The organism is Nonomuraea monospora, assembly GCF_039531895.1.
Taxonomy (GTDB): domain Bacteria; phylum Actinomycetota; class Actinomycetes; order Streptosporangiales; family Streptosporangiaceae; genus Nonomuraea; species Nonomuraea monospora.
Genome location: NZ_BAAAQX010000022.1, coordinates 112,162 through 167,222, shown reverse-complemented (window position 1 = coordinate 167,222; position 55,061 = coordinate 112,162). Strand labels below are relative to the sequence as shown.

At 71.2% G+C, this 55,061-nt stretch carries 55 protein-coding genes and 1 pseudogene (2 of these 56 only partly in view); 27 read left to right on the top strand and 29 right to left on the bottom strand.

The window, feature by feature from the left end:
• Together ABD331_RS35905 and ABD331_RS35900 are read left to right on the top strand one after the other, a co-directional pair.
• Positions 1-1,576 carry the 3' portion of a helix-turn-helix transcriptional regulator gene (locus tag ABD331_RS35905; RefSeq protein WP_344485041.1) on the top strand. It extends 1,247 nt beyond the left edge of the window, so the window shows 1,576 of its 2,823 coding nt (coding positions 1,248-2,823); its start codon lies off the left edge, out of view; its stop codon occupies positions 1,574-1,576.
• A gap of 111 nt (positions 1,577-1,687) precedes the next feature.
• On the top strand, positions 1,688-3,373 hold the full coding sequence (locus ABD331_RS35900) for an SGNH/GDSL hydrolase family protein (protein WP_344485038.1): 1,686 nt from the start codon (positions 1,688-1,690) through the stop codon (positions 3,371-3,373).
• Positions 3,374-3,411: 38 nt separating this feature from the next.
• Here the strand turns inward: ABD331_RS35900 and ABD331_RS35895 are convergent, their stop codons facing one another.
• The 11 genes from ABD331_RS35895 to ABD331_RS35845 form a co-directional block, all read right to left on the bottom strand.
• Positions 3,412-4,596, bottom strand: coding sequence for a cytochrome P450 (locus ABD331_RS35895; RefSeq protein WP_344485035.1), 1,185 nt, complete (start codon positions 4,594-4,596; stop codon positions 3,412-3,414).
• A 91-nt stretch (positions 4,597-4,687) separates the two neighbouring features.
• Positions 4,688-5,497 (bottom strand): NPP1 family protein, encoded by an 810-nt coding sequence (locus tag ABD331_RS35890; RefSeq protein WP_344485032.1) that lies wholly within the window; start codon positions 5,495-5,497, stop codon positions 4,688-4,690.
• Between the two features lie 73 nt (positions 5,498-5,570).
• Entirely contained in the window at positions 5,571-6,761 is a 1,191-nt protein-coding gene (locus ABD331_RS35885) for an NADH:flavin oxidoreductase (protein ID WP_344485029.1), read from the bottom strand.
• A gap of 25 nt (positions 6,762-6,786) precedes the next feature.
• Positions 6,787-7,893, bottom strand: coding sequence for a serine/threonine protein phosphatase (locus ABD331_RS35880; RefSeq protein WP_344485026.1), 1,107 nt, complete (start codon positions 7,891-7,893; stop codon positions 6,787-6,789).
• A 24-nt stretch (positions 7,894-7,917) separates the two neighbouring features.
• Positions 7,918-8,235 (bottom strand): hypothetical protein, encoded by a 318-nt coding sequence (locus tag ABD331_RS35875; protein ID WP_344485024.1) that lies wholly within the window; start codon positions 8,233-8,235, stop codon positions 7,918-7,920.
• A 32-nt stretch (positions 8,236-8,267) separates the two neighbouring features.
• The gene (locus tag ABD331_RS35870) at positions 8,268-8,510 is read right to left on the bottom strand and encodes a hypothetical protein (protein WP_344485021.1); all 243 of its coding nucleotides are present in this window, start codon (positions 8,508-8,510) and stop codon (positions 8,268-8,270) included.
• A gap of 67 nt (positions 8,511-8,577) precedes the next feature.
• Entirely contained in the window at positions 8,578-9,006 is a 429-nt protein-coding gene (locus ABD331_RS35865) for an STAS domain-containing protein (RefSeq protein ID WP_344485018.1), read from the bottom strand.
• 108 nt (positions 9,007-9,114) lie between these two features.
• Positions 9,115-9,594 carry a DUF6653 family protein gene (locus tag ABD331_RS35860; protein WP_344485015.1) on the bottom strand — a complete coding sequence of 160 codons (480 nt, stop codon included), beginning with the start codon at positions 9,592-9,594 and terminating at the stop codon, positions 9,115-9,117.
• Positions 9,591-10,187: a TetR/AcrR family transcriptional regulator gene (locus ABD331_RS35855; RefSeq protein WP_344485012.1), complete on the bottom strand. Its 597-nt coding sequence runs from the start codon at positions 10,185-10,187 to the stop codon at positions 9,591-9,593. Before ABD331_RS35855 ends, ABD331_RS35860 begins: the two co-directional genes overlap by 4 nt.
• Before the next feature lie 49 nt (positions 10,188-10,236).
• Positions 10,237-11,211 carry an aldo/keto reductase gene (locus ABD331_RS35850; RefSeq protein ID WP_344485009.1) on the bottom strand — a complete coding sequence of 325 codons (975 nt, stop codon included), beginning with the start codon at positions 11,209-11,211 and terminating at the stop codon, positions 10,237-10,239.
• Positions 11,212-11,226: 15 nt separating this feature from the next.
• Complete coding sequence (locus ABD331_RS35845; RefSeq protein ID WP_425566120.1) at positions 11,227-12,282, bottom strand: helix-turn-helix transcriptional regulator; 1,056 nt, start codon at positions 12,280-12,282, stop codon at positions 11,227-11,229.
• A gap of 122 nt (positions 12,283-12,404) precedes the next feature.
• Here ABD331_RS35845 and ABD331_RS35840 point away from each other — a divergent pair, with 122 nt between their 5' ends.
• Positions 12,405-13,094 (top strand): GNAT family N-acetyltransferase, encoded by a 690-nt coding sequence (locus tag ABD331_RS35840; protein ID WP_344485006.1) that lies wholly within the window; start codon positions 12,405-12,407, stop codon positions 13,092-13,094.
• 281 nt (positions 13,095-13,375) lie between these two features.
• On the opposite strand, the gene ABD331_RS35835 is transcribed toward ABD331_RS35840, so the two are convergent.
• The 4 genes from ABD331_RS35835 to ABD331_RS35820 all read right to left on the bottom strand — a co-directional run bounded on the left by ABD331_RS35835 (position 13,376) and on the right by ABD331_RS35820 (position 19,371).
• A complete protein-coding gene (locus ABD331_RS35835) occupies positions 13,376-14,668 on the bottom strand; it encodes a hypothetical protein (protein ID WP_344485003.1) in 1,293 nt (430 codons plus the stop codon).
• Between the two features lie 4 nt (positions 14,669-14,672).
• Positions 14,673-15,767, bottom strand: a complete 1,095-nt coding sequence (locus ABD331_RS35830; RefSeq protein WP_344484999.1) for a TOMM precursor leader peptide-binding protein — start codon at positions 15,765-15,767, stop codon at positions 14,673-14,675.
• A 76-nt stretch (positions 15,768-15,843) separates the two neighbouring features.
• Positions 15,844-15,987, bottom strand: coding sequence for a hypothetical protein (locus tag ABD331_RS35825; RefSeq protein WP_344484997.1), 144 nt, complete (start codon positions 15,985-15,987; stop codon positions 15,844-15,846).
• Positions 15,988-16,515: 528 nt separating this feature from the next.
• Positions 16,516-19,371, bottom strand: a complete 2,856-nt coding sequence (locus tag ABD331_RS35820) for an AfsR/SARP family transcriptional regulator (RefSeq protein ID WP_344484994.1) — start codon at positions 19,369-19,371, stop codon at positions 16,516-16,518.
• Positions 19,372-19,491: 120 nt separating this feature from the next.
• On the opposite strand from ABD331_RS35820, the gene ABD331_RS35815 reads away from it, so the two are divergent.
• The 3 genes from ABD331_RS35815 to ABD331_RS35805 all read left to right on the top strand — a co-directional run bounded on the left by ABD331_RS35815 (position 19,492) and on the right by ABD331_RS35805 (position 23,295).
• Positions 19,492-20,880: a hypothetical protein gene (locus ABD331_RS35815; RefSeq protein WP_344484991.1), complete on the top strand. Its 1,389-nt coding sequence runs from the start codon at positions 19,492-19,494 to the stop codon at positions 20,878-20,880.
• A 70-nt stretch (positions 20,881-20,950) separates the two neighbouring features.
• Positions 20,951-22,093 (top strand): capreomycidine synthase, encoded by a 1,143-nt coding sequence (gene vioD / locus ABD331_RS35810; RefSeq protein ID WP_344484988.1) that lies wholly within the window; start codon positions 20,951-20,953, stop codon positions 22,091-22,093.
• Entirely contained in the window at positions 22,087-23,295 is a 1,209-nt protein-coding gene (locus ABD331_RS35805; RefSeq protein ID WP_344484985.1) for an MFS transporter, read from the top strand. Before vioD ends, ABD331_RS35805 begins: the two co-directional genes overlap by 7 nt.
• Positions 23,296-23,627: 332 nt before the next feature.
• Here the strand turns inward: ABD331_RS35805 and ABD331_RS35800 are convergent, their stop codons facing one another.
• Complete coding sequence (locus tag ABD331_RS35800; protein ID WP_344484983.1) at positions 23,628-23,780, bottom strand: hypothetical protein; 153 nt, start codon at positions 23,778-23,780, stop codon at positions 23,628-23,630.
• A gap of 257 nt (positions 23,781-24,037) precedes the next feature.
• Here ABD331_RS35800 and ABD331_RS61070 point away from each other — a divergent pair.
• The 3 genes and pseudogenes from ABD331_RS61070 to ABD331_RS35790 all read left to right on the top strand — a co-directional run.
• A pseudogene (locus ABD331_RS61070) lies at positions 24,038-24,241 on the top strand (hypothetical protein); the annotation flags it as partial.
• 118 nt (positions 24,242-24,359) lie between these two features.
• On the top strand, positions 24,360-24,536 hold the full coding sequence (locus ABD331_RS35795) for a hypothetical protein (RefSeq protein ID WP_344484981.1): 177 nt from the start codon (positions 24,360-24,362) through the stop codon (positions 24,534-24,536).
• Positions 24,537-24,619: 83 nt separating this feature from the next.
• Complete coding sequence (locus ABD331_RS35790) at positions 24,620-25,723, top strand: FAD-dependent monooxygenase (protein WP_344484978.1); 1,104 nt, start codon at positions 24,620-24,622, stop codon at positions 25,721-25,723.
• Between the two features lie 481 nt (positions 25,724-26,204).
• On the opposite strand, the gene ABD331_RS35785 is transcribed toward ABD331_RS35790, so the two are convergent.
• The 3 genes from ABD331_RS35785 to ABD331_RS35775 all read right to left on the bottom strand — a co-directional run bounded on the left by ABD331_RS35785 (position 26,205) and on the right by ABD331_RS35775 (position 27,442).
• Positions 26,205-26,687: a hypothetical protein gene (locus tag ABD331_RS35785; RefSeq protein ID WP_344484975.1), complete on the bottom strand. Its 483-nt coding sequence runs from the start codon at positions 26,685-26,687 to the stop codon at positions 26,205-26,207.
• A gap of 274 nt (positions 26,688-26,961) precedes the next feature.
• Positions 26,962-27,117, bottom strand: coding sequence for a hypothetical protein (locus ABD331_RS35780; RefSeq protein ID WP_344484972.1), 156 nt, complete (start codon positions 27,115-27,117; stop codon positions 26,962-26,964).
• A 49-nt stretch (positions 27,118-27,166) separates the two neighbouring features.
• Positions 27,167-27,442: a hypothetical protein gene (locus ABD331_RS35775; protein WP_344484969.1), complete on the bottom strand. Its 276-nt coding sequence runs from the start codon at positions 27,440-27,442 to the stop codon at positions 27,167-27,169.
• A 78-nt stretch (positions 27,443-27,520) separates the two neighbouring features.
• Here ABD331_RS35775 and ABD331_RS35770 point away from each other — a divergent pair, with 78 nt between their 5' ends.
• Positions 27,521-28,321 carry a hypothetical protein gene (locus tag ABD331_RS35770; protein WP_344484966.1) on the top strand — a complete coding sequence of 267 codons (801 nt, stop codon included), beginning with the start codon at positions 27,521-27,523 and terminating at the stop codon, positions 28,319-28,321.
• 216 nt (positions 28,322-28,537) lie between these two features.
• Positions 28,538-30,418: a hypothetical protein gene (locus ABD331_RS35765; RefSeq protein WP_344484963.1), complete on the top strand. Its 1,881-nt coding sequence runs from the start codon at positions 28,538-28,540 to the stop codon at positions 30,416-30,418.
• A gap of 174 nt (positions 30,419-30,592) precedes the next feature.
• Here the strand turns inward: ABD331_RS35765 and ABD331_RS35760 are convergent, their stop codons facing one another.
• Positions 30,593-31,273 (bottom strand): hypothetical protein, encoded by a 681-nt coding sequence (locus ABD331_RS35760; RefSeq protein ID WP_344484961.1) that lies wholly within the window; start codon positions 31,271-31,273, stop codon positions 30,593-30,595.
• Positions 31,274-31,492: 219 nt separating this feature from the next.
• Positions 31,493-32,002 (bottom strand): RICIN domain-containing protein, encoded by a 510-nt coding sequence (locus ABD331_RS35755; RefSeq protein ID WP_344484957.1) that lies wholly within the window; start codon positions 32,000-32,002, stop codon positions 31,493-31,495.
• A 284-nt stretch (positions 32,003-32,286) separates the two neighbouring features.
• Between ABD331_RS35755 and ABD331_RS35750 the strand changes: the two genes are divergently transcribed.
• Positions 32,287-33,192: a S41 family peptidase gene (locus tag ABD331_RS35750; RefSeq protein ID WP_344484954.1), complete on the top strand. Its 906-nt coding sequence runs from the start codon at positions 32,287-32,289 to the stop codon at positions 33,190-33,192.
• 28 nt (positions 33,193-33,220) lie between these two features.
• On the opposite strand, the gene ABD331_RS35745 is transcribed toward ABD331_RS35750, so the two are convergent.
• On the bottom strand, positions 33,221-34,423 hold the full coding sequence (locus tag ABD331_RS35745) for an SMI1/KNR4 family protein (protein WP_344484951.1): 1,203 nt from the start codon (positions 34,421-34,423) through the stop codon (positions 33,221-33,223).
• A gap of 225 nt (positions 34,424-34,648) precedes the next feature.
• On the opposite strand from ABD331_RS35745, the gene ABD331_RS35740 reads away from it, so the two are divergent.
• Entirely contained in the window at positions 34,649-35,074 is a 426-nt protein-coding gene (locus ABD331_RS35740) for a BP74-related protein (protein WP_344484948.1), read from the top strand.
• Positions 35,075-35,150: 76 nt separating this feature from the next.
• Here ABD331_RS35740 and ABD331_RS35735 read toward each other — a convergent pair whose 3' ends face one another.
• Positions 35,151-35,693, bottom strand: a complete 543-nt coding sequence (locus tag ABD331_RS35735; protein ID WP_344484945.1) for a hypothetical protein — start codon at positions 35,691-35,693, stop codon at positions 35,151-35,153.
• Between the two features lie 180 nt (positions 35,694-35,873).
• On the opposite strand from ABD331_RS35735, the gene ABD331_RS35730 reads away from it, so the two are divergent.
• Together ABD331_RS35730 and ABD331_RS35725 are read left to right on the top strand one after the other, a co-directional pair.
• Positions 35,874-36,482: an RNA polymerase sigma factor gene (locus ABD331_RS35730; protein WP_344484942.1), complete on the top strand. Its 609-nt coding sequence runs from the start codon at positions 35,874-35,876 to the stop codon at positions 36,480-36,482.
• Positions 36,475-37,056 carry a hypothetical protein gene (locus ABD331_RS35725; RefSeq protein ID WP_344484939.1) on the top strand — a complete coding sequence of 194 codons (582 nt, stop codon included), beginning with the start codon at positions 36,475-36,477 and terminating at the stop codon, positions 37,054-37,056. Before ABD331_RS35730 ends, ABD331_RS35725 begins: the two co-directional genes overlap by 8 nt.
• A 196-nt stretch (positions 37,057-37,252) precedes the next feature.
• Here the strand turns inward: ABD331_RS35725 and ABD331_RS35720 are convergent, their stop codons facing one another.
• The gene (locus ABD331_RS35720) at positions 37,253-38,269 is read right to left on the bottom strand and encodes a LacI family DNA-binding transcriptional regulator (protein ID WP_344484937.1); all 1,017 of its coding nucleotides are present in this window, start codon (positions 38,267-38,269) and stop codon (positions 37,253-37,255) included.
• 168 nt (positions 38,270-38,437) lie between these two features.
• On the opposite strand from ABD331_RS35720, the gene ABD331_RS35715 reads away from it, so the two are divergent.
• Positions 38,438-39,751 carry an MFS transporter gene (locus tag ABD331_RS35715; protein WP_344484935.1) on the top strand — a complete coding sequence of 438 codons (1,314 nt, stop codon included), beginning with the start codon at positions 38,438-38,440 and terminating at the stop codon, positions 39,749-39,751.
• Positions 39,748-42,513 (top strand): family 78 glycoside hydrolase catalytic domain, encoded by a 2,766-nt coding sequence (locus ABD331_RS35710; protein ID WP_344484933.1) that lies wholly within the window; start codon positions 39,748-39,750, stop codon positions 42,511-42,513. Before ABD331_RS35715 ends, ABD331_RS35710 begins: the two co-directional genes overlap by 4 nt.
• Positions 42,514-42,518: 5 nt before the next feature.
• On the opposite strand, the gene ABD331_RS35705 is transcribed toward ABD331_RS35710, so the two are convergent.
• Positions 42,519-43,415 carry an alpha/beta hydrolase family protein gene (locus ABD331_RS35705; protein ID WP_344484930.1) on the bottom strand — a complete coding sequence of 299 codons (897 nt, stop codon included), beginning with the start codon at positions 43,413-43,415 and terminating at the stop codon, positions 42,519-42,521.
• Between the two features lie 109 nt (positions 43,416-43,524).
• Here ABD331_RS35705 and ABD331_RS35700 point away from each other — a divergent pair, with 109 nt between their 5' ends.
• The 3 genes from ABD331_RS35700 to ABD331_RS35690 all read left to right on the top strand — a co-directional run bounded on the left by ABD331_RS35700 (position 43,525) and on the right by ABD331_RS35690 (position 44,887).
• Positions 43,525-43,926 (top strand): MerR family transcriptional regulator, encoded by a 402-nt coding sequence (locus ABD331_RS35700; RefSeq protein ID WP_344484927.1) that lies wholly within the window; start codon positions 43,525-43,527, stop codon positions 43,924-43,926.
• Between the two features lie 29 nt (positions 43,927-43,955).
• Positions 43,956-44,525, top strand: a complete 570-nt coding sequence (locus ABD331_RS35695) for a hypothetical protein (protein ID WP_344484924.1) — start codon at positions 43,956-43,958, stop codon at positions 44,523-44,525.
• A 125-nt stretch (positions 44,526-44,650) separates the two neighbouring features.
• Positions 44,651-44,887, top strand: coding sequence for a hypothetical protein (locus tag ABD331_RS35690; RefSeq protein WP_344484921.1), 237 nt, complete (start codon positions 44,651-44,653; stop codon positions 44,885-44,887).
• Positions 44,888-44,944: 57 nt separating this feature from the next.
• On the opposite strand, the gene ABD331_RS35685 is transcribed toward ABD331_RS35690, so the two are convergent.
• A complete protein-coding gene (locus ABD331_RS35685) occupies positions 44,945-45,370 on the bottom strand; it encodes a nuclear transport factor 2 family protein (protein ID WP_344484918.1) in 426 nt (141 codons plus the stop codon).
• A gap of 128 nt (positions 45,371-45,498) precedes the next feature.
• Between ABD331_RS35685 and ABD331_RS35680 the strand changes: the two genes are divergently transcribed.
• On the top strand, positions 45,499-46,983 hold the full coding sequence (locus ABD331_RS35680) for a beta-propeller fold lactonase family protein (protein WP_344484916.1): 1,485 nt from the start codon (positions 45,499-45,501) through the stop codon (positions 46,981-46,983).
• A 122-nt stretch (positions 46,984-47,105) separates the two neighbouring features.
• Here the strand turns inward: ABD331_RS35680 and ABD331_RS35675 are convergent, their stop codons facing one another.
• Positions 47,106-47,798: a TetR/AcrR family transcriptional regulator gene (locus ABD331_RS35675; protein WP_344484914.1), complete on the bottom strand. Its 693-nt coding sequence runs from the start codon at positions 47,796-47,798 to the stop codon at positions 47,106-47,108.
• 117 nt (positions 47,799-47,915) lie between these two features.
• Here ABD331_RS35675 and ABD331_RS35670 point away from each other — a divergent pair, with 117 nt between their 5' ends.
• The 3 genes from ABD331_RS35670 (at position 47,916) to ABD331_RS35660 (ending at position 50,476) form a co-directional block, all read left to right on the top strand.
• Complete coding sequence (locus ABD331_RS35670) at positions 47,916-48,956, top strand: amidohydrolase family protein (protein WP_344484911.1); 1,041 nt, start codon at positions 47,916-47,918, stop codon at positions 48,954-48,956.
• A 126-nt stretch (positions 48,957-49,082) separates the two neighbouring features.
• Complete coding sequence (locus ABD331_RS35665) at positions 49,083-49,379, top strand: hypothetical protein (RefSeq protein ID WP_344484908.1); 297 nt, start codon at positions 49,083-49,085, stop codon at positions 49,377-49,379.
• A gap of 62 nt (positions 49,380-49,441) precedes the next feature.
• The gene (locus ABD331_RS35660) at positions 49,442-50,476 is read left to right on the top strand and encodes a hypothetical protein (protein ID WP_344484905.1); all 1,035 of its coding nucleotides are present in this window, start codon (positions 49,442-49,444) and stop codon (positions 50,474-50,476) included.
• Between the two features lie 85 nt (positions 50,477-50,561).
• On the opposite strand, the gene ABD331_RS35655 is transcribed toward ABD331_RS35660, so the two are convergent.
• Positions 50,562-51,965 (bottom strand): MFS transporter, encoded by a 1,404-nt coding sequence (locus ABD331_RS35655; protein WP_344484902.1) that lies wholly within the window; start codon positions 51,963-51,965, stop codon positions 50,562-50,564.
• Positions 51,966-52,117: 152 nt separating this feature from the next.
• Here ABD331_RS35655 and ABD331_RS35650 point away from each other — a divergent pair, with 152 nt between their 5' ends.
• From ABD331_RS35650 to ABD331_RS35640, 3 genes are read left to right on the top strand one after another with little or no spacing between them, the layout of a single operon-like run.
• Positions 52,118-53,035 (top strand): DUF6772 family protein, encoded by a 918-nt coding sequence (locus ABD331_RS35650; RefSeq protein WP_344484899.1) that lies wholly within the window; start codon positions 52,118-52,120, stop codon positions 53,033-53,035.
• An 8-nt stretch (positions 53,036-53,043) separates the two neighbouring features.
• A complete protein-coding gene (locus ABD331_RS35645; RefSeq protein WP_344484896.1) occupies positions 53,044-53,373 on the top strand; it encodes a hypothetical protein in 330 nt (109 codons plus the stop codon).
• A 16-nt stretch (positions 53,374-53,389) separates the two neighbouring features.
• Entirely contained in the window at positions 53,390-54,427 is a 1,038-nt protein-coding gene (locus ABD331_RS35640; protein WP_344484893.1) for a LacI family DNA-binding transcriptional regulator, read from the top strand.
• A gap of 48 nt (positions 54,428-54,475) precedes the next feature.
• On the opposite strand, the gene ABD331_RS35635 is transcribed toward ABD331_RS35640, so the two are convergent.
• On the bottom strand, positions 54,476-55,061 hold the 3' portion of the coding sequence (locus ABD331_RS35635; protein WP_344484890.1) for a beta-mannosidase. It continues 1,883 nt past the right edge of the window; only the last 586 of its 2,469 coding nucleotides appear in the window; its start codon lies beyond the right edge, outside the window; its stop codon occupies positions 54,476-54,478.

The window sequence follows — 55,061 nt, the reverse complement described above, 5'->3', positions numbered from 1 at the left end:
GCACGCCTCGTGGCGGCTGCGGCTGCAGTGGGCGCTGGGCCGCGCGCTGGGGGTGACCGGCGAGCTGGCGGCCAGCCGGCGCATCCTCCAGGAGGTGATGCGCGGGCCGGACCGGCTGCGGATCGCGGCGGTGAGCTTCTCCTCGATGGTCTACCGGCTGCTCGGCGACTTCGACGAGGCCAAGGCGCTCGTCACCACCGAGCTGACCCGGCCGCACGCCCGCGACCGCTCGACCAGCCTGGCCCAGGTCGGGCTGGCCGCGGTCGAGCTGATGGGACGGGAGCCGGGCAGGGCCGGGCGCACGGCGGCCGGCGCGATCCCGTCCCTGGTGGACGCGGGCGACAGGGCGCTCGAAACGGCCGCCCGCACCATCCACGCCCTGGCCGGGTTACGCGAGGGCCACGTGGCCCGCGGCAGGGACGAGACCGACAGGGCGGTGTGGCTGACCGACGCCATGACCGACGACGTGCTCGCGCCGCAACTGGAGATGGTGGCGCCGCTGGCCTGGGTCGAGCTGCACCTGGGCCGCTACGACGACGCGTCGCGGCATCTGCGCCGCGCCCTGGACATCGCCTACCGGGCAGGGCGCAGCCACAGCGTGCCGTACCTGCTCATCGTGTTGTCCGCGCTGAACGAGCGGCAGGGCCGGCTGGCCGAGGCGGTGACCGCCGCCGAGGAGGCCCGCGAGGCGTCCCGGCTGATCCACAGCCGGGAGACGCTGGCCATGTCCAGCATTCTGCTGCTGCGCCCGCTGTTGTGGCGGGACGGGCCGCGCGCCGCCCTGGAGCTGGCCGAACGGATCTCCGGGACCAGGCCGCGGTCGGGCTGGTGGTCCGGGCTGGCGCTGCTCGACCTCGCGCTGGTCCACGCCGAGGCCGGGCAGCCCGAGCACGCGCTGGCGGCGCTGGCCATGGAGGACCCGGCCGACGAGCTGACCAGCACGTACTGCCTGGCGCTGCAGGCGGTGGCGGCGGCCGAGACCGGCGCCCGGTCGGAAGCGGGCCCGCTGGCGGAACACGCCGTGTCGCGGGCGACCCGGTCGGGCCTGCCGCACCAGCTCGGGTTCGCGTGCCGGGCGCACGCGAAGGTGCTCATGCTGTGCGGGCGTCCGAAGGAGGCGGCCGTCCAGGCGGTGCGCGGCGCCGCGCACTTCGCCGCCGCCGGCGCGCCGGTCGAGGAGGGGCTGACGCGGCAGCTCACCGCCGGGCTGTACGCGGGGCTGGGCGCGGTCCCGCAGGTCCGCGACGAGATCGCGCGGGCCAAGTCCCTGTACGCCGCAGCCGGGGCGGCCTGGCTGTCGGCCGCGCTGGCGCGTGACGAACGCCGCCTGGCGGCCCTGGCGCCGCGCGGGCAGCGGCAACCGGCGGGCCCGCTGTCCGCGCTGACCGCCCGCGAACGGCAGATCGCCGACCTCGCCGTGGGCGGCCTGACGAACCAGCAGATCGCGGAGCGGCTGTACCTGAGCCCCAAGACGGTGGAGGCGCACCTGTCGCGCACCTTCGCCAAGCTCGGCGTCCAGTCGCGGGTCACGCTCACCCAGCACCTGGCCGCCGACGCGCGGGCCAGGGACGACTGAGCAGCCGCCGGCCCGATGTAGGGGGTGGGATAGGGAACCGCCCGATGCTAGCGACGGCCGCGCTGAAGCATGCTGCTGCGGCGAGCCACGCGACCATCAAGGGAGGTTGCCATGTCACCTTCGCATGTCAGAAGGCGGGCCAGGACACGCATCCTGCTGACGGCGTTATGCGCCGCCGTGGGGTTGCTCCTGCCGGCCACCACGGCCGTCGCCGACCAGGTACCGCTGCCGCCCCGGCCCACGATGTCACCGCCGGTGCCGGTCACGCCCCCGCCCGGCGGCCCGGCCCCGACCCTGTCGCCGCCGGTCGTGCTGACGTGCCCGCCGACCTGCGTCGGCGTGCCGGAGCCTGAGCCGTACGACGCGGTCGTCTACGGCGACAGCTACACCAGCGGCGAGGGCGCCAGCCACAACCACAGGTACGTGCCCAAGGCCGACGGCACGGAGGACTTCCGCCACAGGTCCGGCCTGGCGCCCTTCTACGTCGCCTGGGCGGCCCTGGAGATGGGCCGCCACCCGCTTCGCAGGATGGTGCTCACCTCCGAGAAGATGGAGCGGGCGATCGGCCGCGACAACCTCTACTTCCAGGCCTCGTCCGGGGCGTGGCTGAAGCACCTCGACGAGGACCAGATGGAGAAGAAGGGCGGGACGGTCGTCCGCAACCCGCCGCAGACGCACGACGTCCCGACCATGGCCAAGGTCGTGCACTTCGGGCTCGGCGGCAACGACGCCGGCTTCGCCGACCTGGTCGGCACCGCGGCCACGGCGTACCTGGTCCGGCCCAACGGCGCCCTCATGGGCGCGCTGACCTGGGAGGCGGACCAGGAGAAGTCGGTCGCCATGGAGCTGAGCCGGCTGGACCCGCGGATCGCCACGCTGAAGGACAAGGTCGCCCACGGGCTGTGGAGCGTCAGGGAGACCCACCCGGTGGCCGACATCGTGGTCTCGCTGTACCCGCTCGGGGTCAAGGCGTCGGGCAACACCCGCATCCCGGAGATGACCACCACCACGATGGAGATGATCTATCCCTTCGCGGTCCGCGTGAACCAGGCCATCCGCGACGGGGTGGCGCAGTTCCAGGCCAGCTTCCCGCAGACCCGGGTGCACATCTTCGACCCGAACACCGCCGGGCCGAACGGCACCAGCGTGGTCGCCGGACATGAGCTGGGCCAGCCCGACTCCTACTTCCAGGGCCTCGTGCACCGCCCGGACGTGCTCATCGGCAAGCCGTTCCAGTCGTACCAGGAGAGCTTCCACCCCAACGAGCCCGGCTCGGTCGCCATCGGCAAGGCGCTGGCCACCTTCCTGGCGGCGAAGCTGCCGGCGCTCTTCCCGAACGGGCCCGACTTCAGCGCCCTCAGCATGAACCCGCGGCCGCTGGCCGCCTCGCCGGACGACGCCCAGGCGGTGCTGGAATGGGCGGCCACCAACGGGGCGCAGCTCTGCGAGGACACCGACCTCGACAGCCTGTGCCGCTCCATCACCCCGACCGGCATCGTCCTGTCGAAGGACCTGTGGTTCGACCCCGACCGGGTCAGGCCGTTCCCAGGCCCGCCGGTTCCCGGCGGCCCCGACCAGGGCACGCCGGGCGGTGGCGGCGGGGGAGGATCCCCCGGGATCCCGGCCGAGTACATCCCCAAGGATCCGTGCGACATCTTCCGGCCGGTCCGGTACGAGTACTACGCGGGGGTGAAGGTGCAGGGCGGCCCCTTCCAGACGCCGGTGACCATCGAGGAGATCGTCATGGCTCCGCGCAAGCCGAAGTGCGTCCCGGGCGTGGGGCTGATCTTCGAATGAACCCGTGGGCAGGGGCCGCCGCCCTCGGCGGCCCCTGGTCACAACACGATCGGCAGCCGGTCGTACCCGCGTACGGTGCTGCTGTGCAGCCGCGCCGCCCGCTCGTGATCGACGTCCCAGACAGGGAAGCGGCGCAGCGTCTCCGCCAGGCCGACCCGCCCTTCGAGGCGGGCCAGGGCCGCGCCGAGACAGAAGTGGATGCCGAGGCCGAACGCGAGGTGCCCGTCGAAGTGGCGGCGCACGTCGAACCGATCGGCGCCGGCGAAGACGCGTTCGTCCCGGTTGGCCGCCCCGGTGAGCAGCAGGACCTTGGCGCCGGCCGGGATCGTCGTGCCGTGCAGCCGCACCTCGCGGGTGAGCGTGCGCCCCTGCACGGGGGACGGGGCCTCGTACCGCAGGATCTCCTCGACGGCGTTGCGCAGCAGCGAGGGGTCGGCGGCCAGCGCGGCACGCTGACCGGGATGCGCGGCGAGCAGCGCGCACGCCCAGCCGAGCAGCCGGGCCACCGTCTCGGTGCCGCCGCTGACCAGCAGCCCGGCGAAGTCGGCCGCCTCGCCGGTGGTGAGCCGCCGCACGCCCTCCCCGGTGGACACCTCGGCCTCGACCAGCGCGGTCATCAGGTCGTCGCGCGGGCTTCTGCGGCGGGCCTCGACCTGGTCGCAGAAGTACGCGTGCAGCCGCATCATGGCGGCGAAGGACACCTCGTTGACGACCCCTCTGCCCTCCTCGATGTGGAAGGCCCTGTCGATCTCCTCGCGCACCTCCTCGCGGTCCGCCGGGTCGACGCCGATCAGCTCCGAGATCACCCTCGACGGGAGCTGCACGGCGAAGTCCTGGACGTAGTCGAACCCGCCGCCGCCGACGTGCGGTTCGAGCAGCTCGGCGCAGAGCGCGCGGACGTAGTCCTCCAGCAGCGCGATCCGGCGGGGCGTGAACGCGCGGGAGACGAGCGTGCGCAGCGTCGTGTGCGCGGGCGGGTCCGTGAAGAGCATCATGCCGCCGCCCATCGGCTCGCTCGTCATGAGCTCCAGCACGGTGCCGTACGCGGAGCTGAAGGTGCGCGGATCCCGGCAGGCGGCCTCCACGTCCGCGTACCGGGACAGGGCGTGGAAACCGAGCTTGTCATTGTGGTAGACGGGCTGCTCGTCGCGCATCCTGCGCCACAGCGGATACGGGTCGAGGTCGATCGTCGGGTCGAACGGGTCCCAGTACAGTTCGGTCACGGCGGACCACCCCTCAGCTACTGAGCCTCACCATGCCAACGAGTCTGCGGGGGTGACGCCCTCCGGCGCCACCCCCCGTCATGGCCGCCCGTCAGGCGTTCATGTCGATCTTGTGCGAGCAGAGCTCCCTGCCCAGCCTGGCCGGGTTGCTGTCGGCCTTGCCGAAGTGCGCGGCGGCGGCGTCGAACCGCGCGGCCAGCGCGCTGCCGTCCGCCACCTCGACCAGCCCGCCGCTCTCGGTGGCCCAGGAGGAGTAGGTGTCGGAACGGTACTCCTGGCCGTAGAGCTGCGAGACGATGTCCTTCAGCCCGCCCTTGCCGTTGAACATGGCGTGCGAGCCCCACCCGACGTAGGCGCGCGGATACGCCAGCCCCCGGCCGACCGTGGTGCGGTCGTCCCCGCTGATGCTCTCCGCCCGGTCCCACGACAGGCCACGGTGCTTGCCGTGGGTGCTCATCAGGAACCAGGACCTGTCCCAGGTCCCGTTCGCGTCCTTGTTCCAGACGACCTCCACGTACTCGAAGTCGTGCGGGTGGCCGCCGCCCGCGAAGTAGCTCCTGGCCAGGTAGAGCGAGTAGACGACGCGGATCTCGTTCGCGTTGCAGTGCTTGGCGGTGTAGTAGGTCGGGAACGGCGTGCCGACCCGCGCGCAGCCGCTGTCGCTGTCGGGCCACGCGGTGACCTTCGCGCCGGCGGCGGGAGCGCCGTCGGCGCCGAAGGCCGGCTGGGGCCAGCAGGGGTCGTTGTTGTGGGCCCGGGCGAACAGCCAGAGGGGCGCCGACCAGTTGGCGAAGTCCCGCATCGACCAGCCGGCGGACTCAGTTCCCGCCTCGGCGGGCACCGAGGCGGCTGCCACGAACGCCAGGGAGGCAAGGACAAAGGTTGCGATGCGCCGCAACATGTGATGCTCCTTTCCGTGCAGCCGATCGGCGGCTGCACACGGGAGCTTGTACGGGGTGCGGCGCACGCCGAGTTCAGCGCTGAACTGCGTCCTTTTCCTCATTCGCGTTTCCGGCCAGGACACAGTGGGTGCCGGTGAAGATCGTCGGCATGCACTTGTTGCAGTGGACGCACAACGAGCGGGTGCCCGGCCGCTCGCGCAGCCGGTTGATCAGGTCGGGCTCGCGCAGCAGCGCGCGGGCCATGGCGACGAACTCGAAGCCCTCGGCCATCGCCAGGTCCATGGTGGCGCGCTCGCTGATGCCGCCGAGCAGCACGAGAGGCAGCTTCAGCGCGGCCCTGAACTGGCGGGCGGACTCCAGCAGGTACGCCTCCCGGTAGGGGTAGGCGCGGATGAACCGGCCGCCGGCCAGCCGGAGGCCCAGCCGTACGGGCTGCTTGAACGTGGCGGCGAACTCGGCGACCGGCGCGTCGCCCCGGAACAGGTACATCGGGTTCAGCAGGGAGCTGCCGGCGGTCAGCTCCAGGGCGTCGAGGCTGCCGTCGCGTTCGAGCCACCGGGCGACCTGGAGGCTCTCGTCCAGCCAGAGGCCGCCGGGCACGCCGTCGTCCATGTTGAGCTTGGCCAGGATCGCGATGCGGTCGCCGACGGCGTCGCGGACGGCGCGGGCCGCGCCGAGCGCGACCTTGGCCCGGTTGGCGAGCGAGCCGCCGTACTCGTCCTTGCGCCTGTTGAGCCTGGGGGAGAGGAACGCGCTGGCGAAGTAGTTGTGGCCGAGATGGATCTCCACGGCGTCGAAGCCCGCCTCGACGGCCAGCCTCGCGGCGGTGGCGTGCGCGGCCGTGACGCGCTCGATGTCGGCGACGGTCGCGCGCCGCGTCAGCCGCATCGCCTGCGGGTTGAACGACGCCGTCGGGGCCAGCGCGGGCAGCCGGGTGGATCTCGCGTTGGCCACCGGCCCCGCGTGGCCGAGCTGGGCGGAGACGGCAGCGCCCTCGGCGTGCACGGCGTCGGTGAGACGGCGCAGCCCGGGCAGGGCGTCCTGGCGCATCCAGAGCTGGTGCCGCTGGGTGCGGCCCTCGGGCGCGACGGCGCAGTAGGCGACGGTGGTCATGGCCGCGCCGCCGGCGGCGTGGGCACGGTGGAAGGCGATCAGGTCGTCGCTGACGAGGGCGCCTCTGGCCATGCCCTCGAAGGTGGCGGCCTTGATGACGCGGTTGCGCAGCGTGAGGGGGCCGAGTGCGGCCCGGTCGAACACGTCCATGGCAACCTCCCGGGTTGCGGTGTCCCTACCGGTCGATGGCGGTACGCCCATCAAAGCGCATGGCGCCCAGGGCGCGTTCGATGAGTTCGCCGGGGAACGGGGTGGCCCGGCTGGTGCCGTACAGGTGCCAGTAGAAGCCGTTCATGGCCGCGGCCACGGGCGCGTACCGGCGGATCGCCGCAGCCACGGCCGGCGGGGCGCCCTCCGGCTCCGCGCCCTCCGCGCACGCGCGCACGTACTCGTTGCGCCGGATCGGCAGGCCGCCCACCGGCACCGCCACCCCGCACACGGCGGTGACGAGCCAGTTGACCAGCCGCATCATCGCGTAACCGAGGTCGTGCGTGCGGTTGCGGTGCAGGAACTCGGCCTCCTGCTCCGACAGGTCGAAGCGGGAGGAGGTCGCCAGCCCGAAGTCGGTGAGGTAGAGGCGTTCGCCGTCGGTGAGAATGTTGCCGAAGTGGCCGTCGAAGTGCGTCAGCTCCTGGCCGTTCATGAAGGCCACGTCGGCCAGCATGCACGACTCCAGCAGGGCGCCCGCCGCCGCCGCGGCGTCCGGGCCTGCGGCGCGCCGGGCGGCGAGCCAGCCGCCGAGGTCGCGGGGGATGTACTCCTGGAACAGCACGACGGAGGCCGACGCGCCGGCGAGGGCGTGCAGCCGGTCGCGCACGCCCGGCGCTCCGTCCCAGTACCGGACGACGGCTTCCACGTCGGCGTGCTCGTCGGTGGGCGGCGGCGCGCCCGGCAGCACCCGCCAGTGATACAGCAGCGGGAAGGACGCCGTGCGCCCGGCCAGCACCCAGTCGGTCGTCATGACGCAGGCCGCCAGCTCACGCCACGCGCCGAAGCCCGGCGAGCCGAAGGCGGCGATCCCGTACTGGCAGACCGGCGGGATCCCGAACAGGTTCGCGGTCGACATCTCGTTGCCCGGCCGGCGCTCCAGGTCGGTCAGGGGGACACGCTTGGCGAAGACCGGCACGTCCTCGACGGTCAGCAGAGCCGAGGCGCCGCCGATGCCCGAGCCCAGCGGGCGCGCCCGCTCCAGCGACTCGGCGAGCCGCCGGTCGCTGAGGGACGCCAGCGCGCTCGCGACGTCGGCGTGGCGGCGGGCACGGGCCTCGTGCGACATGTCCATGTACGGGTCCCCTTCGTGGTCGCTCTACGCTGCGGCCTTCACCAGGTCACGGCCACGCGGCGGGGCCACCGCGCCCGTGGTCCGCGTCTCGTCCGCGTGGTCGTCGAGCCGCATCGCGTCCTTGAGGAAGCCGGTGCGCTCCTTCTCGAAGGCGGCCGACCCCGACGGCTCGTCGGACGGCTCGGCCGGGGTGCTCTCCGTGCCGCCGTCCATGCTGGGGATGATCTTACGCGCCCGGGGCACCAGCTTGGCGCAGATGCCGACCGGACGGCGCAGCCTCTGGTCGTATCCGCGCCAGACGGTGCCCGTCCCGCCCGAGCCGATCGGGTCGTCCTCCAGCACGTACCGACCGTCGGCGAGGCTGCGTGGCTCGGTCAGCCGGTGGGCTCGGTGCCCGGGTCTTCGTCGCCCTCGACCGGTTCCTCGCCGTCGTCCGCCACCTCGCGCCGCTCCTCCTCCGCCTTCGCCTCCGGGTCGGGCGGCGGCTCCACCGGCTCGGCGGGGATCGGCCGCGGCGTTTCCCGCACCTCGACCCCGGCCCGCGCGGCCAGCGTGTCCGACTCTCCGCAGACCTGGCCGATCGCGGGAGGCATCTCCTCGGGGCGTTTGTCATCCATGACCCCGCAACTGCCCCCGGCTTGACCGATCAAGCGTGACGGCCGGGCAGTGCGCCGCGGCGGAGCTTCAGGAGGCGGCGGGCTCGTGCGGCAGGGACGCGGCCGGGTGGTGATCGAGAACGTCGAGGATGGCCTCGGCCGTGCCAGGGTGGATGTTCAGCCGCGTCCACGCGCCGGTGATCCGCAGCAGCCGGGCCACGACCCCCTGGACGCCCGCCAGGTGCAGCGCCCCGCCCCGCTCACGCTGAACGGTGTGCAGCCTCTCCAGGACGCGTACGCCGTGGCTGTCCATGAACGTGAGCAGCCCGAGGTCGAGCACCACCGGCAGGCCGGGCAGCAGCCGCAGCCGGACATAGGTTTCCAGCCGGTCGGCGTTGGTGGCGTCGACCTCTCCGATCACGCTGATGAGCACGCCGCCGTCGAGCCGGTGGCAGCCCAGGGTGAGGGACGACGTGGCGGGCTCCAGGCTGCCGCCATGCCGGTGAGCGAGGTGCATGTGCGTGGAGTCCTTCCCGGGCGTGGAGGGGTTTGGGGTGTTACTGGTCCTCTCCTGAAGAGTAATACAGGAAATATGTTACCGGAAGCCGACTTCGTATGAACCGCTTCAGCGTACCGACGTGACCTGGTCGTAGAAGACGCCCAGCCGGTCGATGCGCCAGAGCTGGCCGTACACGATGAGGGTCGCGCCGAACACGGTCGGCCAGACCATCAGCGCGATCAGCCCCCACACCAGCAGGGCGAGCCCGGCGAGCGCGCCGGCCGTACAGAAGCGCTGGACGACCGCGAACCCGGCGGGCATCCGCGAGCGGTCCGCCAGCCACAGCCGCTCGCCGTAGATGCCCCGCGACGACCAGGCGACCGGCCGGTCGATCGGCGGGAAGGCGTGCGGGTTGGCCCACAGCCACAGCACGACCAGCGCCAGCGGCAGCAGCGCCCACCAGCCGATCCACGCGCGGCTCCAGATCGCCAGGATGGCGAGCGGGATGGCGGCGAAGCGCGTCCAGACGCTCCACGGGTTGGCGTGACGCTTCCACGCCTCCTCGCTCATCCCGGCCATCCGCGCGTACCTGTCCAGAACGCTCATGCGAGCATCCCCCTTGCCAGAGTTCTGATGGTGGCGTCGAGCACCTGCTCGTAGGCGGGGCCGAAGCGGTCGCGGTTGACGACGACGAGGCCCGCGGCGCGGATCACCCCGGCGAGGGTCTCGGCCGGGATGTCCGCGACCAGGACGCCGGCGCGCTGCCCGGCGGACAGGTAGTCGAGCAGCGGCGTGACGAGCCGCGGGGTCACGCGGGCGATCTGCTCGGGGCCGACGCGCCTGGTGACCGCCTCCAGCTCGTCCGGCCTGGTGAGGAGGCGCCGGTAGAGCGGGTCGCCGGTGAGCACGCCGGTGATGGCGCGCATGACGGCGACCAGGCTCTCCTCGCCGGGCGGGACGGCGAGCGCCGCCGTGAGCCCGGCGGTCACCCGTGGGGCGCGGCGGAGCATGACCTCCAGGTAGAGCGACTCCTTGGAGTCGAAGAAGGCGTAGAAGCTGCCCTTGGCGATGCCCGCCGGGCCCACCAGCTCGTCCAGCGAGGTCTTCTTCAGACCTTGCGAGGTGAACAGCTCCTCGCCGACGTCGAGCAGCACGCCCGTGATGCGTGCTTTTTCTTCGGACGTGAACGCGACTGCCAAGCTATGACTCCTTCAGTCATTTGTTCATAGCCTAGCAGGGAGGCCCCTGTTACCGCTCGATCATCCGCATCTGCGCCTCGTTGTGGTGCCCGCCCGCGGCCGGAGGCAGGCTGTCGAGCTTCGCCAGTTGCTCGGCGGTCAAAGTGAGGCCGTCGGCTGCCGCGTTCTCCTCCAGCCGGGAGACCCGCTTGGTGCCCGGGATGGGAGCGATGTCGTCGCCCTTGCTCAGCAGCCAGGCGATCGCGACCTGCGCGGGCGTCGCACCGGCCTCGGCGGCGATCGCCTGCACCTCGTCGGCCAGCGCGAGGTTGCGCCGGAAGTTCTCGCCGGTGAAGCGGGGGTTGGTGGCGCGGAAGTCGTCCGGGCCGAAGTCGCTCTCGGAGCGGATCGCGCCGGTCAGGAAGCCGTGGCCGAGCGGCGAGTAGGCGACCAGGCCGATGCCCAGCTCGCGCAGCAGCGGCAGCACCTCCTCCTGGTCGCGCGTCCACAGCGAGTACTCCGACTGCAGCGCGGCGATCGGGTGGACGGCGTGGGCGCGGCGGATGGTGTCCAGCCACGCCTCCGACAGGCCGATGTGCCGGACCTTCCCTTGCTGCACGAGGTCGGCGACCGCGCCGATGGTGTCCTCGATCGGGGTCTTCGGGTCCACCCGGTGCTGGTAGTACAGGTCGATGTGGTCGGTGCCCAGGCGCCTGAGCGAGCCCTCGACGGCCCTGCGGATGTTGGCGGGGCTGCTGTCCAGGTTCCACGGTCCGTCGCCGGCGTGGGAGACCAGGCCGTACTTGGTGGCGATGACCGCCTGGTCGCGGCGGCCCTTCAACGCCTTGCCGAGGAGCTCCTCGTTGACGTACGGGCCGTAGATCTCGGCGGTGTCGAGGAACGTGACGCCCAGGTCGAGGGCGCGGTGGATGGTACGGATGGACTCGGCGTCGTCGCTGCCCGCACCGGTGTAGCCGTGGGACATGCCCATGCAGCCCAGCCCGATGCGGGAGACGTCCAGATCGCCCAGCTTGATGTGCTTCATGATCACCTTTCGGGGTCAGCGCCCGTCCGGGGCGTTGAGGTCCTGGGTGGCCGCCCAGCTCGCCAGCATCCGCAGCCCGTCGGCGGCCGGCGTGCCGGTGGCGGCCGTGTACACGTTGAGGATCAGGCCGGGCTCGGACGTCAGCTCCATCGACTCGAAGTCCAGATCGAGGCGGCCGACGACCGGATGGCGCAGCCGCTTGCGGCCACTGCGGTGGAACCGCACGTCGTGGGAGGCCCAGCGCTGCCTGAACACCCCGCTGCGGGTGGAGAGCTCGCCGACCAGCTCGATCAGGTCCGGGTCGTACGGGTTGCGGCCCGCCTCCAGGCGGAGCATCGCGGCGGCGTCGCAGGCGATCCTGTCCCAGTCGACGAAGAACTCGGGGGCGGTCTCGTCGAGGTAGAGGAAGCGGGTGGTGTTCGGGGGGTGGCGCGGGGTGGCCAGGATGGGGGCGTAGAGGGCTCGGGCCAGGCGGTTCGTCGCCAGGATGTCGTGACGGCCGTTGCGCACCCAGGCGGGCGCGTCGGTGATCGCGTCCAGCACCTGCTGCACCGCGGGCCCCACGCCGGTCGGCGACCTGCGGCCCCGCCGGGCACCGGAACCGGCCGGCGGCGCGTTGTCGCGGCGGGCACCCGAATCGGTCGGGGGCGTGCCGTCGCGGCGGGCACCCGAACCGGTCCCGGGCGTGCCGTCGCGGCGGGCACCCGAACCGGTCCCGGGCGTGTCGTCACGCGGGGCGCCGGGACCGGGCGGCGGCGCGCCGGCGTGCCTGGCGCTGGGACCGGACGCGCGGGCCAGGGCGAACAGGTGCTCGTGCTCCGCCTCGTCCAGTTGCAGGGCGCGGGCCAAGGCGTCCAGCACGCTGTCGGAGGCGCCGGCCAGGTTCCCCCGCTCCATCCGGACGTAGTAGTCGATGGACACCCCCGCCAGCATCGCGACCTCCTCCCGCCGCAACCCCTTGACCCGGCGGTTGCCGCCGTAGGCGGGCAGCCCCGCCTGCTGCGGCGTGATGCGCGCCCGCCGCGAGCTGAGGAACTCACGAACCTCGGCACGAAGATCGATCCTGCCCATGCCTCCAGCGTATGCACATCGGCCCAGGTGAAGGAGGTAAGGCCAGTACCCCCCGGCGCGCCCGGTGCCCGTAGGATGGCCCGCCAGCGTCAACCTCGCACGACAGGAGAGGCACCAGCACCATGGCGAACCGGGACGCCACCGCACTCGACGACCCGGTGGGCGCGTCCCTGCGCGGCCACCACGCCCACCTCGCCCGCCGCCTCGGCAGGGCCGCCACGTACCAGCCGGGGGTGGCGACGTTCTCGGCGGTGAGCGCCGACCCGGACCCACAGGAGTGGGCCGACCTCGCCCGGCTGCTCGGCCGCGGCGAGGTGGCCGACATGTTCAGCTCCACGGCGGTGCCCCCGCCGGACTGGGAGCCGGTCTTCAGCCTGGCAGGCCGCCAGCTCATCTGGACGGGCCCCGCCCGCGTCCCAGCCGCGAACGGGGTAACCGAACTCGGCTCGGACGACGTGCCCGAGATGCTCGACCTCGTCACCCAGGCCAAACCGGGGCCGTTCTGGCCGCGTACCCGCGAACTCGGCACCTACCTCGGCGTCCGCGAGGGGGACAGGCTGGTGGCGATGGCGGGTGAGCGGCTGCGGCCGGAGGGACACACCGAGATCAGCGCCGTCTGCACCGCACCCGAGTCGCGGGGGCGAGGCTACGCGGCCCGGCTGGTCGGCGCGCTCGTCGAGCGGATCACGGCACGCGGCGAACGACCCTTCCTCCACGTGGCCGAGGCGAACACCGGGGCGATCGCCTTGTACGAACGACTCGGGTTCGAGACGCGCCGCCCTGTGACCTTCCGGGGGTATCGCATCCCCTGATCCCGCGGGTCAAGGCTGCTGGCTATGTCGCTGACCTCCTGTTTCTCCTCCGATGGGGGGCGGTGCGAGGGGAAGGGAGACCGCGGGTCGCGGACAGCTGTAGAGGTCGGACGTCATGGCGAGGCTGGCGTGCCGCAGCCTCGCCGAGGTGATCTTCATGTCGTTGCCCGCGGCGAGCGACAGCGTGGCCGCGCCGTGACGCAGATCGTACAGCCGGATCGGTGGCAGCCCGGCAGCGAAGGCTGGGCGGTGGCGCCGTACGGCTTCTTGCCTGTGCCGCTTCACGTCCTCGACCAGCGGCGGAACCAGTGGCGGCGGGTCCGGAAGAACGTCACCAGGAACATCACCTGGATGCCGCCCTCGACCAGGATGAGCAGCGCCGCATCGACCGCGGCGAGGGCGGGACCGCCGTGGAACCCGGCCCACAGGGCCGTCAGCGCGTGAGTCAGCCCGCTGATGATGATCGGGGCGCCGTAGAAGGCGAAGACCGTCAGGGTGATGGAGCTGCCCAGGGCGAGGGCGACGGCGTAGATCCGTACGGCGCGGCGCTCGTGCGCGGCGAGGTCGCCGGTGGGGTCGCCGGTGGGGTCGCCGGTGGGGTCGCCGGTGGGGTCGGCCGACGGCGGGTCGGGCTTTCTGAAGGGGGTGAGTGCCTTGGCGAGCAGGTAGCGGACGTAGCGCAGACCGTCGCCGAACAGGTCCTTGCACCGCAGCAGGTCGCGGAGCACGAAGTAGAGGTCGGTCCGCATGTAGATCTGTGCCTGCAGGGGCAGGCACAGCAGCGTGGTCAGGATGAAGGCCCGCAGCAGAGCCTCGGCCGGATCGGGCAGCGGCAGGTACGCGACGGCCAGCAGCATCGTCGCGATGAGCAGCACGTCGGAGGCCATTCCGGCCAGATACACGCGGTAGCGGTGCCGCCGGGGAACTCCCCAGATGGCGCTCACGTCTGTCTGCACGACGAGATAGTGCAGCCGGGTGCCGAACCCGATCCGCGCCGGCGCGCCGAGCGAACGCGCCGCGATCAGGTGCATCATCTCGTGCACGCTCGCGACGACGGAGAAGAACGCCGTGTTGACCAGCACGGACAGGCCGGTGTACCCGCTCCAGAAGAAGTCCTGGTGGCGGGGGAACAGACCGGGCTCGGCCAGCACGGTCAGCGCCGCGGCCGCGACGACGGCGAGCCAGAGCAGCTTCATCGGCCGGGCGAAGACCCATCGCACGTGCCGCTCGGTGATGCCCTCGAAGTGGCCGGCCACCGGCGCGGACGCCGGTCCGGGCAGCGGGATCCCGTCGATCTCCGCCACGAAGTCCAGGTCGGCCAGCGACTCCACGAAGTCGGCCACGTCCAATTCGACGTCGTGCTCGGCGGCGACGGCGGCTTCGACCTCCGCGACCGGCCGTCCCTCGCCGAGCAGGCGGATCACCGCCCCGCACACCGCGGGCAGCTCGACGAACTCGCCGAGGTCGGCGCGGCCGACGATGATCGCTTCCGGGTCGTCGTCGTCGGGACGGACGACGAGAGGGTGGAGCCGTACGACGCTGCCCGCGCCGACCTCGGCCGCCTGGGTGCTCACGTGCTCACCGTGCTCCCGGCCCGCAGACCGGGCACTCCTCGTCACGCGGGACGTCGATGAAGTACTGGTGGTCCCACACGGCCAGGTTCCAGTGGAAGACCCTGCCGCGGGTCTGCGCCGGCAGGCCGCCGAGCTGGTACAGCACCTCCAGCGCGCACAGGTGGCCGCTGATGTTCGCGCTGGCCGCGACCACCGCGTTCGGCCGCGACTCGGGCAGCAGCCGCCCGAGCTCCTTCTCCTTGCGCGCCTCCTCCTGCCGATCGAGGCAGGCCCAGCAGCCCGTCTCCCCCGGTACGAACGAGCCCACGACGACCATCGGCCCGGTGTACAGGCTCATGAACCACGGGGTGCCGGTGCGCAGGGCCGCCTCGTTGGTCCACTGGACGATCTCCGGGTGCGGCTCGTCCGCGCACAGGACGAACAGGTCGCAGCCGGCCATCAGCTCCACGACGTCGCCGGGGCCGGTCACCTTGGTCTCGCTTTCGGTCACGAGGACCGCGCCGTTCATGGCCCGCAGCCGTGCGGCCGCCTGGCCGACCTTGGACCTGCCCACGTCCGTCTCGGCGTACAGGAGCTGGCGGGTCAGGTTCGACTCCTCGACGCTGTCGAAGTCGGCCAGCCGCAGCGCCCCGATGCCGCTCGACACCAGCCCCGCCGCGACGGCCGATCCGGTGCCGCCCACGCCGAGCAGGCTCACCCGCGCTTGCTTGATCCTGGACTGGACGTCGTGCGGCGACGTGCGCGGCGCGGTGTCGATCCAGCCGAAGAAGTGGCGGGCCGACTCGTATCTGGCGATCTCCCGTTCGCTGAGATTCGCCGGTACGGGTGCGCCGGCGTCCTCGACGAAGCCGCTGTCGACCAGGTCCTCGATGACGGCGCGCACGCTGTCGTCGTCCACCCCGGGATGGGTCTTGCCGAAGTCGGCGCAGATGTCGCCGACGGTCCTGGTGCCGTCCATCAGGGTCAGGATCGCGGCGATGCTGCCGTCCTCGTCATCGTCTATCTCGGAGGCCACGCCGAACTGGGACAGCCCGATGACGATGCGGTTGCCGGGCAGCACGAACGGCTGGTGCACCCGTTTCACCCTGGGCAGACGCACTCGGCCACCCTCTCCTTCACGCGATGGAAGCGGAACCGGCCCGGCGATGGCCGGGCCGGTCCCGCGTGATCGTGAATCAGCCGCTGGCTCCGCCGCGGTTGATGGTGGTTTCGATCTTCTCAAGCTTCCTGATCTTGACCTCGAGCTTCTTCTTCTTCATCGACATCTCCTCGCTCTCGATCTCGAACCCGGCGGCTCCGAGGACGACCGGTGCAAGCATCCGGCGGAACATAAGTCCCGCTCGTCACCGCCTTAACATCCAAGATCATCACATGGGGCAAGCGTGGCGGTCAATGCGAATGCTCCCGAATCAGCCTCGTCCGGACCATCCATCCTCATCGACCGCGCCCCGACCCAACGGCGTCACCCGGACGAAAGGCTCAGTGCGCTGGTTCAGGACATAGGAAACCCATGGCGCAAGACCAGAGAAACTTCAACTGACCTCATAGGAGCCCAGCCACAGGCCCCATCTCCGTCCTGCCCTCGTTGCCCGGCCGGTGCGTGCCGCCCTGCCCATCGGTCAAGAGCACTGGACGACGATGCCCTCCATCACACCCACCGCAGGAGACGAAGTCGTCGGCGGTGTCAACACCCACCAAGACACCCACACCGCCGCCGTGATCGACCGAGTCGGCCGGAATCGTGGGGCGGCGAGGGCATCACTCCAGGGTTACAAGCTCGCCTCCTCTCCTGACGTGGAGACCGAACCGGGCGAGTCCGGGTTGTCTTGGGGCGAGCAAGGCGGCCGTCAGGTTCTCCTGCCCTGCACGGCGGCGAGGGTGACGAGCTCGCTGAGCTTGGTGCGCAGGGGCATGGTGCCGGCCGGGTCGAGTTCGTCGAGCAGGGCGCGGGCCCGGCGCAGTGTGCCGAGGGCCGCTGCCAGGTGATGCGCGGAGATCTGCGCGTCGGCCAGCGCGAGCAGCGTCTCTGTCTGCTTGAAGCGCTGCTCGTCCGAGAACAGGGCCAGGGCGCGTTCGTAGTAGCCGATGGCCTGTTCATGGTGTCCGAGACGGAGGCTGATGTAGCCGAGACTGTCCAGCGAGTAGGCCTGCCCAGGATGGCCGAGCTCCTGCTGGATGGCGAGCGCCTCGGCGCAATGGCGCAGCGCCTGTTGGTGTTCTCCGCGTTGGGCGTGTATCCAGCCGATGTTGTTGAGGCAGCGAGCCTCCTCGGCGCGATGGCCGGCGGCGCGGACGAGGGCGAGCGCCTGTTCCGCGTGGCTGATCGCGTCCAGGTCGCCGTCCGCCCCCAGCCGCCCCAGAAAGGCATGGACGTTCGCCTGACCGAGCTCATCGCTGACCTCGCGGTAAAGGTCGATGGCGGCCAGCAGGTGGGTGTGAGCGGCCGCGGTGTTCATCAGTTCGACATATGCCTGGCCGAGGCCGAAGTGAGCGTGCGCCTGACCGGCTCGGTCAGCCTGACGGGTCGCGGCGGCCAGCGCGATCCGGGACACGCTCACTTGGTCGTTGAAGTGGCCCTGCTGGTAGAGGAAGAGCCGCATGGCGTAGGCCAGTTGCCAGACATGCGTGTCGAGGTTGACGGCAGCGGCCTTCCGGATCGTCATGAGGAGCGTGCGACGTTCGCGACGGAACCAGGCCAGCGCTTGCCGGCGGTCGGCGAACGTCTGCGGGACCACGGCCGACTGCGTGACCGGTGGCGTAAGGGGAGTGCGGTGATAGGACTGGAGTCTCTGGTTGCCGTTCAGGGCGGCGTGCAGGTAATGGTCGAGCAGCCGGCGGAACGCGGCGTGCCGCTCGGCGGGAGAGTCCTCGGCGTGCGCCTGCTCTCGGGCATAGGTCCACAGCAGGTCGTGGCTGGTGTATCTGCCGGGCGCGGCCTCGTTGAGGAGCTGCGTCCGATGCAGTTCGGCCAGCAGCCGCCGGGTCCGCGGCACGGGAACGTCCGCCAGGTTGGCGGCGGCCGCCGTGTCGATCTCGAGCCCCTCGCGCAGGCCCAGTAACCGGAACAGGCGTGCGGCCTCCGGAGTGAGCGCGCGGTAGGACCAGGAGAACACCGAACGGACGTCGCTGCGTGGTTCACCGCCGTCGAAGGCGTCGAGGCCGAGGTCCGGGAGCAGCGAGGCCAAGGGGAAACCGGGCCGGGCGGCCGCGCGGGCCGCCAGGATGGTCAGGGCGAGCGGCAGCCCGGCGCACCTGCGGATGACGTCGGCCACCGACTCGCGCTGGGCGGCCACATATTCCTCTCCCAGACATCGCTCCAGCAGTTCGCCGGCCTGGACGTCGGGGAACGGGGTCAGCGACACGCGGCGGGCCCCGTGGACGGTGATGAGGTCCGTGAGCTCGACCCGGCTGGTCACCAGGGTCAGGCAGCCGGGCGAGGTGGGCAGCAGGTGGTGCACCTGGCTGGAGTCGCGGGCGTTGTCCAGGAGAATCAGCATCCGCCGGCCGGCCAGCAGGCTCCGGTAGAGCCCTACCTGCGCCTGGAAAGCCGCGGGTATCTGATGGTCGGGCACCTTCAGCACCCCGAGCAGGATCCGCAGCACCTCCACCGGCGAAAGCGGGCGCGCGGCGGGCCCGAATCCTCGGAGGTCCACGTACACGTGCCCGTCTTGAAAGCGGTCGGCCACCTGGTGGGCCCAGTGCACGGCCAGCGCGGTCTTGCCGATGCCGCCCGTGCCGATGATGACGCCGACGGGAACGGCTCGCGAGGGCCCCTCGTCCCCAGCGGGCAGCAAGCTGTCGAGAGCCGCCAGCTCTGCCTGCCGGCCGGTGAAGTGGGCGACGCGGGCAGGCAACTGCCTCGGCACGACGCCGGGGGTGGCCGGCGGAAGGGCTTGTTCCAGCGGCGGCTCCTGCCCGTCGAGGATCGCCCGATGAGCCCTCTGCAGTTCCTCCCCGGGCTCGATGCCGAACTCCTCGACGAAGCGCTTGCGCACCCGTTGGAACGTCGACAACGCATCGACCCGGCGGCCGCACCGGTGCATCGCGCTCAGCAGCAGACAGGCCAGACGCTCTCGCAGCGGGAAGTCGGCGACCAGCGCCGACACCTCGTCGACGATCTCCCAGTGCCGCCCCAGCAGCAGGTCCAGCGCGATGCGGCGCTCCAGCGCGGCAAGGCGTTCCTCCTCGAGATTCGGCGCCACGATGTCGGGCAACCAGCTTCCCGCGACGTCCGGCAACGGGGCTCCGCGCCACAGCCGCAGCCCGGAGCACAGGAGCTCGTGCGCCTTGGCCGGCTCGCACCGTCCCGCGAGGCCGACCAGGTCACGGAAGCGATGCAGGTCGATCGTCTTGCGGTCGGCCGCCAGGCAGTAGCCCTGCGGGGAGGTGGTGAGCACGGCCTGGGGCGCACCCATCCCGGCCGAGACCAGGACGCGGCGAATTCGCGACACGCAGCCTTGCACCGCGTTGCGCGCCAAGGAGGGCGGATCTGCCCCCCACAACGACATGATCAGCCGATCGACGGGCACCGGGCGTCCGGCTTCCAGCAGCAACATCGCCAGCACGGTGCGCTGCTGGGCGGCAGCCGGCCCCAGCCGATGATCACCCTGCCAGATGCCTACAGGGCCGAGCAGGCGGAAATGCGGAGCCTGGCCGAGGTCGTCGGCGCCCTTCCCTGGCGGAGCCGGGAACAAGATCGGCATCACGGGGGGACCTTATACCCGGCTCAGCGCGAAATCAGCGCCGTCTCAGCGGATCGCGTTCTGCTGTTGGCGATCGACCGAGCCATATCTCGCAGGATCGACCCCTAGGAGGGCGCGCCTATGAAGCACGGGCTCTGCAAGACCGTCGAAGGAGCCGCGCCGGCAGGCCCCGATGACGCCCCTCGGCCTCACCTGGGCGGGAGCATGAACGCCGGCCAGGCTCCGCCGGATCGACACCCGCGGCTGCGCCGGCTGAGCGAACGATCCCAGTCGATCGAGGAGTACTGCCGGTCGATCGCCGAGGCCGCCCCGACGGCACCCGCCCCGGCGTCCCGGCAACTCCTGGCCACGGTCGCACGGCAACTGGCCGACCAGGTGCCAGGTCTTGCCCGCGCCGGTCTCGAGCAGGACCTGCGGCGACCGCATACCGTGGTCTCGCTCGCCGAGCACCACGCCTCCATCGCTCACCCGCTGACCATGAGCGCGATCGCGACCCAGGCGCTGTACTCGGGGCTGTCCGGCTCTCCTCTCATCAGCTTCACCTGCGCAACAGTGCCGCTGGACAACGATCTGTTCCCGCGAGGCACGATGATCGCCGGCCGGAAGGTGGCCTTCCTGCCGCAACGCCACCGCGCCAAGTCGCCGCTGACCTGTCCCGCGATGAACACGGAGGACATGTCCGGCAAACTGCGGCAGCTCGAACGCGCAGGGCTGATCGACGCCGCCACGTCCGCCGCCGTCGCTCAGTGGTGGTCACGCATAGCACCTGAAGTCGCCGCCTGCCGGCTCTACTGGCAGCAGGTCTCCCTCCTCAACCAGCGGATCTTCCAGGGAGTGTTCGCGCTGGAGGCGGCTCCTTTGGTGATGCTGCCGATCGAGCTGATCGCGCGCGACATGCTGCTGGCCGACCTTGACCGGGGACGGTACGGCTGGCTCGATCGCAGCCTCTTCGACCCCGCGGCGAGAACCGCGCTGCTGCGCAGCCTGGACGGCATCCGATGTTGCTGGAACGCGGACGCCTCACGTGGCACCTTCCTGTTCTGGAGCGTCGATGAGGCGAATCGGCTGCGACCGGTCTTCCCACGCGGCGACGAACTGACCACGCGGGACGGCCGCGCCGTGTGCCGCATCGAACCGGCGGCGATCCACGCCGCTCTCACGCGCGAAGCTCTCGTCCCGGCCGGCTCGTACGCCCTGATCAGGATCGCCGTCCAGTGCCGGCTACGGCACTTCGGCGGCTCCCTGCAATACGACTACCTGTCCCACATCAAACGGCGGCTCGTCTCGGGGCTGGGCGCGTTCCTCACCGAGGACGAGCTGCGTGGCATCGACCAGGCGCCGGACTCCTACTACGTCGATTTCGCCGAGCACGAGGCGCTCGGCGGCGACCTGGGCCGGCTCAAGAACCCGATCTCCAAGGCTGATCTCGCCTCGTTCGGCGCGGCAAGCATCGGGGAGGCGGCGCGCCGGGCCCTGGACTGGATAGCCACCTCTGTCACGCGGTACTGACCTGCCCCGGCCCGCCGGTGCGGCTTCGACGTGCCCAGGCGAGGACCGGCGACCATCGGAGGAAGTGACCATGAGCCTCATGCACCTACGCCCCGCCGCGCTGGACGACTGGCTGCGGGACTACTACTTCACCGCCGAGATCGACATCAGTTCCAGCGGGGTCGAACCTTATTCCATGGCCGAGTTGCGCGCTCTGGCCGGCATCGGCGTCGACGACCTCGACAACGTCATGTTCCGCGACAGCAGGTCCTGCGGGATGGCCGAGCTGCGCACGGCCATCGCCGATCGCTTCGGCTACGGGGACAGCTCTGAAGTGCTGGTGACGCATGGGTCCGGCGAGGCCGAGCACCTTTTCATGATGACCTTCTTCAGCCCCGGCGACGAGGTCGTCGTCGCGTCCCCGATCTACCACACGCTGGGGGCGATGGCCGCGTCGGTCGGCTGCCGGGTCGTTGCCTGGCACCTGCGTCACGAGGACGGTTTCGCGGTGAACACCGATGATCTGCGGCGCCTGGTCTCGCCCCGGACCCGGGCCGTCATCGTGAACCTGCCGCACAACCCCACCGGGGCGTCGGTCGACACCGCCGCCCAGCAGGAGATCATCAGCATCGCGCGCGGCGTCGGCGCCTATCTCGTCTGGGACGAGGTGTTCAGGGAGCTCACCTACGACACCGCTCCGCTGCCGAGCACGACCACGCTGTACGAGCGGAGCGTCGCCTTCGGTTCGCTGTCGAAGGCGTACGGCCTGCCCGGTCTCAGGATCGGCTGGGGCGTCATGCCGGAAGAACTGATCGGCCCCTGCGTCACCCTGCGGGACCACAGCACCTTCGCGCTCTCGCCCCTGGTGGAGCGCATCGCGCTGGCCGCCGTTCAGCGGGCCGACGTCCTGCTCACGCCTCGCTACGACCAGGCCTACAAGAACCTGTCCCTGCTGGAAGACTGGATGCACCGCAACGAGGGGCTGGTGGAGGGGGTGCGGCCGGTCGGCGGGGTGACCGCCTTCCCCCGGCTTCCCGAGGTGCCCGACGTCGAGGAGTTCTGCCACCGCCTGCTCCACGAATACGGCGTGCTCCTGCTGCCGGGCGGCTGCTTCGGCTTCCCGCAACACATCCGCCTCGGTTTCGGCGGCCCGGCCGAAGCGTTCGAGACAGGGCTGGCGCGGCTCACCGATCTGCTGCTGAAGACGCGCCAGACGAGGCGGCCCGGATGGTAGCCCCGCTCCTGCCGGTGATCAGGCGGCCCCTCGTGACCCCGGCGGTGCTGTGGAGCGTCGTCTCCCGGCTTCCCGTCTACGGGATCACCCTCGCCCTGATCCTGTCCGTCAGGGAAGGCGGAGGCTCCTATGCGTCGGCCGGCTCGGTCTGCGCGCTGTACATGGCCGGCACGGCGGTCGGCGGCCCCTGGGTCGCCCGGCTCGCCGCCCGTTGGGGCATCCGCCGGATCCTGGTGCTGACCAGCCTCGGATACGTGCCGCTCATGCTTCTGCTGGTCCGGCTGCGCTCCTTCGACCCGGTGGTCTGGCTCGCGCCGGCCTTCGCCGCAGGCGCCCTGCTGCCGCCGGTCGCGGCCGGCATGCGCGCCATGTGGTCCATGCTGCCCCTCAGCACAGCCGAACGCGAGGCCGGTTACACGTGGGAGGCCGTCCTCAACGAGATCCTGGTCATCGGATCACCACTGGCGCTGACCGCCGGGATGACGATGGGATCTGCGGAAGCGGCGTTGACCGCAGGCGTCATCGTGATCGGTGTGAGCAGCTGCGCTCTGGCCTCCACCAAAGCGATCGGCGCGGCCGTGGCTCCCGCCGGTCCCGCGGCCGGCTCGCCCAACCCGCTCAGGTCCCCCATGTTCCTGCTCCTCATGGCCACGACCGCCGTCTGCATGGTCAGCCTCGGCCTGAGCACGCTGGCGACGACGGCCTTCGCCGAGGAGCACGGCGGCCTGCGCGATGCGACCCTGCTCTACGCCTGCTGGGGAGCGGGAAGCCTCCTCGGAGGACTCTGGTACGGACGGCGGCGGTTCCGTACGCCGCGGGAGAGCCACCTCCCCTGGGCCGTCCTGGCCTTCGCCATCGGGTGCGGCCTGCCGGCGTTCGCCGGCTCCCACCTGTCCTTGGCGGTCCTCCTCGCCCTCGGAGGAGCCCCGATCGCGATGATCACCATTTCCGAGATGGCCATGACGCGGGCGATCGTCTCACCACCGGCCCTGGTGGAGGCGTTCAGCTGGCTGGCGACGGTCACGGTGATCGGAGACGGCCTCGGGCAGTTGCTGGCCGGGGTGCTGCTCAGCCATCTGACGGCCAACGCGGTCTTCGTCGTCTCCGCATCGCTCGGTCTGTGCGCGGCGATCGGCCTGCTGACGGCCCGCGGCCGATGGCGGACGGCAGTCTCAACAGACGCTGCACACGGCCTCAGCTAGAGCTGCCTCTCCAAGATGGGCCAGCAATCGAGGAGCCTGTCGTGCTCCTCGCGCAGGGCCAGGTATCGAACCGAGTTGTAAGGAACGATGAGGAGACGACCGTTCGCACGGATCCGCTGCACGTCGATGGCCATGGGAGGCTCGCCCTCCTGCCGGCTGGATTCGAGGCACAGGCCGCTTCTCGCTGACATTCAAGCCGCCTGCTGCAGCGCCCTCACAGCCACTCGTTGATAGCGGCGACCAGTACAGTCGCCTGGTAGCGAACAGCAGGGCCAGGGTCGGTGGCGGCGGCACTTCTGCCGCAGCTACACCACGCTGAACTGGACAAGATCCTAACCGCCCGCCGCATCCTGCCGGGCGAACGCGTTGATGGTTACCGCGGCCGACTCCTGCTCGACCAACAGCTTGCGCGCGGCCGTATGAATCTCCGCCCGCGCGGCCTGGCGCAACTCTGCCGGTTGATGCGGTATCACCACCTCCCTCACCGCTCCTTGACATCTTAGGATATCTATGTTTTCTTAATGCCTCTAAAAGAATCTAGAGACAATAAGGAGCAGATGTGGAGCCTGTGTGGTTGATCGTTCTCGCGGTAATGGCGCTGGTGACGGCCGTGTGGTGGCGAGCGTCCAGATCCGCCCGCCTTCGGCGGCCCACGAAGTCCTGACATGGCCCACACGATGCGCGACCACTTGTTCGGCAAGCACGCCATGGAGGCGACCGCCGCCGAGCAGTCACTCCCGCGATGCGCCGGACCGCCTGGAAACCGACCAGTCCGTCGCCTTCCCAACCCCCCGGCCAGCACTTCAGATTCCAGCTGAACAACTCGCTGGCGGTGTCGGGCCTCCTGCGCCCAGCCGACACGCTGCGCACTTACGCGATCTGGAAGCTCGACCTCGCCAGGACGGCGATCGAACTACATGTCCACCTGCACGACGGGGACGGTATCGGCTTGACGTGGGCGCAGGCGGCACGGCCCGGGAACCGAGTGACCTTCTGGTGGCCGCAAGACCCTCGGTCGAGGTGTTCGGTGTCCTGGAGAGCGAGACCCCAGGCACGATCTGCCCATGCCCGGCACATCGCCGCTGCGCCGGGCGCCCCGCCGCGGCGCCCCGCCGTCGCTCCTCGTGGCCGTAGCCGTGGCCGTGGCCGAACTCGACCTGCCGGGCAACGCCGGCGCCACCTACGTGGCAGGCGAGGTCAGGGCCTGTCAGCTGGTGCGACTTCCCGATGCGCGAGCGTGACCAGCCGCGGGCCTCGACCAAGACCAAGCCGTTCTGGGCCCCGGGCAAGCGGGGCCCGCACTGACCGTCAAGGAGACCTGAACGTGAAAGTGATCATCGTGGGAGGCGGCATCGGCGGGCTCGCCACGGCCGCCGCCTTCCACCAGCGAGGCTGGCAGGTGGAAGTCCTCGAACGCGCCGCTGCGTTCACCGAGGTGGGCGCGGGACTGACCATCCAGCCCAACGGCCTGCGCGCGCTGGACGCCATCGGCCTCGGCGAGCGTCTGCGCGCCGGTGGGCTGGCCGGCCCCCTCGCGGGCATCCGCGGCAAACGTGGGGACTGGCTGGTCCGCAACGACGTCGAGGGCTTGAAACGCCGTTTCGGCCCGTGGGCGACCGTGCACCGGGCCGATCTGGTCGACCTGCTGCGAGCGGCTGTGCCGTCCGAGGCCCTGCGGCCGGGCGTCGACGTACAGCATGTCCAGCCCGACGGCACAGTCCGTCACGGCGGCGGCACCTCCACCGCCGATCTCGTCGTGGGCGCCGACGGCGTGCACAGCGTGACCCGGCGCTCCCTCTGGCCCGGCCTTCCCGGGCCGCGCTACGTCGGCTACACCACCTGGCGTCTCATCACCCCACCTCAGCCAGTCGAGGGGAGCGTGGAAACGTGGGGCAGGGGCGAACGGTTCGGGCACGTGCCGATGCCCGACGGCCGCATCTACTGCTACGTGATGGCCAACGCCCCGGCCGGCTCCCACGTCGGCCTGGGCGAGCTGCGCAAACGCTTCGCACGCTGGCACCAGCCCATCCCCGCGCTGCTCGACTCCGCGCAGGAGGAGGCGGTGCTGCAACATGACACCCACGAGCTGCCGATGCTGCCCACCTACGTTTCAGGGAACGTGGCCGTTCTCGGAGACGCGGCCCACGCCATGACTCCCAACCTGGGACAGGGCGCCTGCCAGGCGCTCGAGGACGCGGTCACGCTCGCGCACGCAGTGGACACCCTCGGCGTACGAGCAGGGCTTCAGGCGTACGACCGCACCCGCAGGCCGCGCACCCAGCTGATCGTCCGCCGTTCCCGCCAGGCCGGCGCCGCCGCGCACTGGACCTCCACGCCGCTGACCACCCTGCGGGACACGGTCTTTCCCCTCCTGCCCAACAGGCTCTTCGCCCGCTCACTCACCCCCGCCTACACCTGGACGATCTGAGGCCCCCCGCAGCGATCATGACGTCAGCGCCGTGCTCGCCAACCTGGTCATCCCCGACCTGGTCATCCCCGACCTGCTGGCACAGCACGCCTTCAACCCGGCCGAGCCGCACCACGCCGCTACACGCCACCGCCATCCCGTGGCGGCCACACCGTGGCTCGGCATGATCGGTGCGCTCCTGTTCCCCGCCACTGCCACCCACGACCTGGAGTTCGCCGACCGGACCGTCTTCGTCCTCGGCCCCCGCGGGCAGGTCTTCATGGCGGCCGTCCCTGGCCATGCTGTTGCGTCAGCGGCGACGCGGCGCATGCCCATGGTCCCCGCCCATCCGGTCATGATCGCCGTACAAGCCGGTGCTCGTCGAGAGCCAGGCCGGCCGGGACACCCGCATGAACACCGCCCCGGTCTCAGGCATGGCCGAGAACCTCCGCGGCCCCGGTGGGTGCGGTTCTGGCGACCGTGGCCTCGAATGCGCCGCTGTTCAGGACGGCCACGCCCAGGGGAAGGCCGAGTTCGCTGCTCGTTGCTGATGTCGCCGCAGCGGATCTGGTTTCTCGGGCGTGCTCAGCTGGAATGTGCTCGGTGGCGTCCTGGCGCTGGGGAGTGCTGCTTGTTGGAGGCGTGCTTCGCGGTGCCGGCGCAGGCTGGTCACGCCGAGCCGGGCACGCCTCTCGGCGAGGCGCGCGCGGCCCTTGACGGCGCGCTCGTAGACGGATTCCCGCCGCATGCCGAGGATCTTCGCCAGTTCTCCGAAGGAGTAGCCGCGGGGCTTTTCCTGGTTGAGTGCGATGGCGATGTTCATGGCGTCTCGCAGGTGTTCGCGCAAGGGCTCGACATGTACCAGGCCGACCGGGTCGTCGGAGAGCCGCCTGGCAAGTGCGTCCACCATGCGGTGCAGCATCGCTACATATTCCTCGGTCTCGACGACACGGCGACGGTGCCGGCTGCCGGCGGAGGGCTTCATCGCACCGGCCCTCGCTGCCGCGGCTGCCCGGCAAGAGTCGCCATCACTGGCTGAGGAGGCGCTTCATGGGGAGACGGTGGGTCGGTTCTTCGGCCGGGCGGGACGGATCGGGGCATGGCCGGTGAGAAACGGGGCTTGATCAGCTCGAACAAGGAAGCCGAGGGAGACCGCAGGGAGACCGGAAGGAGTGAACAGACCCGGGTCCATGCGGAGATCTCGGCATCGTGCGACGCGGTCACAGCCTGCTGAGCTGCGTTGTTGGTCACTGGTGACATCAGTCGTCACCGTCCGATGCGGCGGTTGGGGGATTTCGCATCCCCTGATCCCGCGAGTCAAGGCTGCTGGCCAGATCGCTGACCTCGTCTGGTGGGTGGGCGTGGTGCAGCCGGATCGGTGACAGCTCGGCAGAGAAGGCGAGCTCCAGGGCCACGCCATGATGGTTTCGCGACCAGTGGGTCAGCGCGGATGCGCGGACGTCCTCAAGGCGCCGGTGCCACACTGTCACGATGCGCCTCCCGGCGGAAGCGGAGGCCCTCGATCTCGACGGCCAGCACGGCCATGTCGCGCACAAGGGCGTAGTACTTGGTCGCGTACTCGTCGTCAATCGCCGGCAGAACCTGCTCGAAAATTGACGTCAGCCGCGTCAGGCGAGAGCGGTGTTGTTCAGTGAGCGGGCCGCGAAAGCCGAACGGGAACGGCATGGCCAGGTTCTCGGCCATCAGCTTTGCGAACACATTGAGTGCCTCTTCCAACATGGGAAAATCCTTTCAGCGCACGCGGGCGTTTCCGAACGCTGGATCACGAGATAGATCAAGTCCCGATATGCTCCGCCCATGGGGCCAGACAAGATGACGCCGCAGCTCTTTCCCAACCGTTTCGCGGATGCGGTCGGACCCAGTGCGGGCGGCCCTGCCCGCGACCATTGCCAATGCGTCGGCCACTCGGTCGCGACCCGGCCTGCGTCTGTCTCCTTCCATGGGGATCGGCAGGACACCGAGGCAGCGGGCTGGCAGCGTCTCCTTGCGCTGATCGACGAGGCGGCTGCGGATGGACGGACGGTATTCAAGCCGTTCGTGGATCTGAGCGCACCCGAGCGGCGGCAAATTGTCACGCTACCGCCGGCGATCGCGAAGCTGACGGCCGTCAAACAGCTCGTGCTCTACGGCACAAATCTGGTTCGCATCCCGCCCGAGATCGGAGCCATGACCAGCCTGGAGATCTTCGAGCCCTACACCTCTCACAGACTGCATTGGTATCCGTATGAGCTCACCAGATGCGCCAAGCTGGCTGACAGCACAGTGAGCACCCGCGTCCTCTACGGCAATTTCAAATACCGGCCACCGTTTCCGAAGCTACGGCCGGTGACCGGCGTTGGAGAAACGAACTTGGCAGCGCTCGACCCGGGCGTGTGGGGTGCCGACGCGGTGCGGACTTGCAGCGTCTGCGACGGGCCGGTCCGAAGTGAGCTGCACCAGGTCTGGATCTCCCGCCTGGTCGGCACCGACGTGCTGCCGTTCTTGGTGAATGCATGTTCCGCATCGTGTGTGGCGGCGCTGCCGGAGCCGCACGCAGGGTACGTTCCAACGCCGCACACCGGCGGCCCGGACATTGTGCAGCCGCCCGCCAGACGATGAGATGGCAAACCGCGGTCTCGTCGCGAGCTGTCACCGCGCTCTGGCGACCGCGTGGCCCGGCCTGGTCTTGCGCCGGATGTGCTGGACGCGACAGGCAGGCCCGGACGCGTCGGCCAGTGGGCGGACATGCCCGCCAGGCAACCGCTCGCTCGCGCCGCGCACTGTGTCCGGGCCACGTGTCCCACCATCGGGGTGTGGTGTCGGCGCAGCACTCCGATGCGTTGGCGCGCCGACGGATGGCCGCCGTCCTGTTCTCACCAGGCCCCGGCTGACCGGCTCGGGCCGTCCCATAAGATCATCCGCATCGTCGCCTTACTCCGGGCCGCCATCGCCCGCCACCGCTTCGGGCGTCCGGCCGCCGTCGCCGTCGCGCTCTACCTGACTGCCGTCGCCGTCGCCGCCGGGTACGACGACGGGCAGTGGTTCGTCATCGTCGCCACGGCCGGTTTCTGGCCTTGGGACGACGGGGCCCGGGTCCTGCTCGCGGCGATCGGCGTGCTCAACGCGTGGGCGCTGTGGCAGATCCTGCGGGGCCCGCCTGCGCAGCGCGCCGGGGCGCTGCCGCGTGATGTGGTGTGGCTGCGGCGTCTGCTCTACGCGGACGTGGCCGGCGACATGCTGTTCTGGGAACTCCTCGAACTCATCTCCGACGTCGTGCAGGACGCCGCCAGCCGGATCGTGTGGGCCGCCACCATGGTCCTGCTGGTGCGGACTCTGGCGGGAGTATCGGCCCGGTTCCGGATCATCGCTCTCGGGCTCGGCCTGACCGGGGTCCTGGCTGCGACGCTGCGGTCGTTCGCCGAGGTTCCGCTGCTGACGTCGTCGCTCTTGGTGGCAATGGCGGCCCTTGGCTGCAAGGCAATGATCATCATCGGGCAGGGACGCGACGGGCGGTTCAGCGCCGTCACGCTCGCCATCGGCTGGACCGCCCTCCTCGTCCCGCAGGTCTACTCGCTGTTGCAGGTCGAACGGGTGCGGTTCGACGGCCTGTCGCTGGTGGTGCACACACTCGACGGGCTGATCGTCGTGTGGGCGGCCCGCACCGCGCACGAGCTCGCCGCGCCCCGGCCGGGCGCCGCGGCGCCCGGAACCGGTCGGACGCCGCGGCTGCTCGCCGCCGCCGTCGTCATGCTCGTGCTGCCGATGGCCGTGGTCGGTGCCGAGAGGGACGCCCGGCTCACCTACACGGCCGCCGGCGAGGGCTGCCGCGACCGGCTCCGACCGGCGGCCGGCCTCGGGCTCGCGGAGCGGCGGCGGTCGTTCCTCTGCGTGGCCAGGGGCGAGACCTTCGCGGCGGACGCGATGTTCCCCGCGGATCTGCCCGACCAGCGCGTCCTGGCCTACGGCACGGAGCTGTGCGCGCTACCCGCCGAGCGTGAACGGAACGCGCTGCACGAGCGGGCGGGTGGCACGGCCGACACCATCGAGCTGGCCGCGGCTCTGGAGTACCTGTGCCCCGGCATCGTCGCCCGGCAGAGCGCCGAGGCCGACCGTCGCCAGGCCGAGAGTGACCGGCAGGAAGCCGCGTGGAAGGCCGAGATGAACGCCCGGTGCGCCGACCCGTGGCCCGGAGTGCGGGCCAGGCGGCAGGGCACGGCCGCGTACATCCTGTCCGAAGGCGGCGGCTATGCCGTCTTCGACGATCGTGACGACAGCGTAGGCGATCCTGGAGACATTCACGGCCTCGGCGACGAGGTCGCCGACGTCTTCGACGCCGTTGAGGACGGCTTCATCGACGTCGTGGGCAGCAGCGCCGCCATCCTGACCAACGGGGACACGACGATGTGCTTGACGGTCAAAGCATTCAACCGCGCTCCGCCGCTCCGGCTCACCGGGTGGGAAGAGGTGGTCGAGGTGGGCATCACCAGCCGCAGCGGCCGCCTGGTCGTGCCGACGTACCCCAGGGGTGGTGACAACGGGGCGGCCGGGCCGCTGCCCGACCTGGCCATCGCCGGTCCAGGCCACTACCGGCTGCGGATCTATGCCCGCACGCTGCCATGGGACGAGAACGACCCCGACGCGCCGCTGGAGGAGCATCTGCTCGTCGTCCATCCCGGCCGCTCGACCGAGAAGATCGTCCACCGGCCGCGCGGCTGATCTCGCCGAGCGCGTGCGGCCACATCACCGAGTACGCGCCCGCACCCCGGTCCGCTGCCGCAACTGGATCACCGGCAGGCTGCTGGCCGAACGTGACTGCGCCGTCGCGGTGACCGGGTTGCGCCGGATCGCCGGTGCAGGGCGGTCACTGTGGCGAGGTTGTCGCCGTGCGCGTCACCGCCCGCCTTCGGCCGCGCCGGCGATCACGCCACCGGCTCGCATCCGTCCAGCTCTTGGTGCCTGCCCGAAGCCGGTGCAGTGGGCGATCGTCGCGTCGTCCGCCGCCACCGCGTACTGGGCCTCCGCCTGCCGGACCCGGCGGAGGATCTCGTCCGGTCCGCTCGACGCCAGGACGGCCATCACCCCTGGCCAGTCGGTGAGCCCGAACCGGTCCACGATGCCGCTGGCGCCGTTGCTGAGGAGAGCGGCGCCGGCGGGGGTCAGCCCTGAGGCCGGGCAGTTTCCGGTGACGGCCTCCTGCGCCGCCCGTGGGTCGTCCTTGGCCACCCAGAAGCCGCCCGGATGGTTCCGGTTTGAGCGCAGGTCGCTGAGGATCTTGTTGTACTCGTCGCTGCCTGCGGTGGCGGTCTTGAGCGCCGGCTCGTACGAGCGGCTGATCACCACCTCGCGGGGGTCGGAGACGACGAGTGGCGGGCCGTCTGCTCTGTCCAGCACGACGTACGCGTCGCCGAGCACCAGGTACTCGACCAGGCCGTCGGACAGGCGCAGGATGGCCACCGCCGCCGACGGGCTCAAGCGGTTGGTGACATCGCAGGTGTCTCGGTGAGCGTCCGTCACCTGCTCGATGGCGTCGGCGAGCAGGGCAGGGAGGCTGCGGCCGGGTGCGAGTGACAACAGAGCGAGGAGGGTGCCTCCCAAGCGGCTGGCGTACCACGCTACGCCGTGTCGGCAGAGTGATTCCGTGCCGGGAATGCCGGCACCGTCGACCAGCACCGCTGCTGTCGGCACGGCTCCGGTGAAGTCCTCGTTCGTGCGGCCGGGCCGTCCTGCGGCCTCGCTCGCCATCGCCACCCGCATGTATCGCCGCCTTCGACTGTGCCACGGTGCATCCTGCTATTGAGGGTAGGTCGTCCATCCCTGGTTGGGTGATCCGTCGCAGGGGAACTGGGCGGCCTGTCCGCCGTTGGCGGTGCTGCCCATGGAGATGCCCAGACACATGCCGCTCTTGCGGTTCTTCAGCGCGAAATACCCCTCTGGATATCCCTCGAACAGCACGAGCCAGTCCTGGTTGTAGTCGTTGGACGGGTTCGCCTGGATGGCCAGGGCGCCGAGGGCGGTGCTGGCGCCGTCGATGCCGAGGTTCTTGCCGGTGCCGGCGTTGTGCAGGCTGTCGTACGCGCCGGCCGCGATCCAGCTCCACCTCTGTGCGAGCAGGAGGGGGTTTTCGGGCTGCTGGACGATCCTTGCGCCGTTGGCCGGGTTGCCGTTGAGGGGCTGCAGGTTCTTGTGGGATTTGAGGTTGTGCAGGTAGAAGGTCGCGGCAGCGTGGGCGGGCGGTGGGCCGGTGATCGTCGCGAGCGCGGCGACCATGACGGCCGCAGTGGTCTTCCGGATGCGGGTCATGTGGTTCCCTTCGCTTTCGTGCAGCATCGATACGCGGTCGTCAGGGGGCAAGGGTGTTTCGGCGGTGGCCTAAAGACGCTGGTGCGCGTCCCCTCGAGCAGGCCACAGGCTCTGCCGCGATCGTCACACCGCCGGTGTCGCGACCGGCGGGGCCCCGGCGATGCGCCGCGCTGTCCGCCTCCCCGGGAGGCGCGATCAGGAGCGGGCCTCCGTCCGCTGCGGGCGCGGCTCGTCCGATGAGCGGCTTTTGACGTTTTCGTCAGGGCAGTGATCTACTCCCTGCCGTGACGACTCAGACGAAGCTTCAGCCCGCCCCTGTCATCGACGAGACATCCCGGCTGCTGACCGAGCACTATGTGTTCCCCGAGATCGCCGAGCAGCTCGCCGACCTGCTGCGACGACGCCTCGCCGAGGGCGCGTACGACGTGGACAGTGCCGAGGAACTCGCCCGTCTGGTCACCGCGGACCTGCAGTCCGTCAACGATGACAAACACCTGCGGCTGAAGCACCACGCCGACCCGGTGTCCCCCGGGGAGGGCGCGGCGATCCTGGAGTCCATCCGCCGGGACTTCGACACCTCGCTGGGCGGCGCGCCCCGGGTGGAGCTGCTCGACGGGGGAGTGGCGTTGGTGGAGCTGGCTCCGATGCTGTTCCCGCTGGACTGGGCCGCCGAACCGCTGAGCGCCGCGCTGACCTTGGCGTCCCGAGCCCGGGCGCTGATCGTGGACCTTCGCGGGAACCGCGGCGGCGACCCGGACACCGTCGCCTTCGTCTGCAGCTACCTCCTGGACGAGCGCACCCACCTCAACACCATGCACTGGCGCGGGGGCGAGCGCAGCGAGCAGTCGTGGAGCCTGCCGCACGTCCCCGGCGCGCGTTTCGGCGGCAGCAAGCCGTTGTACGTGCTGTCCAGTGCCAGTACGTTCTCCGCCGCCGAAGAACTGGCCTACGATCTGCAGCAGCTCGGCCGCGCCGTCGTCGTCGGCGAGCCCACCCGCGGCGGCGCGCACCCGTGCAAGGGCTGGACCGTGCACCCCCACCTGGAAGCCACCGTCCCCACCGGCCGCGCCGTCAACCCCGTCTCGGGCACGAACTGGGAGGGCGCCGGTGTGCAGCCGGACGTCCCCTGTGCTGCCGCCGACTCCCTCGCCCGGGCGCACGCGCTGGCCCTCGCCCGGCTGGCGGGCTGACGCGGCCGGCCGCCGTTCCCGTTCCGGATCAAGGGCGGAGGTCGAGGACGTCCCACTCCACTTCACCAGCGACCGCTCTGGGCTTCCAGTACCCGATGGACGTGCCGTTCTCCATCGCGTCGGCCGTCGCCCTCAGCAGAGCGTGGAACGAACGGATCCGCACCCCGCCAGGCCTGAAGCTCATGCTGCCCTCGTGGTCGGTCGTGCCGACGTCGCGCTGCTCCGAATCTACCACGAGATGATCGCCCATCCCGTCGGCGCCGACGGCCAGCATGCGCCCGTCCCACCACTGCGAGCGCGCGTTCTCGTCGCCCCCGTCCCCTTCGTTCTCGCTGTCGATCTCGCACAGGCCCCGCCAGTCGGTCAGGATCTCCGCGACGCTCGCGTTCGTGTGGCCCAGGAACCCGAACGCCCAGACGTCGTCGAGGTGGACGGATCCGTCGTGCCGCAGCAGTGACGCGCGCAGGTCGTCGGGGAAGCGCAGGCCCATCTCGGCCTCGGCCGCCGCGATGTCCGCCGCCTTGCCGGGCTTGCCGAGCGTACGGTAGCTGCGCGGGGCGTGCTCGCGCAGCCAGGACTCGATCCGCCGCCACTGCCGGTTGACCGCCCGGACCACCTTCGCGTCGATCGCGCGTACGCGTGGCGTGGCGGTCTGGGACTGGCAGTCCTCGTCCGAGAGGTCGGGGCCGGGTGGCGCGATCGGCGCGGGCGAGGGCGGGCCGTCGCTGAGGGGCGCCTGGGACAGGCAGGCTTCCTGGGCCTGTCCGAGTGCGGGGTCACACGCCTGTTCCTCCAGCTCCGCGAAAGAGAAGCCGACTTCGCCGGTGACCGACGTCTGCGGCGCCTGGGAGAAGACGGCCGACTCCAGCAACTGGGTGCAGGAGGCCAGCAGGACGAGCGCGCAGCCCGCCACGCCCCACCGGGTCAGGCGACGGCGAGCCGCCGCGCTCAGGGGCTCCCGCGGCGGGCGCGCCTCGGCCGGAGGGCGGTCCAGAAGGGACGGCTTGGCGGCCAGACGCTCCAGGTCGCGTGGCGTGGGTGTGCCCAGGATCGGTACGACGGCGGGCTGCCCGGTGTCGGCGGGGGCAGCCGGTGCCGGATCGTCCCGGCTTCGCTCGGCGGGCAGGCGCAGGAAACGCTTCATCGTCAGCACCGCCGCCACCGCCGCGAGGGCCGCCGTGAGCGCGAGCCACACCGCCCGGGGGATCGTTAATCGTTTCGGTCGTCGCACGTCCGGCAGGCTATCCGTTATCGATCATCGGCGTGGCCCGTGCAAGTGGCCCGGGGCAGGGCGGCACGCGCGGTGGGAGGCGGGCTGGAACGCGTCCATGGCGGGTTGTTGCGGAAGGTGACGGCGTTATCACTGTGACGTCAGGGGCTGTTCTCATCTGGGCGTGATTACTTAGCGCATGCGGCAACAACGCAGAGTAGTTGCGCGTCAGTGAGAGGGGTCTCCATGCACAGCATCCTGGCCAGAATCCTCGCGGCAATCGTCGCCGTCGCGGCGCTCACCGTCTCCACCCCACCCGCCCAGGCGGCGCCGGCGGCCTACTTCGTGATGACCGACTACTCCCGCGAGGAGTTCGTCCTCCAGCTCACCAACCCCGCCCAGATCCAGCACGCCCGTGACCTGCTCAGCGGCACCACCACGGAACAGCCGCACGTCCACGGGCGCATCGTCAAGCGCATGGCCCCCTACAACCCGCGCTGGAGCTACCACCTGAACCCCGAGACGATCAGCTTCTTCGACTACGCGATCGAAGTCTGCGACGCCACCATCCCCTACGTCGAAGAGCATCTGGACGAAGCCGGTGGGGCGTTCCTGCCCGGTCTTCACTGGTGCGACTGGTCCTCCAGGCTCGTGCGCGAGCTCAGGCCATAGCCGCACCTGCCGTCGCGGCCCCTGGAGCACCGCTCCGGGGGCCGCCCGCGATGTGGCGGCACCACCGCATCGCCGGTCAGAGGCCGCTGGTCTCGATGTAGACGCCCTCGTCCAATGCCAGCAGGTCGCTGCCCGTGATGACGAAGCGGCCGAACTGCTGTTGGCGACTGAGCAGCTCGGTGTACACGGCGCTGCTGCCGTGGATGGTCATGAAACCGCTGTAGTCCATCCGCGTCTCGCCGTCGATCCCCGCAGGCTCATCGCCGGCCGGGCCGTCCTCGTGCTCCTCCGGCGGCAGCAGGAGATGCTCCTTCGCGGCCCAGACGCGCGCCCGGTCGTCGTGGGTGCCCGCGACGATGCGGGTGAACTCCTCGCGTTCGAGGACGACATACTCATCCGGCCCCCGGTACAGGCTGGCCGACCACTGCGCCGCGGCCTCGCGGGGGTAGGCGGACAACAGCGACCACTCCCCGGACGAGGCGCTGATCAGGTACGCCGGACCCATCTCCCCGCCGGCGAGCTGCAGGCCCGTGATCGCCCAGCGCCCCCACAGCAGTAGGGACAGATCGGCGCACACGCCGGCAGGAAGACTCTGCTCGTGGCCAGGGAAGGGCTGCATGGTCTCCTGCTCATCGATCCGGTGGGGCGACACGCCGACCTTATCGGGCGGGCGGCAGCGCGAGCACACGTGTCCGTCCCGCCGCGCGCCATCGACGTGACCAGCCCCGCATACCGGTCAACCGCCTTCTGGCGAACCGGAGCGGATGAGGCGGACAGTGAAGAAGGCATGGACACCTCTATGCGGTACAGGATCCGCGCCGGGGACCACGAGGCGTTCGCCGCACTGTTCGACGAGCACTCCGGCACGGTCTACCGGCACGCCCTGGCCCTGCTCGGAGACTGGTCGGCGGCGGAGGACGTGACGTCGCTGACGTTCCTGCACGCCTGGCGCGCCCGGCGCGGCCTCACCCCCGACGGCGGGTCGCTGCGGCCCTGGCTGCTGGGCATCGCGACGAACCTCGCCCGCAACGAGCGGCGCGGCCGGCGCCGCCGCCACGACCTGCTGGCCCGGTTGCGCGCCGAGCCGCCCCTCGGCCACCTGGACGACGTGACCGAGCCGGCCGCCGACCGCGAGCAGGTCGAGGCGGTGGCGCGGGCACTGGCCACGCTCGGTCACCACGATCGGGAGGTCGTCGCCCTGTACGTCTGGGCGGAGCTGGACTACGCCGAGATCGCGCAGGCACTCGCCGTCCCGATCGGCACCGTCAAGTCCCGGCTGTGGCGGGGCCGCCGCAACCTGGAGCGCGCCCTGCGAACCGGGGCGGGGCTGACGGACAGACAGAGGGTGGCCGCGAACGACGCGGCCCGGCCCGCCACACCACGAGCAGGGGAGACAGGCGATGGATGAGCGCGAAGAGCTGGCCGCGCTGCTGCCGCCGCTGCGGCACCGGCTGCCCGAGGGCCGCAGACGAGCACTCAAGGAGCAGGTCATGGCCCAGATCACCGTCCACGAACACACCCGGCGTCGCCGGCGCGGCGCCGTGGTGGCCGCCGCGGCCGCCTGCGCGGCGGGCGCGGCCTTCCTCCTGGCCTCGCCGTCGCCGGCGTACGCGCTGCGCGACAACCCCGACGGCACCATCACCGTCCACATCTACGAGGCCAAGGACCCCAAGGGGCTGCAGGCCGAGCTGCGCGGGCGCGGCGTGCACGCGGTCGTCGACTACATGCCGGTCGGCAAGACCTGCAAGCAGCCGCGCAGCACCACCTGGGTGCCCGGCGTGCGCCTGGCGTCGCCGCTGACCGCCGAGGAGGAGGCGGACGGGCCGGGCTTCCGCATCGACCCGTCCGTGCTGAGGCCGGGGCAGACGGCGGTGCTGGAGTTCGTCACCGAGGAGGTCGGCGGTCAGTTCGTGCAGGCCGGGGTCCGGGACCTGGTCTCCGACGGCCCGGTCGGCGACTGCGTGCTGGTCGACGCCCGGTGACCGGCCGGCGCCGCGTCCGGCAAAAGAGCGTCCGAGCCAAGACGCGGCGCGTTCCGGCCGATCAGCGAGGCCAAGACGCGGCGCGTACCGGCCGATCAGCGAGGCCAAGACACGGCGCGTACCGGCCGATCAGCGAGACCAAGACGCGGCGCGTACCGGCCGATCAGCGAGCCGATCGGTCAGCTCCGCACAGGCGTCATCCCGGCGGGGAGCCCGTCGATCGGCGTTCGATCAGGGCCGGTTCGGACACCCACTCGCGCCGCTCCGTCCGGCCCTCGACGCGTTCGAGCGCGAACCGCGCCGCCACCCGCCCCATCGTCGCCCCGTACTGGGCGACGGTGGTGAGGGAGAAACGGGGGTGTGAGGCGAACTGGGTGTCGTCGTAGCCCGCGACCGAGATGTCCTCGGGCACCCGGAGGCCGCGTCCGGCCAGCGCGCGCATGCTGCCGAACGCCCCCTGGTCGGAGCCGACGAACAGGGCGGTGGGCCGCCCGGCGCCGTCGAGCAGCGCGTTCGTCGCCTCCTCCGTCGCGGCCTCGCTGCCGCCGCAGTGCACGACCTCGATGTGCTCCTCCAGGCCGAGCCGCCGCATCGCCTCGCGGTAACCGGCCTCGCGCACGGCGTGCGGGCTGAGCACCCCCGGGCCGGTGACGTCGTGCGACAGGTGGGTGATGCGGCGGTGGCCGAGGCCGGCCAGGTGCTGCACGGCCAGCGCCGCGCCGGCGTGGTCGTCGTCCACGACCCTGTCGTAGTGCTCGCCGTGGTCGTGGCGGGCCACGACCACGGTGGGCAGCCGCCGCGCGAAGGCGTCGAGCCAGGCGGTGCCGACCTTGGGGGAGACGACGATCAGCGCCTCGACCTCGCGGTCCCACAGCGACTCCATGCCGGGGTTGCGCTCGGCGCTCTCGTGGTCGAAGGGTGAGACGAGCATGCGGTACGGCCCGGGGTCGAGCGCCTCGTACACGCCGTCGAGGATGTCGGCGAAGAACTGGCCGCGCAGCAGCGGCACCGCCACGCCGATCGTGCGCGTCGAGGTGCGCATGGCGCGGGCGGCCTCGCGGGGGCGGTAGCCCAGCTCGGCGATGGCGGTCTCGACGCGCTCGCGCATGGCGGGGCTCACGCCGTAGGCGTCGCGGAGCACTTTCGACACCGCGGCCCGCGACACTCCGGCCGCGGCCGCCACGTCGGAGATCGTCGGGCGCGTCGAGGTCATGTCAGCAACATAGCGACCTTCGTGGCCGGGGCGGGTTTTCGGGGTTGCGTGAACCGGTGGGACAGAACAAGGCTCTTGCGCTTTGTGTAGATCGATCTACAATCACGTCCTGACAACGTGCGGGCCTGTGACGTGCAGGGTCGTATGATCCCCCTTCGAGAGGTATTCATGGCAACGACGCACAACCCGTCCCGGCGGGCCTGGCGCACGGCCGTGCTGGGCGGCATGGCGTCCTACATGGACGCGGCCACCATCGTGGGCACCGGCACCGCACTCGTCCTGTACAAGCAGCAACTCGGCCTGACCCCCTGGATGATCGGGGCGGCCTCGTCGATCCTGACCCTGGGCCTGGCCGTCGGCGCGCTCCTCGGCGGGCGCCTGGGCGACCTGCTGGGCAGGCGCCGGGTCTTCACCTACGACCTGGTGGTGTTCCTGGCCGGCCTGGCCCTGCTCGCCTTCGCGGCGAACCCATGGATGATCTTCGTGGGCGTGGGCGTCACCGGCCTGGCGATGGGGGCCGACATCCCGACCTCGCTCGCGCTGGTGGCCGAGGAGGCGCCGAAGGACCGGCGCGCCCGGCTTGTCGCCTTCTCCCAGGTCCTGTGGAGCTGCGGCGGCCTGGCCGCCTACCTCATCGGCTTCCTGGTCTCCGGTCTCGGCGCGACGGGCGCGCGGATCATCTACCTCCACGTGCTGGTCGTCGCCGCCGTGGTGCTCGTCCTGCGGCAGCGCCTGCGCGAGTCCGAGGAGTGGGTACGCGAGCGCGACCGGCAGCGGCAGACGCCCGCCGACCCTTCCATCTCCCGCGGCGACTCCCTGCGCAGGCTCGCGTCAGGGCCGCTGCTCGCCGCGGTGATCGGCCTCGGGCTGTTCTACGCGATCGGCAACCTGGTCGCCAACACCTTCGGCCAGTTCCAGACGTTCCTGTTCACCGAGGTCGCGGGCGCGGAGGTCTCGACCGCGACCCTCGTCGGGCTGCTGGCGTACCCGCTGGGGTTCATCACCGTCCTGATCTTCATGAAGTTCGTGGACGGGCCCGCCCGCATGCCGCTCTACACCCTCGGCGTCCTCATCATGGCGGCCGGGGCGGCGATCCCCCTGATCGTCGGCGTGAACACGGTGACGCTGATCATCCTCAAGTTCTGCATCACGATCGGCGCGGGCTTCGCCGGTGAGGTGATCTTCAAGGTGTGGGCGCAGGAGTTCTTCCCCACCCTGATCAGGGGCACCGCGCAGGGCATCGCCATCGCCTTCACACGGTTCGTGGCCGCGGGGTTCGCGCTGGTCACCCCGGCGATCGCGGACTCCAGCCCGCGCGCCCTGATGGGAGTGCTGCTGAGCGCGGTGCTCATCGCCGCCGTGATCGGCTGGGCGTGGATCTTCCCGATGCGCCGCCGCGCCCTGGCCGCCGAACAAGCCGCGCCCGCCGAACAAGCTACGCCCGCCGGACCAGCCGCTGCCCCCGAGGAGGCCACCCGATGACCGCCGCGACCGACCACGTCCTCACCGCACCGACCGGCCTGCGCCTCGACGGCATGCCGGGCCCGCGCCCCCGCCTGTCGTGGCGGGTCGGCCGGGCGGCGGCGGGCTTCGACGCCCGCAGGATCGAGCTGACCCTCGACGGCGGCGCACCCGTCACCCACGTCGAGGACGGCACCGGCCAGATCGGCGTGCCCTGGCCGTTCGAACCGCTGGCCGCCCGCGCCCGGGGCACGATCAGGGTCGGCGTCAGGTCCGGCGGCGCGTGGACGCCGTGGAGCGACCCGCTGCCGTTCGAGAACCCGCCGCTCGGCGCGGCGGACTGGGCGGCGCGCTTCGTCTCACCCCGTACGCTCGGCGGCCTGCTCACCGCCGCGCCCCTGCTCAGCAGGACGATCGAGCTGCCCGCGGCCGTGACGCGGGCCCGGCTGCACGTCACCGCGCTCGGCCTGCACGTGACGCGGATCAACGGCGAGCGCGTGACCGACGAGGAGCTGGCGCCCGGCTGGACGTCGTACCAGAACCGGCTGCGCTTCCGCACCCACGACGTGACCGGGCTGCTGCGCGCTGGCGGCAACGAGATCACCGCGCTGCTGGGCAACGGCTGGTACCGCGGCCGGCTGTACTGGCGCGGGGAACGCGCGTTCTACGGCGACCGGCTGGCGCTGCTCGCGCAACTCGAGATCGAGTGCGCCGACGGCAGCCGCCACGTCGTCGCGACGGACGAGACCTGGCGGGCGCACTCGACAGGCGTGCTCGCCGACGACCTGTACGACGGCCAGACCACCGACCTGCGCGAAGGCCGCGGCCCGTCCGAGCCGGTGGACGTGCTCGACGAGCCGCTCGACCGGCTCTTCCCCGCCGACACGCCGCCCGTGCGCCCGGTCGCCGTGGTGCCCGGCGGGGCCCCCTTCCGCTCGCCGTCCGGCGTGCTGCTGGTGGACTTCGGGGAGAACCTCGTGGGCTGGGTACGGCTGCGCGTACGGGGACGGCCGGGCCAGGAGATCGTCGTCCGCCACGCCGAGGTCCTGGAGCAGGGCGAACTCGGCACCCGCCCCCTGCGCAGCGCGAAGGCCACCGACCGCTACCTGCTGGCCGGCGGCGCGACCGAGGTGCTGGAGCCGTCGCTGACGTTCCACGGGTTCAGGTACGCGAGCCTCGACGGCGTAGAACCCGGGGACATCGAGTCCGTGGAGGCCGTCGTCCTCAGCTCCGACCTGCCCGCGACCGGCCGCTTCCGCTGCTCGGACCCCGACGTGCAGACCCTGCACGACAACGTGGTGCGCAGCATGCGCGGCAACTTCCTCGACGTGCCCACCGACTGCCCCCAGCGGGACGAACGGCTCGGCTGGACCGGCGACATCCAGGTCTTCGCGCCGACCGCCGCCTTCCTCGCCGACTGCTCGGCCTTCCTGGCCTCCTGGCTGCGCGACCTGGCGGCGGAGCAGTTCGAGGACGGCTGCGTGCCGTTCGTCGTGCCGAACATCCACCACAACATCCTGCCCGCGGCGGCGGCCTGGGGCGACGCGGCCACGATCGTCCCCTGGACGCTGTACGAGCGCTACGGCGACCCCGAAGTGCTGCGCGAGCAGTACCCGAGCATGCGCGCCTGGGTCGAGCGCCTCGACGCCTTCGCCGGTGAGGACGGGTTGTGGACCGGGCGCTTCCAGTTCGGCGACTGGCTGGACCCGGCCGCGCCGCCCGACGAGCCGGGGGCGGCCCGCACCGACAAGGACCTGGTCGCGACCGCGCACTTCGTCAGGAGCGCCGACCTGCTGGCCAGGGCCGCCGGCGTGCTGGGGCACCGGGACGACGCCGAGCGGTACCGCGCGCTGGCCGCCAAGGTCCGCGCGGCCTTCGCCGCCGCCTACGTCACCCCGGGCGGACGGCTGATGAACGACACGCCCACCGCGTACGCGATGGCGCTGCTGTGGGACCTGCTGCCCACGCCCGGCCAGCGCGAGGCGGCCGGCGCCCGGCTGGCCGACCTCGTGCGGGCCAACGGCTTCCGCGTGGCCACCGGCTTCGTCGGCACGCCGCTCATCGCCGACGCCCTCACCGACGCGGGCCACCCGCACCTGGCCTACCGCCTGCTCCTGGAGCGCTCCTGCCCCTCGTGGCTCTACCCGGTCACCATGGGCGCGACCACGATCTGGGAACGCTGGGACAGCATGCTGCCCGACGGCCGCATCAACCCCGGCCAGATGACCTCCTTCAACCACTACGCGCTCGGGGCGATTGCCGACTGGCTGCACCGGCGGGTGGCCGGGCTCGCGCCCGCCGCTCCCGGTTACCGGGAGCTGGACGTGCGCCCTCTCCCCGGGTACGGGCTGACCTGGGCGGAGGCGGACCTGGAGACCAGGTACGGCAGGGCCGCGGTCGCCTGGCGCGTGGCGGACGGCACGCTGACGCTCGACGTCGAGGTGCCGCCGGGCACCAGCGCCACCGTCCACCTGCCCGGCTCATCGCCGGAACGGGTCGGCGCGGGCACCCACCGGTGGCGGACCGCCTACTCCGACACGCCCAGGCGGCCGGAGTCGATCGCCGACGCCCTGGACGACGCCGGGCTGTGGCGGCGGCTGACCGCGATCATGGCGTCGGAGGGCATCGCCGGCGACGAGGCCGGCGCGGCGGCGCTGGCCGCGCGCGGCCTCCCGCTCCCGCTGACCGAACTGGCCGCGGTGGTCGCCCCGCGCGCCACGCCCGAGCGGGTGGGGGAGCTGCAACTGCTGTTCGACGCGGCCGTGGCGGCTCACCACGGCTGACGAGCTCACTTGGATTCGAGTCGCCCCATCGGGTGCGGGGCGCCGGTGAGCTCCGCCTGCGCCGCGGTCCAGGCGGAACTGTCGACGCCGAGGACGTGGCGCAGGTAGGCGAGGGTGACCCGCTGGACGAGGGCGACGCGATCAGGGTTCTCGTCGGTGGTCTCGGCGGCGTCGTAACCGGAGATGCCGCCGAGGAGGTGCTCGCCGCCGAAGACGGTGAGCAGGCTCTTGCCTTTGGGGCTGAGGGTGTAGGGCTCGGTGGTCCACTCCGGCCCCCGGGTGGTCACCGGGAGGTGGTCCTTGTCGCCCGCGACCACCAGGGCGGGGGCGGTGAGGTGGGAGAAGTCCACCTCACGCAGCCAGGGGAGGTGCTCGGTGGCGTAGGGGGTCAGGTGATCGCCGCCCCTCCCTGCCGTGGCCAGCAGGACGCCTGCCGTGACCCGCGGGTCGGACAGGTCCTCGGCAACCCCGGTCCGCGGGTCGGTGACGCGCAGGCCCAGCAGCATCGCGGCGGTGTGGCCGCCGAACGAGTGCCCGGCCGCGGCGACACGGGCGTGGTCCACCCGTCCGGCCAGGCCGGGGACGGCCGCCTCCAGCACGTCGAGGTCGTCGAGCATGCGCTTCAGGTCGGCGACCCGGATCCGCCACGTCCGGGGCCTGCGGGGGTCGTCCGCGGCGAGGCCCGACCTCCTGGAGTCCAGGTGGGTGGCCTGGACCACCACGAAGCCGTGCGCGGCCCAGTAGTCGGTCAGGGGCGCGTAGGCGTCCAGATGCGAGCCGAACCCGTGCGCGAACAGGACGATCGGCAGGTCGCGCCCGGTGACGGGCGCGGATACGCGCACCCGCAGGTCCTCGCCGCGCTCGGGGGCGGGCAGCACGATCGGCTTCACCGAAATGATCATGGGTGTCTCCAGGAGGTGTGGTGGCCGGCTGTCGGCCGCACCCGGGTACGCTAAAACCTGACATCCATGTCAGAGGCAAGGCGTGTGTCACACATCACGGAGGGGCCGGATGCGCATCGGGGAACTCGCCGCCGCGACGGGCGTCAGCGTCCGGTCGCTGCGGTACTACGAGCAGCAGGGGCTTCTCGCCGCCGGACGCAGCTCCAGCGGTCAGCGCCACTACCCCGGCAGCGCGGTGGACCGGGTCCGGCTCATCCAGCAGTTGTACGCCGCCGGCCTGTCCAGCAAGACCATCGCCGAGCTTCTCCCCTGCGTCGTCGACGGCCGCGCCACTCCCGAACTGCTCGCCCGCCTGGCCGCCGAACGCGACCACCTCGACCGGCACATCGCCGACCTCACCGGCACGCGCGACCGGCTCGACTCGGTCATCACCAACGTCGGCGCCAACCTGCGCACCGGCCGATCCTGCCGCGCCGGCGACACCCCGTATAGGGGGTTCACTCGGAATTGATGGGCTCACGTGAGATGGAGGGTGACCGCATGGTCGATGCGGCGCAACCGGATGAGAGCAGTGTCGCGGCGTTACGGGTCGCGGCTCAAGCACTGAAGGAGGCCATCGACGGGCACCTGGCCGTGCTGACGGCCGGCACGGACCCCTCCGCCGAGCGCGGCGCCGTGCTGCGGGCACTCGCGTCCTATGACGATGCCCTCACCTCCGTCACGGCGGCGCCGGAACCCGCCCGGACCGGCGGCGTGCTCTCTGTCCTGACCCGTACCGATCATCACGTCGCGGACTTCGAGCAGCTCGTCGAGGCGGGGCGGAGTGCGTACCGCGCCATCCAGCCGGACGCAGGGGAGGATGAGGTGCGGGCCGAGGTGCCGGACGTGAGCAGCGCCCTGTACGAGATCCTGCATGTCAACGAGGACGAGGTGCCGTTCCCCTTTCCCGCTGCCAAGCCGATCGCCGGGATGGTGTGGTTCCTGAGCACGCGCGAGGCGATGCCCGTGGACCTGCACGACAGCCCCTTCGGGGTGGCTGCGGAAGTAGCGGGAAACCTGCTGTACGCGCATCGCCTCATCTATGCGCCGCCAGGGGTGCACGAGGACTGACGCTGGCCCCACCTCCCCGGACTCGGTCGCAGTCCACCGCAACGTCACGAGCTTCTTCACTCTTGGCAATGTTTTCATTACTCTAAGTAGTCGAGGCATTCGATTCAACGACGGAGAGTGAACTCATGAAACGGGCTCTCGTGACCATGCTGCTCGCCCTGGGCGCGGTGGGGATCGCCGTTCCCGCCCACGCCGACCATGACTCGAACTTCGGCGGCGGGGTGAACGCGGCGAACAACTGGAACTTCACCGCCGCGGCCGTCTGCCTGCAGGAGGTGGCGGTGGTGCCGGCCCTGGGGGACTACGTGAGCGATCACGTGAACAACTGCTCCAACGGCAACGTCATCGATCACAGCAGGTAGAAACCGTGCCGGTCGGCGCCCAGGGCGGGCGCCGACCGGCAAAGTGGCGCGCCCCGTTCAGCCGCGCCTGGCCGGAGCCCAGCCGTGACCCCACCCGCTCTGCACCATCGTCTGGAACCCCCAGCCGTCCTCGGTCCGTACGAGCAGATCGGCGTAGTGCATCTCCTGCCGCGCACCCTCGACCGTCATGGTCGCCTCGGTCTCCACCACCACGAGGTTCGGGCTCAGGAAGTGCGGGATCCGCTTCGACCGGAGGTCCAGCCCGGCCGTGCCGCCGCCCATGGCCTCCCGCATCGCCTCCAGGTACTCCTTGCGCGTCCACTGCCGCACCGCCGCGTGGCCTCCTGGCACGTCGGTGGCCAGGTTCATCGGGAAGACGGCCAGGTCGGCCAGCTTCTCGATCGCGCCCTGCTCGGCCAGCGCGTCGTACTCGGCGAACCACTGCTCGACGCTCGCCAGCTCCTCGCTGCTCGGCTCATACATCCGCGTCTTCCCCTCATCAGTTACCGTACGGCGTACCGTACAGTATACGGAAGATGGGCCGCAACGCCGATGGAACGGAAAGGAACGCCTTGGTGGTTGAAACCGCAACCACCTGCACGGAGGGCCTTGTGCGTACTAGCCGCCTGTTGTCTCTCGCCGCCCTGCTGGTCCCCGCCACGCTGATCCCGTCCGGGGCCCACGGCGCCGCGCCCCAAGAGGTGGGGGAGCGCGTCGTCTACGTGTCCAACAGCGAGTCCACCAGCATCTCCAGGTTCGTCGTCGACCTGTCCAGCGGGCGCCCGGTCCTGACCGGCGACCCCGTGCCCGCGGGCCCCGGCGTCCGTCAGATGGCGCTCACCCCGGACGCCCGCCTGGCCTACGCGTCCAACGCGGGCGAGGACGAGCCGGGCACGATCTCGGCGTACGCGGTCGGGCCGCGAGGGCGGCTGACCCCGCTGCCCAACGGCGCGGACACCGTCGAGACCGGCGGCGACACCCCCTTGGGCATCGTCGTCACGCCGAGCGGACGCCACCTGTACGTCGCCCACGTCTTCAGCAAGTCGGTGGCCGGTTTCACGATCGCTCCCGACGGCCGGCTCCGGCCGCTCCCCGGTTCGCCCACCGAGACCAGCGTGGCCAACCCGCGCGGGCTGGCGGTCACACCCGACGGCCGTTTCCTGTACGTCGGCCACGGCGACCCCGGCCCCGACCGGCTCAACTCCGTCGGCGCGATCAGCACCTTCGCCATCAAGGGCGACGGCACCCTCACCGAGATCAAGCCGCCGATCAGGGTGGGCCGGTTCTGCGGGGCCATGACCATCTCTCCCGACGGCCGCCGGATCTATCTGACCTGCAGCGACACCTCGCAGGTCCACGGCTTCGCGATCGGCTCCGACGGCACGCTGACCGCGCTGCCCCGCTCGCCGTACGACGTGCCCACCTTCCCTGAAGGCATCACCACCTCACCTGACGGACGCTTCGTCTACGTCGCCAGCCCGGCCGCGGGCGGCGGCGGCACGCCGCCGGGCGACGGCGCGGTGTCGGGCTTCTCCGTCGGCGCCGACGGGTCGCTCACGCCGGTCAAGGGCTCGCCGGTCCCGGCCGGCCTCGGTCCGGTCGGCATCGTCATCCTGCCGGACGGACGATTCCTGTACGCCTCCACCGACCTCCCCGGCGTCACCGAGGGCCCCACCGGAGGACTCAGCGCGTTCGGCATCGGCCCCGGCGGGACGATGCGGCCCCTGTCCGACGAGCCCTTCCCCACCGGCGGCAGCGAGCCCGCCTACAACTCGGCCGCGGTCCTGCCCGACCAGGGACCGGCCGCCGCCTTCACCGCCAGGCCCGGCGGACGCACGGTGACCCTCGACGCGTCGGCCTCGGCCGACCCCGACGGCCGCGTCGCCGCCTACCGCTGGGCCTTCGGCGACGGCACCACCCGCACCACCGCCGATCCCCGGATCAGCCACCGCTACGCGCGAGCGGGGACGTACCGGGTGAGCCTGGTCGTCACCGACAACGAGGGCTGCTCGACGGTCATGGTCTCCACCGGCCAGGGCGTCCTGTGCAACGGCACCACGGCCGGCACCGTCACCCACGACGTCGTCGTCCCCTAGCGACAGCCGGTCGGCAGGGCTCACGGGCCGCGGTCCGGTGGCAGGGCGTGGCACCGCCCGTTCGTCCACACTGACGAGGAGACGTCGCATCCTCACCCGCTGACGTGATGCGGCGGGGACGGCTATGCGGACAGGCGATCCAGCCACTCCGTCAGCAGCCGCTGTTCAGCGTGGCTGAGAACGTTCTGGTCGGGCAACGCGGCGCGCAGGGCCCGGGCGGCGCCGGCCGGGCCCTGCTCCTGCACGGCCGCCTCCTGGGTGGTGACGGCAGTGATCATCGCTTCGCGCAGGGCGAGGAGCAGGGCGGGGTCGCGCTGAGGCTCGGGCAGGGACAGCCAGGTCAGGACGGCGCCGCGGGCCGTGGCGTGGATGATCTGGGCCGCGAGACTCTCCTCCACCCGCAGCAAGCCGGTGAGGGCCAGGCGGCGGACGCGCTCCATGAGGTGTTCGAGGCCGACCCGGAAGGCGGCGGTGGACCTGGCGGGCTCGGCGTACATCAGCGTGTACAGCGCGGGGTTGGCCAGCCCGAACTCGACGGCGACATCCCAGCTCACACGTAGTTCTTTGATCGGGTCCTGCGGGTCCGGGTCGAGGTGCTTGGCGGCGAGGAACCGGATGAAGCCGTGTTCGGCGACGGCGTCGAGCAGCCCCTCCTTGTCGCTGAACAGCCGGTACAGGGCCGGTGGTTGCAGCCCGGCGGCGTCGGCGACCGCGCGGGTGGTGACCGCGTCGCGGCCACCGCGCTCCAGCAGGTCGATCGCGACGTCGATGATCCGGCGGCGGGTCTGCTCGCGTGCTGGGGACGGGTCAGCCATGTATCAATGGTAACACCTGTCGCATAGCGCAGATCTTATCGGTGTGATTTACATTGATAATAATGATGATAACATTCCTCCGTTGCCATCGGAAACAGCCATAGGGAGAGCGTCAGCATGGCCGACCGTCTGCGGATCATCGGAGTGGAAGAGACCGTCGTCGTGCCCGCCGTCCACGAGGCGTACCAGCGGGCTGGATCACCGCAGATCCCCGCCCGCGGCTTCGGCGACAGCCCGATCGCCGGGAACCTGCGCGAGACCGGCGAGCAGCGACTCGCCCACATGGACGACCAGGGCATCGACGTCGCCGTACTGTCCCTGTCCTCACCCGGCGTGCAGGACCTGCCCACCACCGAGGCGATCACGGTGGCTCGCGAGGCCAACGACCAGCTCGCGGAGATCGTCGCCTCGCGTCCCGACCGTTTCCAGGCGTTCGCCGCGATTCCCACCCAGTCGCCGGACGCCGCCGCGGCCGAGCTGGAGCGGGCGGTGGGCGAGCTGGGCTTTCCCGGCGCCATGCTGTACGGCCGCACCGGCGACAAACTGGCCGACCACCCCGACAACGACGAGCTGTACGCCACCGCCGAGCGGCTCGGCGTGCCGCTGCACTTCCACCCGCAGCTGCCGGTCCAGCCGGTGATCGACGCCTACTACTCCGGCATCGGCCCGATCGGCACGCCGCTGGCTGGAGCGGCGATCGGCTGGTACTACGACCTGGGCGTCCAATATCTGCGGATGATCTTCTCAGGTGTCTTCGACCGGTTCTCCGACCTGCAGGTGATCGCCGGACACTGGGGCGAGGTCGTCCTGTTCTACCTCGACCACACCGGCTTCTTCGCCCAGGCCGGCGGCCTTCAGCGGCCGCTCGCCGACTACTTCAGGCAGAACTTCTGGGTCGCCGGCAGCGGCACCAGCAGCCCGCGCTACCTGCGCTGGACCGCCGAGGTCATGGGCGCCGACCGGATGCTGTACTCCACCGACTACCCCTTCACCTACGGGTTCCGGCCCGGTGGGTTTCCCTACGTCGACACCAGCGGTGGCGTCGCCCGTTCCTTTCTGGAGAGCGCGCCCTTCACCGACGAGCAGAAGGCCGACATCGCGCACCGCAACTGGGAACGCCTCACCGCCCGCGCGCCGAGGACGTCCATATCGGGATGAACCGGCGCCACTTTAGTGCCCTCGGTCACAACCTCCTCAACGACAGGCTCGTACGGTGCGAGAGACGCGTCGACATCATCGCGGCCATCCGGCCGGACGAGCAGACGACCGGGAGACGGGGTAAAGATGATCAGGAAGCTCGTGACCGCCACGACGACGGCGGGTCTGCTGGCTACGGCCATGGTGACGTTCGGGGGGACGGCGGCAGGGGCGGCTTCGTGCACGGGGAGCTGCATCGAGAAGTCTGCGGCGGCGCCGGGCGTCGCGCGGCAGTTCCCCTGGGAGGCATCCGGTGCCCCCATCTCGCCTGACGGCGGCTACCAGCCTGACGGTGGCTACCAGCCCGATGGCGGGTACCAGCCCGATGGCGGGTACCAGCCCGATGGCGGGTACCAGCCTGACGGCGGTTATCACAATGACTGACGCCCACGGGGGCGAAGAAGCCAGGCGTGGCGGCCGAACCTTGCGGAGATGAGGGGACATCCATGTCGCGCCGGCGCGTCCACCTCGTCGGCAGCTATCCGGCTGCCGGAACCTCCGCGGCCATGACCACCATCGCCGAGGTCGCCGGTCCCTTCCTGCGCTCGTTACCCGACGGCGAGACGGGGGAGCGCAGCCGCTGGATCGTCAACGTCATCGACGGCCTGCGCGACCACCCCGGCCTCGAACTGGTCAAGGACGGCGACTACTCGAGCTACGACAGCCGTCCCCTGTTCAAGGTGCGCCGCGGGCACCGCCTTACCCCGGACTCGCTGCGCCTCGGCTACGCGAACGTCGCCAGGGAGAGCTACACGGTGTTCAGGCAGGTCCGCGCCGAGCACGGGCTGCCGGAGGTGTCGTTCCAGGTCGGCTTGCCGGGCGACTTCGACCTCGCGTACTTCGCGTTCGGCGCGGCGGGCGCGGTGCGGCTGCGCGGCGTGGTCCGCGCCGCGCTCGCCCGGGAGATCGCCGAGATCGCCGCCTGGGGCGGCCAGGACGTGGTGTTCCAGATCGAGGTGCCAGGTGAGCTGGTGCTGGTGGAGGGGCTGCCTCGCCCGCTGCGGGCCGCGGCGGCCCGCGCCCTGGTGCGGGGGCTGGTCAAGCAGGCCGTCGTCGCGCCGTCCGGTACGCGGTTCGGCGTGCACCTGTGCGTCGGCGACCTCGGCAACAAGGCGCTGCGCCCGCTGGGCTCCGCCTCCGCCCTGGTGGCCCTGGTCAAGGCGCTGCTGCGGTACTGGCCGCAGGGAAGGCCGCTGGAGTACGTCCACGTGCCGCTGGCGGCGGGCGACCAGCCGCCGCCGCTGGACGAGAACTTCTACCGCGGGCTGTCCGCGCTGGCCGGGATGCCGTCGCGGGTCCGGTTCGTCGCCGGTCTGGCGCACGAGGGCCAGGACGCCGGCGAGCAGCGGGCGATCCTGGAGCGGGTGGAGCGCCTGCTGGAGCGGCCGGTGGACGTCGCTTCCGCCTGCGGTCTCGGCAGGCGATCACCCCAGGACGCCCGCCGCGCCCTGGAACGGGCCGCCGCCCTCGCCGAGACCTGACGGCCGGCCCCGGGCGGTGGGGCTCGAACCGGACCGGGCGGGGTCAGCGCATCGGCCGGGCCTCAGCGCGCCGGCCGGCGCCGGTTCACGCAGGTGGGCGCCGACCGCGCCGCAACGCGCCGACCGCGCCGCAACGCGCCGACCGCGCCGCAACGCGCCGACCGCGCCGCAACGCGCCGACCGCGCCGCAGCGCGCCGCCGGCGCCGGTTCACGCAGGTGGGCGGGCTCTTCGATGAACCTGGTGCCGAACGCCGACAGCAAGCACAGCAGAGCCGACACCACCACGATGGGCCAGAGCTGCCCACCGGACCACCCGTCCAGCCAGGCAGCCACAAAGGGAATGCAACCCCCCACGACGGCCCCCGCGATCTCACGGGTGAACGTGACCCCGGTGTACCGGTACCGGACGTCGAACAGCTCCGACATCATCGTGGCCTGCGACGCGAGCGTCAGATCATTGCACAACGTGTAGATCATCACAAAGGCCGCCCAGATCACGACAGGGGTGCCGGTGTCGAGCATGAAGAAGAACGGGTAGAACAGCACCGCGGCGGCCACCGATCCGGCCACCATGACCGGCCGCCGCCCGTACCGGTCGCAGAGCCAGCCCGCGGTCGGCACAGTGACGAGCTTGACCAGGTTGGCGATCACCACGCCGATCAGGCCGACCCACGCCTCGGTGTGCACGTGCGTGGTCAGGTAGGTCAGGGCGTAGACGGACGGCAGGTAGCTGATCACGTTCGGCGCGATGCTGATGAGCATGCCGGGCACGATCTTGTGGCGGGAGGAGGCGAACAGCGCCCGCAGCGGCGCCATCGCCCGCTCGCCGCCGGCGCCGGGGTTGTCGCGCGCCTCGCGGAACTCGGGGGTGTCGGAGACCTTCATCCGTACGATGACGCCGGCCACGCCGACGAAGACGCTGAGCAGGAACGGGATGCGCCAGCCGTAGTCGATGAAGGCCTCGTGCGGCATGACCGCGGAGACGAGGAAGAAGACGCCGGTCGCGACGAGTGAGCCGACCGCGTTGCCGAGGGTCGGGGCGCTGGCGTTCAGCCCGCGTGACCGGGTCTCGGCGTGTTCGGCGGACATCAGCATGGCGCCCGCGTACTCGCCGCCCGCGCCGAGCCCCTGCACGACGCGCAGCGCGACGAGCATGACCGGGGCCGCCGCGCCGACGGAGGCGTAGGAGGGCAGCAGGCCGATCAGTGTGGACGCCGCCGCCATCAGGAGCAGCGTGACGAACAGCATCGTGCGGCGGCCGACGCGGTCGCCGAGCACGCCGATGACGATGCCGCCGACGGGCCGGGCGAAGAACCCGACGGCGAACGTGGCCAGCGACGACAGGGTCGCCGCCACGGGGTCGCCGGCGGGGAAGAACACCTGGGGCAGCACCAGCGCGGCGGCTGTGCCGTACAGCGAGAAGTCGTACCACTCGAGCGCGGTGCCGACCGTGGAGGCGATCGTCGCCCGGCTCAGCCGTCTCGTCATCCGTTGACTCCCTCAATCCAGTTTGCCGATTGCGCACCTGCATTCGGACCATTAACGTTAATGTGGCCGCAACATTACGAGTGGCCTGCTCAGCAGGTCAAGGGTTTCGGCAATCAGGTGTTTACATGAGCGTTAATGAGAGAGGACTGCGCATGGGACTCGCAGCGCCGGCCATCGACGCCGGGCTGTCGAAGTACGATCCGCTCGGCCGGATCCTGTGCTTCGACCGGTTCGACTCGACCACCCACGGCTGGACCGAGCTGATCGGCAACTACGACGGCCGGGGTGACCTCGGCACGGTCGACGAGCACATGCGCGACTTCCGGCCGCCGCAGCTCTCCTCCTGCTCGTTCTTCGACGTCGGCACGCACGGCACGCTCAGCGGCAACTACGCCCTCAAGCTTGCCACCCGCCCCTACCCGGGGCACACGGCCACGGGCATCCGCCGGCTCACCATGGCCGGGCGGGGCCGCGTCCGCATCGAGACGTACTTCGCTTACAAGGCGGAGGCTACCGTCGGCCACGAGCTGCCCGCCAGCGTCGCCTGGGACGGCAACCGGCACCCGTCGGAGTCGCAGTTCGGCGCGTTCACCGTGGCCACCGACATCTGCGCCGACAACGGGGTGCGCTACCACAACGTGCTCCGCTACCAGAACACGAATCTGGCGGGCGAGATGACCCAGCGGTTCATGTATCCGGTGGTCCCCGAGCCGACGCCGCGCGACCACCAGGAGGGCAAGTTCGCCCTGCCGTACGCGGCCGACTTCACCGCGCCCGACCCGGACGACTGGCGTTACTTCGGCGAGCCCCTGGAGCTGTGCGCCAACGAGGTGCCCACCAAGATCAACTGGCACTACCTGCGCTGGGACATCGACACCGCCACCCGCAAGAACGTGGAGCTGCGGCTCAACGACCGCGTCATGGACATGAGCGACGTGCCGGTGCCGGTCTACCCCGACCGCTACAGCACCCTGGACAACCTGCTCAACTTCTACTTCTCGGTACGGACCCACGCCGGGATCCGCAACTTCCTCTTCCTCGACTCCGTGCTTATCTCGGTGGATTGGTGACGACGACGATGCGATCGACCATGACCGCGGTGCTGGAACGCGCCGCGCTGGTGAACGACGAACTCGCCACCGAGCCGTACGAGCTGCCGTGGGCCGCGGAGGCGCGCTTCTTCGTCCAGGCGCACGAGCTGACCGGGACGCTGGAGCTGACCACCGAGATCTCACCGGACGGCCTCACCTGGTGCCCCGCCGACGTGCCGCCGGTGCGGGTCGAGGAGCCGGGGATGACGAGCTGGCCGGTCAGCGGTTTCGGGCAGTGGCTGCGCGTACGCTGCAGGGTTTCCGGCGACGCCGCCCCGGCTGCCAGACTGCGGATCTACTTGGTGGGCAAGAGCTGAGCCGGAGGATGACGGGATGGCACGTTCGCAACGGGTGACGCTACGGGACGTGGCCGACCGGCTGGGCCTGTCGGTCAACACCGTGTCGCGGGCCCTGGCCGGCAAGGACCAGGTCAGTGAGGACACCAGGGCCCTGGTCAGCGCCGAGGCCAAGCGGCTCGGGTACGTCCCGAACAGCCATGCCCGCTCGCTCGTGTCAGGCCGCACCATGGTCGTCGGCCTGGTCATCACCAACCCGTCCAACCCGTTCTACGCCGCGCTCATCTCCGCGGTCGAACGGCAGTGCCGGGCCGGCGGCTACTCCGTGCTGCTCCTGGTGACGGAGGACTCCGCGGACAACGAGGAACGCGCGGTGCAGGAGCTGCTGCGGTTCGGCGTGGACGGCGTGCTCGGCGTCGCCACCGAGAGCAGCAGCGACGTGTGGGACGCGCTGCGCGAGGCGGGCATCCCCGTGGTGCAGCTCAGCCGCGACATCCCCGGCCGCGGGCTGGACTTCGTCGGCATCGACGTGGAGTCGGCCATCCGTGACGCGATCGTCCGGGTGGCCCCTCCCGGCGTCCGGCGGATCTGGCTGCTGGAGGAGGACCTGCGCGTCAGCACGGTCGCCGCCAGGATCGCGGGCTTCCGCCGCGCGCTCGACGACCTGGGCGTCGCGCACGAGCACTCGCTCGTGCTCAAGGTGCCCACCCGGCGGACGAGCGGCGCCAGCCTGCCGTGGAGCCCCGACGACGCGTACGCGCTGGCCGCCAACGTGATCACGCCGGGCAACCACCCGGACCTGGTGGTCACCGCGAACGACTACGTGGCGCTGGGCGTCTACCGGGCCATCCGGGAGTGCGGGCTGACCGTGCCCGATGACGTGCGCGTCCTCGGGTACGGCGACCACCCGTTCGCCGCCTACCTCCAGCCGGCCCTGACCACCATCAGGCTGCCGGCCGACGAGGTGGGCACGGCCGGGGTGGATCTGCTGCTGCGCCGCATGGCCGACCGGGACCGGCCGAGGACCAGCACCCGGCTCCCCGCCGAGCTGGTCGAACGCCAGTCGACGGGATGAGGGCGCTGTCCCAGGGACGGGGGCGGTCGGTGAGGTGAGCGGGCGTGGTCAGGGTGTCGGGCCGCCGTACCAGGCGACGCGGAGGTCCGCGGCCTGCCCGCCGACCTCGATCCGCGCCTCCTGCCCGTCACGCAGGTCCAGGTAGCCGGCGCTGAACGTGACGCCGGGGGACGGCGACAGGACGCGGGCCAGGTAGGTGTAGCCGCGCGAGACCAGGGTGACCGCGCGGTCGCCGTACCTGGCCTCGATCCGCCCCTCGCCGAGCGGCAGGTCCTTCAGCGGCGCGAAGAACAGCCGGTTGGGCTCGACGCCCTCGCCCGACACCCAGGCGAACCGGTCGGGCCCCGGCCGGTAGGCGGCGGCGGGGGCCGACCAGACCGGCCGGGAGGAGCCGGGCGGCGCGACGACGGCGACACGCTCGTCGAGCACACTCTCCCCGGCGAACGTGGCCACCTCGACCCGCAGCTCCAGAGCCGCCTCGGCGCGCCCGCTGTTGGTGACCCACAGCGTGAGGTCGCCGTCGTCCTCCCGGACGAAGCTCGCCAGCACGGGCCGGTAGGCGCGCTGCGCGAAGTAGAAGCCCGCCTTGGGCACCAGGTCATGGTCCACCACCGACCACGACAGGCCCGGCCAC

What these genes read in the sequence shown, in the direction of transcription:
- ABD331_RS35900 (WP_344485038.1), top strand. Translation starts at nt 1,688, where the DNA reads ATGTCACCTTCGCATGTCAGAAGGCGGGCCAGGACACGCATCCTGCTG.
- ABD331_RS35890 (WP_344485032.1), bottom strand. Translation starts at nt 5,497, where the DNA reads ATGTTGCGGCGCATCGCAACCTTTGTCCTTGCCTCCCTGGCGTTCGTG.
- ABD331_RS35885 (WP_344485029.1), bottom strand. Translation starts at nt 6,761, where the DNA reads ATGGACGTGTTCGACCGGGCCGCACTCGGCCCCCTCACGCTGCGCAAC.
- ABD331_RS35880 (WP_344485026.1), bottom strand. Translation starts at nt 7,893, where the DNA reads ATGGACATGTCGCACGAGGCCCGTGCCCGCCGCCACGCCGACGTCGCG.
- ABD331_RS35870 (WP_344485021.1), bottom strand. Translation starts at nt 8,510, where the DNA reads ATGGATGACAAACGCCCCGAGGAGATGCCTCCCGCGATCGGCCAGGTC.
- ABD331_RS35865 (WP_344485018.1), bottom strand. Translation starts at nt 9,006, where the DNA reads ATGCACCTCGCTCACCGGCATGGCGGCAGCCTGGAGCCCGCCACGTCG.
- ABD331_RS35860 (WP_344485015.1), bottom strand. Translation starts at nt 9,594, where the DNA reads ATGAGCGTTCTGGACAGGTACGCGCGGATGGCCGGGATGAGCGAGGAG.
- ABD331_RS35850 (WP_344485009.1), bottom strand. Translation starts at nt 11,211, where the DNA reads ATGAAGCACATCAAGCTGGGCGATCTGGACGTCTCCCGCATCGGGCTG.
- ABD331_RS35845 (WP_425566120.1), bottom strand. Translation starts at nt 12,282, where the DNA reads ATGGGCAGGATCGATCTTCGTGCCGAGGTTCGTGAGTTCCTCAGCTCG.
- ABD331_RS35840 (WP_344485006.1), top strand. Translation starts at nt 12,405, where the DNA reads ATGGCGAACCGGGACGCCACCGCACTCGACGACCCGGTGGGCGCGTCC.
- ABD331_RS35825 (WP_344484997.1), bottom strand. Translation starts at nt 15,987, where the DNA reads ATGCTTGCACCGGTCGTCCTCGGAGCCGCCGGGTTCGAGATCGAGAGC.
- ABD331_RS35820 (WP_344484994.1), bottom strand. Translation starts at nt 19,371, where the DNA reads ATGCCGATCTTGTTCCCGGCTCCGCCAGGGAAGGGCGCCGACGACCTC.
- ABD331_RS35815 (WP_344484991.1), top strand. Translation starts at nt 19,492, where the DNA reads ATGAAGCACGGGCTCTGCAAGACCGTCGAAGGAGCCGCGCCGGCAGGC.
- vioD (WP_344484988.1), top strand. Translation starts at nt 20,951, where the DNA reads ATGAGCCTCATGCACCTACGCCCCGCCGCGCTGGACGACTGGCTGCGG.
- ABD331_RS35805 (WP_344484985.1), top strand. Translation starts at nt 22,087, where the DNA reads ATGGTAGCCCCGCTCCTGCCGGTGATCAGGCGGCCCCTCGTGACCCCG.
- ABD331_RS35795 (WP_344484981.1), top strand. Translation starts at nt 24,360, where the DNA reads ATGCCCGGCACATCGCCGCTGCGCCGGGCGCCCCGCCGCGGCGCCCCG.
- ABD331_RS35785 (WP_344484975.1), bottom strand. Translation starts at nt 26,687, where the DNA reads ATGAAGCCCTCCGCCGGCAGCCGGCACCGTCGCCGTGTCGTCGAGACC.
- ABD331_RS35775 (WP_344484969.1), bottom strand. Translation starts at nt 27,442, where the DNA reads ATGTTGGAAGAGGCACTCAATGTGTTCGCAAAGCTGATGGCCGAGAAC.
- ABD331_RS35770 (WP_344484966.1), top strand. Translation starts at nt 27,521, where the DNA reads ATGGGGCCAGACAAGATGACGCCGCAGCTCTTTCCCAACCGTTTCGCG.
- ABD331_RS35765 (WP_344484963.1), top strand. Translation starts at nt 28,538, where the DNA reads ATGCGTTGGCGCGCCGACGGATGGCCGCCGTCCTGTTCTCACCAGGCC.
- ABD331_RS35755 (WP_344484957.1), bottom strand. Translation starts at nt 32,002, where the DNA reads ATGACCCGCATCCGGAAGACCACTGCGGCCGTCATGGTCGCCGCGCTC.
- ABD331_RS35740 (WP_344484948.1), top strand. Translation starts at nt 34,649, where the DNA reads ATGCACAGCATCCTGGCCAGAATCCTCGCGGCAATCGTCGCCGTCGCG.
- ABD331_RS35735 (WP_344484945.1), bottom strand. Translation starts at nt 35,693, where the DNA reads ATGCAGCCCTTCCCTGGCCACGAGCAGAGTCTTCCTGCCGGCGTGTGC.
- ABD331_RS35730 (WP_344484942.1), top strand. Translation starts at nt 35,874, where the DNA reads ATGCGGTACAGGATCCGCGCCGGGGACCACGAGGCGTTCGCCGCACTG.
- ABD331_RS35725 (WP_344484939.1), top strand. Translation starts at nt 36,475, where the DNA reads ATGGATGAGCGCGAAGAGCTGGCCGCGCTGCTGCCGCCGCTGCGGCAC.
- ABD331_RS35720 (WP_344484937.1), bottom strand. Translation starts at nt 38,269, where the DNA reads ATGACCTCGACGCGCCCGACGATCTCCGACGTGGCGGCCGCGGCCGGA.
- ABD331_RS35715 (WP_344484935.1), top strand. Translation starts at nt 38,438, where the DNA reads ATGGCAACGACGCACAACCCGTCCCGGCGGGCCTGGCGCACGGCCGTG.
- ABD331_RS35710 (WP_344484933.1), top strand. Translation starts at nt 39,748, where the DNA reads ATGACCGCCGCGACCGACCACGTCCTCACCGCACCGACCGGCCTGCGC.
- ABD331_RS35705 (WP_344484930.1), bottom strand. Translation starts at nt 43,415, where the DNA reads ATGATCATTTCGGTGAAGCCGATCGTGCTGCCCGCCCCCGAGCGCGGC.
- ABD331_RS35700 (WP_344484927.1), top strand. Translation starts at nt 43,525, where the DNA reads ATGCGCATCGGGGAACTCGCCGCCGCGACGGGCGTCAGCGTCCGGTCG.
- ABD331_RS35695 (WP_344484924.1), top strand. Translation starts at nt 43,956, where the DNA reads ATGGTCGATGCGGCGCAACCGGATGAGAGCAGTGTCGCGGCGTTACGG.
- ABD331_RS35690 (WP_344484921.1), top strand. Translation starts at nt 44,651, where the DNA reads ATGAAACGGGCTCTCGTGACCATGCTGCTCGCCCTGGGCGCGGTGGGG.
- ABD331_RS35685 (WP_344484918.1), bottom strand. Translation starts at nt 45,370, where the DNA reads ATGTATGAGCCGAGCAGCGAGGAGCTGGCGAGCGTCGAGCAGTGGTTC.
- ABD331_RS35675 (WP_344484914.1), bottom strand. Translation starts at nt 47,798, where the DNA reads ATGGCTGACCCGTCCCCAGCACGCGAGCAGACCCGCCGCCGGATCATC.
- ABD331_RS35670 (WP_344484911.1), top strand. Translation starts at nt 47,916, where the DNA reads ATGGCCGACCGTCTGCGGATCATCGGAGTGGAAGAGACCGTCGTCGTG.
- ABD331_RS35665 (WP_344484908.1), top strand. Translation starts at nt 49,083, where the DNA reads ATGATCAGGAAGCTCGTGACCGCCACGACGACGGCGGGTCTGCTGGCT.
- ABD331_RS35660 (WP_344484905.1), top strand. Translation starts at nt 49,442, where the DNA reads ATGTCGCGCCGGCGCGTCCACCTCGTCGGCAGCTATCCGGCTGCCGGA.
- ABD331_RS35655 (WP_344484902.1), bottom strand. Translation starts at nt 51,965, where the DNA reads ATGACGAGACGGCTGAGCCGGGCGACGATCGCCTCCACGGTCGGCACC.
- ABD331_RS35650 (WP_344484899.1), top strand. Translation starts at nt 52,118, where the DNA reads ATGGGACTCGCAGCGCCGGCCATCGACGCCGGGCTGTCGAAGTACGAT.
- ABD331_RS35645 (WP_344484896.1), top strand. Translation starts at nt 53,044, where the DNA reads ATGCGATCGACCATGACCGCGGTGCTGGAACGCGCCGCGCTGGTGAAC.
- ABD331_RS35640 (WP_344484893.1), top strand. Translation starts at nt 53,390, where the DNA reads ATGGCACGTTCGCAACGGGTGACGCTACGGGACGTGGCCGACCGGCTG.